This is a genomic window from Aquisalimonas asiatica (genome assembly GCF_900110585.1).
GTDB lineage: Bacteria > Pseudomonadota > Gammaproteobacteria > Nitrococcales > Aquisalimonadaceae > Aquisalimonas > Aquisalimonas asiatica.
This window is the reverse complement of sequence record NZ_FOEG01000002.1, coordinates 170,530-225,552: the sequence shown is the minus strand read 5'-3', so window position 1 is coordinate 225,552 and position 55,023 is coordinate 170,530. Positions and strand designations below refer to the sequence as shown.

General features: G+C 66.5%; 55 protein-coding genes (2 of these 55 cut by a window edge). 24 read left to right on the top strand and 31 right to left on the bottom strand.

Annotated elements, in window-relative coordinates:
* Nucleotides 1-854 carry the 3' portion of an OprO/OprP family phosphate-selective porin gene (locus BMZ02_RS05780; protein ID WP_245753957.1) on the top strand. 289 nt of this gene lie to the left of the window's left edge, so 854 of the gene's 1,143 nt are visible here — the last part of the coding sequence; its start codon lies off the left edge, out of view; it ends in the stop codon at nt 852-854.
* 63 nt (nt 855-917) lie between these two features.
* Here the strand turns inward: BMZ02_RS05780 and BMZ02_RS05775 are convergent, their stop codons facing one another.
* The 3 genes from BMZ02_RS05775 to BMZ02_RS05765 all read right to left on the bottom strand — a co-directional run bounded on the left by BMZ02_RS05775 (nt 918) and on the right by BMZ02_RS05765 (nt 5,001).
* The gene (locus BMZ02_RS05775) at nt 918-2,054 is read right to left on the bottom strand and encodes an ABC transporter ATP-binding protein (RefSeq protein WP_091640769.1); all 1,137 of its coding nucleotides are present in this window, start codon (nt 2,052-2,054) and stop codon (nt 918-920) included.
* Entirely contained in the window at nt 2,051-3,802 is a 1,752-nt protein-coding gene (locus tag BMZ02_RS05770; protein ID WP_245753956.1) for an ABC transporter permease, read from the bottom strand. The genes BMZ02_RS05775 and BMZ02_RS05770 overlap by 4 nt, the downstream gene beginning before the upstream one ends.
* A 140-nt stretch (nt 3,803-3,942) precedes the next feature.
* The gene (locus BMZ02_RS05765; protein WP_091640764.1) at nt 3,943-5,001 is read right to left on the bottom strand and encodes an ABC transporter substrate-binding protein; all 1,059 of its coding nucleotides are present in this window, start codon (nt 4,999-5,001) and stop codon (nt 3,943-3,945) included.
* A 221-nt stretch (nt 5,002-5,222) separates the two neighbouring features.
* Here BMZ02_RS05765 and BMZ02_RS05760 point away from each other — a divergent pair, with 221 nt between their 5' ends.
* From BMZ02_RS05760 to BMZ02_RS05745, 4 genes are all read left to right on the top strand, one after another.
* Nucleotides 5,223-6,290, top strand: coding sequence for an ABC transporter ATP-binding protein (locus BMZ02_RS05760; RefSeq protein WP_091640761.1), 1,068 nt, complete (start codon nt 5,223-5,225; stop codon nt 6,288-6,290).
* The gene (locus BMZ02_RS05755; RefSeq protein ID WP_171909830.1) at nt 6,290-7,306 is read left to right on the top strand and encodes an extracellular solute-binding protein; all 1,017 of its coding nucleotides are present in this window, start codon (nt 6,290-6,292) and stop codon (nt 7,304-7,306) included. The genes BMZ02_RS05760 and BMZ02_RS05755 overlap by 1 nt, the downstream gene beginning before the upstream one ends.
* Before the next feature lie 18 nt (nt 7,307-7,324).
* The gene (locus tag BMZ02_RS05750; protein WP_091640759.1) at nt 7,325-8,983 is read left to right on the top strand and encodes an ABC transporter permease; all 1,659 of its coding nucleotides are present in this window, start codon (nt 7,325-7,327) and stop codon (nt 8,981-8,983) included.
* Between the two features lie 223 nt (nt 8,984-9,206).
* Nucleotides 9,207-10,589 carry an OprO/OprP family phosphate-selective porin gene (locus BMZ02_RS05745; protein ID WP_091640756.1) on the top strand — a complete coding sequence of 461 codons (1,383 nt, stop codon included), beginning with the start codon at nt 9,207-9,209 and terminating at the stop codon, nt 10,587-10,589.
* Nucleotides 10,590-10,655: 66 nt separating this feature from the next.
* Here the strand turns inward: BMZ02_RS05745 and BMZ02_RS05740 are convergent, their stop codons facing one another.
* Entirely contained in the window at nt 10,656-10,919 is a 264-nt protein-coding gene (locus BMZ02_RS05740; protein ID WP_091640753.1) for a hypothetical protein, read from the bottom strand.
* A 216-nt stretch (nt 10,920-11,135) separates the two neighbouring features.
* Here BMZ02_RS05740 and BMZ02_RS05735 point away from each other — a divergent pair, with 216 nt between their 5' ends.
* From BMZ02_RS05735 to BMZ02_RS05725, 3 genes are all read left to right on the top strand, one after another.
* The gene (locus tag BMZ02_RS05735; RefSeq protein ID WP_245753955.1) at nt 11,136-11,933 is read left to right on the top strand and encodes a UDP-2,3-diacylglucosamine diphosphatase; all 798 of its coding nucleotides are present in this window, start codon (nt 11,136-11,138) and stop codon (nt 11,931-11,933) included.
* 429 nt (nt 11,934-12,362) lie between these two features.
* Nucleotides 12,363-12,569 carry a YjfB family protein gene (locus BMZ02_RS05730; RefSeq protein ID WP_091640747.1) on the top strand — a complete coding sequence of 69 codons (207 nt, stop codon included), beginning with the start codon at nt 12,363-12,365 and terminating at the stop codon, nt 12,567-12,569.
* 67 nt (nt 12,570-12,636) lie between these two features.
* Complete coding sequence (locus BMZ02_RS05725) at nt 12,637-13,554, top strand: LysR family transcriptional regulator (RefSeq protein WP_091640745.1); 918 nt, start codon at nt 12,637-12,639, stop codon at nt 13,552-13,554.
* Between the two features lie 6 nt (nt 13,555-13,560).
* Here BMZ02_RS05725 and BMZ02_RS05720 read toward each other — a convergent pair whose 3' ends face one another.
* Nucleotides 13,561-14,106 (bottom strand): helix-hairpin-helix domain-containing protein, encoded by a 546-nt coding sequence (locus tag BMZ02_RS05720; RefSeq protein WP_091640744.1) that lies wholly within the window; start codon nt 14,104-14,106, stop codon nt 13,561-13,563.
* A gap of 148 nt (nt 14,107-14,254) precedes the next feature.
* Here BMZ02_RS05720 and BMZ02_RS05715 point away from each other — a divergent pair, with 148 nt between their 5' ends.
* Nucleotides 14,255-14,620 carry a DUF2784 domain-containing protein gene (locus tag BMZ02_RS05715; protein WP_171909829.1) on the top strand — a complete coding sequence of 122 codons (366 nt, stop codon included), beginning with the start codon at nt 14,255-14,257 and terminating at the stop codon, nt 14,618-14,620.
* 50 nt (nt 14,621-14,670) lie between these two features.
* Here BMZ02_RS05715 and BMZ02_RS05710 read toward each other — a convergent pair whose 3' ends face one another.
* From BMZ02_RS05710 to BMZ02_RS05700, 3 genes are all read right to left on the bottom strand, one after another.
* Complete coding sequence (locus BMZ02_RS05710) at nt 14,671-16,431, bottom strand: AMP-binding protein (protein WP_091640740.1); 1,761 nt, start codon at nt 16,429-16,431, stop codon at nt 14,671-14,673.
* Nucleotides 16,432-16,682: 251 nt separating this feature from the next.
* Nucleotides 16,683-17,861: an acetyl-CoA C-acyltransferase gene (locus tag BMZ02_RS05705; RefSeq protein ID WP_091640738.1), complete on the bottom strand. Its 1,179-nt coding sequence runs from the start codon at nt 17,859-17,861 to the stop codon at nt 16,683-16,685.
* 52 nt (nt 17,862-17,913) lie between these two features.
* Complete coding sequence (locus tag BMZ02_RS05700) at nt 17,914-20,004, bottom strand: 3-hydroxyacyl-CoA dehydrogenase NAD-binding domain-containing protein (RefSeq protein WP_091640737.1); 2,091 nt, start codon at nt 20,002-20,004, stop codon at nt 17,914-17,916.
* Nucleotides 20,005-20,245: 241 nt separating this feature from the next.
* Here BMZ02_RS05700 and BMZ02_RS05695 point away from each other — a divergent pair, with 241 nt between their 5' ends.
* Together BMZ02_RS05695 and BMZ02_RS05690 are read left to right on the top strand one after the other, a co-directional pair.
* Nucleotides 20,246-20,893 carry a TetR/AcrR family transcriptional regulator gene (locus tag BMZ02_RS05695; RefSeq protein ID WP_091640735.1) on the top strand — a complete coding sequence of 216 codons (648 nt, stop codon included), beginning with the start codon at nt 20,246-20,248 and terminating at the stop codon, nt 20,891-20,893.
* Nucleotides 20,894-21,027: 134 nt separating this feature from the next.
* On the top strand, nt 21,028-21,657 hold the full coding sequence (locus BMZ02_RS05690) for an SDR family oxidoreductase (protein WP_091641838.1): 630 nt from the start codon (nt 21,028-21,030) through the stop codon (nt 21,655-21,657).
* Between the two features lie 26 nt (nt 21,658-21,683).
* Here the strand turns inward: BMZ02_RS05690 and cfa are convergent, their stop codons facing one another.
* Both cfa and BMZ02_RS05680 read right to left on the bottom strand, forming a co-directional pair.
* Nucleotides 21,684-22,841 (bottom strand): cyclopropane fatty acyl phospholipid synthase, encoded by a 1,158-nt coding sequence (gene cfa, locus BMZ02_RS05685; RefSeq protein ID WP_091640733.1) that lies wholly within the window; start codon nt 22,839-22,841, stop codon nt 21,684-21,686.
* Between the two features lie 127 nt (nt 22,842-22,968).
* Nucleotides 22,969-23,829, bottom strand: coding sequence for a crotonase/enoyl-CoA hydratase family protein (locus BMZ02_RS05680; protein ID WP_091640731.1), 861 nt, complete (start codon nt 23,827-23,829; stop codon nt 22,969-22,971).
* Nucleotides 23,830-24,289: 460 nt separating this feature from the next.
* Between BMZ02_RS05680 and dctP the strand changes: the two genes are divergently transcribed.
* From dctP to BMZ02_RS05665, 3 genes are all read left to right on the top strand, one after another.
* Entirely contained in the window at nt 24,290-25,330 is a 1,041-nt protein-coding gene (gene dctP / locus BMZ02_RS05675; protein WP_216110714.1) for a TRAP transporter substrate-binding protein DctP, read from the top strand.
* 121 nt (nt 25,331-25,451) lie between these two features.
* Entirely contained in the window at nt 25,452-26,003 is a 552-nt protein-coding gene (locus BMZ02_RS05670) for a TRAP transporter small permease subunit (protein WP_091640729.1), read from the top strand.
* Nucleotides 26,000-27,313, top strand: a complete 1,314-nt coding sequence (locus tag BMZ02_RS05665) for a TRAP transporter large permease (protein WP_091640727.1) — start codon at nt 26,000-26,002, stop codon at nt 27,311-27,313. Before BMZ02_RS05670 ends, BMZ02_RS05665 begins: the two co-directional genes overlap by 4 nt.
* On the opposite strand, the gene BMZ02_RS05660 is transcribed toward BMZ02_RS05665, so the two are convergent.
* Nucleotides 27,303-28,799, bottom strand: a complete 1,497-nt coding sequence (locus tag BMZ02_RS05660; protein ID WP_091640725.1) for a 1-acyl-sn-glycerol-3-phosphate acyltransferase — start codon at nt 28,797-28,799, stop codon at nt 27,303-27,305. The genes BMZ02_RS05665 and BMZ02_RS05660 overlap by 11 nt on opposite strands.
* Before the next feature lie 263 nt (nt 28,800-29,062).
* Between BMZ02_RS05660 and BMZ02_RS05655 the strand changes: the two genes are divergently transcribed.
* Both BMZ02_RS05655 and BMZ02_RS05650 read left to right on the top strand, forming a co-directional pair.
* The gene (locus BMZ02_RS05655; RefSeq protein WP_091640723.1) at nt 29,063-29,266 is read left to right on the top strand and encodes a cold-shock protein; all 204 of its coding nucleotides are present in this window, start codon (nt 29,063-29,065) and stop codon (nt 29,264-29,266) included.
* 192 nt (nt 29,267-29,458) lie between these two features.
* Nucleotides 29,459-30,052 (top strand): TetR/AcrR family transcriptional regulator, encoded by a 594-nt coding sequence (locus BMZ02_RS05650; RefSeq protein ID WP_091640722.1) that lies wholly within the window; start codon nt 29,459-29,461, stop codon nt 30,050-30,052.
* Between the two features lie 21 nt (nt 30,053-30,073).
* On the opposite strand, the gene BMZ02_RS05645 is transcribed toward BMZ02_RS05650, so the two are convergent.
* The 6 genes from BMZ02_RS05645 to BMZ02_RS05620 all read right to left on the bottom strand — a co-directional run bounded on the left by BMZ02_RS05645 (nt 30,074) and on the right by BMZ02_RS05620 (nt 34,454).
* Entirely contained in the window at nt 30,074-30,478 is a 405-nt protein-coding gene (locus BMZ02_RS05645; protein ID WP_091640720.1) for a globin, read from the bottom strand.
* Nucleotides 30,479-30,593: 115 nt separating this feature from the next.
* The gene (locus BMZ02_RS05640) at nt 30,594-31,373 is read right to left on the bottom strand and encodes a ferredoxin--NADP reductase (RefSeq protein WP_091640719.1); all 780 of its coding nucleotides are present in this window, start codon (nt 31,371-31,373) and stop codon (nt 30,594-30,596) included.
* 254 nt (nt 31,374-31,627) lie between these two features.
* Nucleotides 31,628-32,041, bottom strand: a complete 414-nt coding sequence (locus BMZ02_RS05635) for a hypothetical protein (protein ID WP_091640717.1) — start codon at nt 32,039-32,041, stop codon at nt 31,628-31,630.
* A 78-nt stretch (nt 32,042-32,119) separates the two neighbouring features.
* Nucleotides 32,120-33,469, bottom strand: coding sequence for an MATE family efflux transporter (locus BMZ02_RS05630; RefSeq protein WP_091640715.1), 1,350 nt, complete (start codon nt 33,467-33,469; stop codon nt 32,120-32,122).
* Nucleotides 33,466-33,969 carry a hypothetical protein gene (locus BMZ02_RS05625; protein ID WP_245753954.1) on the bottom strand — a complete coding sequence of 168 codons (504 nt, stop codon included), beginning with the start codon at nt 33,967-33,969 and terminating at the stop codon, nt 33,466-33,468. Before BMZ02_RS05625 ends, BMZ02_RS05630 begins: the two co-directional genes overlap by 4 nt.
* The gene (locus BMZ02_RS05620) at nt 33,966-34,454 is read right to left on the bottom strand and encodes a permease (protein ID WP_245753953.1); all 489 of its coding nucleotides are present in this window, start codon (nt 34,452-34,454) and stop codon (nt 33,966-33,968) included. Before BMZ02_RS05620 ends, BMZ02_RS05625 begins: the two co-directional genes overlap by 4 nt.
* A gap of 134 nt (nt 34,455-34,588) precedes the next feature.
* Between BMZ02_RS05620 and BMZ02_RS05615 the strand changes: the two genes are divergently transcribed.
* Nucleotides 34,589-36,046, top strand: coding sequence for an amidase (locus BMZ02_RS05615; RefSeq protein ID WP_091640712.1), 1,458 nt, complete (start codon nt 34,589-34,591; stop codon nt 36,044-36,046).
* Between the two features lie 7 nt (nt 36,047-36,053).
* Here BMZ02_RS05615 and BMZ02_RS05610 read toward each other — a convergent pair whose 3' ends face one another.
* Genes BMZ02_RS05610 through BMZ02_RS18950 form a run of 5 tightly spaced genes read right to left on the bottom strand, consistent with a single transcriptional unit; the run spans nt 36,054 to nt 40,493 of the window.
* Nucleotides 36,054-36,734: a glutathione S-transferase N-terminal domain-containing protein gene (locus tag BMZ02_RS05610; protein ID WP_091640710.1), complete on the bottom strand. Its 681-nt coding sequence runs from the start codon at nt 36,732-36,734 to the stop codon at nt 36,054-36,056.
* Nucleotides 36,731-37,948, bottom strand: coding sequence for a CaiB/BaiF CoA transferase family protein (locus BMZ02_RS05605; RefSeq protein ID WP_216110712.1), 1,218 nt, complete (start codon nt 37,946-37,948; stop codon nt 36,731-36,733). Before BMZ02_RS05605 ends, BMZ02_RS05610 begins: the two co-directional genes overlap by 4 nt.
* An 18-nt stretch (nt 37,949-37,966) precedes the next feature.
* Entirely contained in the window at nt 37,967-39,196 is a 1,230-nt protein-coding gene (locus tag BMZ02_RS05600; protein ID WP_091640708.1) for a DsbA family protein, read from the bottom strand.
* An 11-nt stretch (nt 39,197-39,207) separates the two neighbouring features.
* Nucleotides 39,208-40,143: a PA2778 family cysteine peptidase gene (locus tag BMZ02_RS05595; protein WP_171909828.1), complete on the bottom strand. Its 936-nt coding sequence runs from the start codon at nt 40,141-40,143 to the stop codon at nt 39,208-39,210.
* Nucleotides 40,140-40,493 carry a PA2779 family protein gene (locus tag BMZ02_RS18950; protein WP_171909827.1) on the bottom strand — a complete coding sequence of 118 codons (354 nt, stop codon included), beginning with the start codon at nt 40,491-40,493 and terminating at the stop codon, nt 40,140-40,142. The genes BMZ02_RS05595 and BMZ02_RS18950 overlap by 4 nt, the downstream gene beginning before the upstream one ends.
* Before the next feature lie 224 nt (nt 40,494-40,717).
* Here BMZ02_RS18950 and BMZ02_RS05590 point away from each other — a divergent pair, with 224 nt between their 5' ends.
* On the top strand, nt 40,718-41,407 hold the full coding sequence (locus tag BMZ02_RS05590) for a bactofilin family protein (protein ID WP_091640705.1): 690 nt from the start codon (nt 40,718-40,720) through the stop codon (nt 41,405-41,407).
* 118 nt (nt 41,408-41,525) lie between these two features.
* Entirely contained in the window at nt 41,526-42,140 is a 615-nt protein-coding gene (locus BMZ02_RS05585) for a hypothetical protein (protein WP_139209153.1), read from the top strand.
* Between the two features lie 10 nt (nt 42,141-42,150).
* On the opposite strand, the gene nudC is transcribed toward BMZ02_RS05585, so the two are convergent.
* Together nudC and BMZ02_RS05575 are read right to left on the bottom strand one after the other, a co-directional pair.
* Nucleotides 42,151-43,023 (bottom strand): NAD(+) diphosphatase, encoded by an 873-nt coding sequence (gene nudC, locus BMZ02_RS05580; RefSeq protein ID WP_216110710.1) that lies wholly within the window; start codon nt 43,021-43,023, stop codon nt 42,151-42,153.
* A gap of 62 nt (nt 43,024-43,085) precedes the next feature.
* Nucleotides 43,086-43,556, bottom strand: a complete 471-nt coding sequence (locus tag BMZ02_RS05575; RefSeq protein ID WP_091640700.1) for a flavodoxin family protein — start codon at nt 43,554-43,556, stop codon at nt 43,086-43,088.
* Nucleotides 43,557-43,657: 101 nt separating this feature from the next.
* Here BMZ02_RS05575 and BMZ02_RS05570 point away from each other — a divergent pair, with 101 nt between their 5' ends.
* The gene (locus tag BMZ02_RS05570; protein WP_091640699.1) at nt 43,658-44,554 is read left to right on the top strand and encodes a DMT family transporter; all 897 of its coding nucleotides are present in this window, start codon (nt 43,658-43,660) and stop codon (nt 44,552-44,554) included.
* On the opposite strand, the gene BMZ02_RS05565 is transcribed toward BMZ02_RS05570, so the two are convergent.
* The 4 genes from BMZ02_RS05565 to BMZ02_RS05550 all read right to left on the bottom strand — a co-directional run bounded on the left by BMZ02_RS05565 (nt 44,555) and on the right by BMZ02_RS05550 (nt 49,476).
* Nucleotides 44,555-45,223 (bottom strand): type 1 glutamine amidotransferase domain-containing protein, encoded by a 669-nt coding sequence (locus BMZ02_RS05565; protein WP_091640697.1) that lies wholly within the window; start codon nt 45,221-45,223, stop codon nt 44,555-44,557.
* Nucleotides 45,224-45,348: 125 nt separating this feature from the next.
* The gene (gene pckA / locus BMZ02_RS05560; protein WP_091640695.1) at nt 45,349-46,965 is read right to left on the bottom strand and encodes a phosphoenolpyruvate carboxykinase (ATP); all 1,617 of its coding nucleotides are present in this window, start codon (nt 46,963-46,965) and stop codon (nt 45,349-45,351) included.
* 94 nt (nt 46,966-47,059) lie between these two features.
* Nucleotides 47,060-48,205: a glycosyltransferase gene (locus tag BMZ02_RS05555; protein ID WP_216110708.1), complete on the bottom strand. Its 1,146-nt coding sequence runs from the start codon at nt 48,203-48,205 to the stop codon at nt 47,060-47,062.
* A gap of 89 nt (nt 48,206-48,294) precedes the next feature.
* Complete coding sequence (locus BMZ02_RS05550; protein ID WP_091640693.1) at nt 48,295-49,476, bottom strand: M24 family metallopeptidase; 1,182 nt, start codon at nt 49,474-49,476, stop codon at nt 48,295-48,297.
* Between the two features lie 129 nt (nt 49,477-49,605).
* Between BMZ02_RS05550 and BMZ02_RS05545 the strand changes: the two genes are divergently transcribed.
* Nucleotides 49,606-50,073 carry a hypothetical protein gene (locus BMZ02_RS05545; protein ID WP_091640692.1) on the top strand — a complete coding sequence of 156 codons (468 nt, stop codon included), beginning with the start codon at nt 49,606-49,608 and terminating at the stop codon, nt 50,071-50,073.
* Nucleotides 50,074-50,121: 48 nt separating this feature from the next.
* Here the strand turns inward: BMZ02_RS05545 and BMZ02_RS05540 are convergent, their stop codons facing one another.
* Entirely contained in the window at nt 50,122-50,517 is a 396-nt protein-coding gene (locus tag BMZ02_RS05540) for a DoxX family protein (protein WP_091640690.1), read from the bottom strand.
* 210 nt (nt 50,518-50,727) lie between these two features.
* Between BMZ02_RS05540 and BMZ02_RS05535 the strand changes: the two genes are divergently transcribed.
* Nucleotides 50,728-51,192, top strand: coding sequence for a GlcG/HbpS family heme-binding protein (locus BMZ02_RS05535; protein WP_091640689.1), 465 nt, complete (start codon nt 50,728-50,730; stop codon nt 51,190-51,192).
* Nucleotides 51,193-51,245: 53 nt separating this feature from the next.
* Here the strand turns inward: BMZ02_RS05535 and asd are convergent, their stop codons facing one another.
* Complete coding sequence (gene asd, locus BMZ02_RS05530; protein ID WP_091640687.1) at nt 51,246-52,178, bottom strand: archaetidylserine decarboxylase; 933 nt, start codon at nt 52,176-52,178, stop codon at nt 51,246-51,248.
* Nucleotides 52,165-52,815 (bottom strand): SCO family protein, encoded by a 651-nt coding sequence (locus BMZ02_RS05525; RefSeq protein ID WP_171909826.1) that lies wholly within the window; start codon nt 52,813-52,815, stop codon nt 52,165-52,167. Before BMZ02_RS05525 ends, asd begins: the two co-directional genes overlap by 14 nt.
* Before the next feature lie 163 nt (nt 52,816-52,978).
* On the opposite strand from BMZ02_RS05525, the gene prmB reads away from it, so the two are divergent.
* Both prmB and aroC read left to right on the top strand, forming a co-directional pair.
* Nucleotides 52,979-53,926, top strand: coding sequence for a 50S ribosomal protein L3 N(5)-glutamine methyltransferase (gene prmB / locus BMZ02_RS05520; RefSeq protein ID WP_091640683.1), 948 nt, complete (start codon nt 52,979-52,981; stop codon nt 53,924-53,926).
* Between the two features lie 10 nt (nt 53,927-53,936).
* Nucleotides 53,937-55,023, top strand: the 5' portion of a protein-coding gene (aroC, locus tag BMZ02_RS05515; protein ID WP_091640682.1) for a chorismate synthase. The gene runs 26 nt beyond the window's last position; the window shows 1,087 of its 1,113 coding nt (coding positions 1-1,087); its start codon is at nt 53,937-53,939; its stop codon lies off the right edge, out of view.

The window sequence follows — 55,023 nt, the reverse complement described above, 5'->3', positions numbered from 1 at the left end:
GCCGCATCACCCTCGGGCAGACCAAGGTGCCCATGGGGCTGAACCAGCTCACCAGCTCCAACAACATCACCTTCATCGAGCGCGCCACGCCGCAGAACATCGTGCCGGACTCCCGCCGCATGGGTGTGTTCTACGATGTCTCCGAGGGCATGTTCACGTTCCAGTCCGCGCTCTACGGCCGCGCCATCGGCGATGATGCGGATGGCGACATGCCGCTGGGCGTGGCCGGCCGTTTCGTGGCCAGCCCGGAGCTGGGCGGTGGCCAGATCCTGCACCTGGGCGTCTCTGCCGCCTACGAGGATTTCGACTCCGACAGCGACTACCGCACGCTGGGCTTCAGTGATCGGCCGGAATCCCGGCCTGCCGGGGTGCGGTTGATCAGTACCGGGGACATCGACGCCGACTCCACCACCAAGTACGGGCTGGAACTCGCCTATATCGCCGGGCCGTTCTCCGCCGAGGCCGAGTACGTCAACGTGGACGTGGACCGGGACAACGGCAGTGACGTGAGCTTCGACGGCTACCACGCCCAGGTCAGCTACGTGCTCACCGGCGAGTCCCGCAGCTACGGCAGCGGCGGCTTCGGTGGCATTTCGCCCCAGGGGAACGGTGGTGCCTGGGAAGTGGCCGCGCGCTACAGCCACATGGACCTCAACGACCGTGACATCCAGGGCGGCGAGCAGGACAGCGTGACCCTGGCGCTGAACTACTACCACAGCTCCAACCTGCGCTTCATGGGCAACGTGATCTTCACGGACGTCAAGGACAGCGGCGCCGTGTCTGACCTGACCGGTGGCGAAACCGACGAGGACAGCCCCGTTACCTTTCTCGCCCGCATGCAGTACAACTTCTAAGCGGTCGGTACAAGTCCGCCCTTACAGCCCCGGTCAGCGACCGGGGCTTTTTTTGTACTGCTGTCAGGCAATCCGTGCAGCGGTTTCCGTGGTTTCCACGGGCACGGCCTCTTCCGATCGCCGATAGGCGTGGGTGGCGGCTTTCTCGAACGCGAGCGCCATCCCGGCGCCGGCGTCGTGGGGCAGGGCGTCATGCACCTGGAGCAGACGCTGACCGTGGCGGCAGTTGATGCGCCAGCCGTGGCCCTCGAACACCTGCTGTTCCACCTGCACCGGCAGTGTGTTCAGGTTGCTCTCCTGGGGTGCCTGCTGGCTCAGCCGGCAGCCGCGGGGCTGGAACATGATCTGGGTGGCATCGCCGTCGGCGAGTTCGTGATCGCGGCACAGGGCCCAGAGGGTCTGTTGCCCGGCCTGCACCAGTGCCCAGTCGTCCTCCCGTCGCAGGATCCGGCCGTCCAGAGTGTTCGCGTAGCCCACCAGTTCCGCCACCCAGGGCGTGGCCGGCTTGCGGAAGAGTTCGCGGGTTTCGTCAATCTGGGCAATGCGCCCCGCCTGCATGACCACCACACGTTGCCCCAGAGCCAGGGCCTCCTGCAGGTCATGTGTGACGTACAGTGCGGTGGTGCCCAGTTCCCTGAGCAATCGCGCCAGATCGTCGCGCATCTGCTGGCGCAGCTGGGAGTCCAGGTTCGACAGGGGCTCGTCGAACAGCAGTACCCGCGGCTCGGTGGCCAGCGCGCGGGCGATGGCCACGCGCTGCTGCTGGCCGCCGGAGAGCTCGCGCGGGTAGCGCTTTTCCATGCCACCCAGGTCCACCAGCTCCAGCAGTTCCGTGACACGCTGATCGCGCCGGCCGCGCGCGATGCCCCGGTATTTCATGCCGTACTGCAGGATCTGCTTCACGTTCATGTGCGGCCAGAGCGCGAAATCCTGGAACACCATGTTCACCGGCCGGCGCTCCGGGGGCACTTCCAGGCCGTTGCCGTTGACCTTCTGGCCGGCGATGTGGATTTCGCCGCCGGTGGGGGTGTCAAGGCCGGCCAGCAGACGCAGGAGCGTGGACTTGCCGCAGCCGGACGGCCCCAGCACCGCCAGCGTCTCGCCGGTGGGAATCTCCAGGCTGACGCCGTCGAGGGCGCGGACCGCACCGATATGCCGTTGCAGATCGTGAATGGCGACTTCTGCCGTGTTGCTCGTCATTGTGAGCCTCCTGTCGCGAAGTATTGTCTGAAGAGGCGCTTCACCAGGAAGCGCGTGGTGACGATGATGGCGGCGGTGATCAGGCAGACGATCACCGTCGCTGCCGTGGCCCAGCCGTACTGCACCGTGCGGAAGTGTTCGTCGATGATCACCGGGATCGTGGGGAAACCCGACGGCTGCAGCATGGTGGTGATGGCCAGGTCGAAGACGCTGGTGGCGAACACGGCCAGACCGGCGGAGAGCAGCCCGGCCAGGGTCAGCGGCATGAGGACCGTGCGGATGCGTGTCCACAGCCCGGCGCCCTGGAGCGAGGCGCTGTTCAGGAACGACTTGGGCACCTGCGCCACGTTGCCGAGTACCACGCGAACGGCGATGGGGATGGATGCGGCCGCCGAGCAGAGCACGATGACCCACGGCGTGTTGTAGACCTGGATGCCCCAGTCCGCCAGCCAGCGCTGGTTCCACCAGAGGATGTAGCCCACCGCCAGCACGATGCCCGGCACCGCCAGCGTGACCGTGGAGGTGATGTCGATGAACCGGCGCAACCGTGAACCGCTGTAGGCGAGCAGATAGGTCGCCAGAAAGCCTACGGCCAGGGCAATCAGTGCGGCGCCGAAGGCGATGCCGAACGAGTTCGCCATGGCCGGGAGCAGTACCGAGCCTTCGGAGAGCACCGCCCGGTAGTTCAGCAGCGTCAGGTTGTCGAGGGTGAACCCGGTGCTGTAGCGCTGCAGGAAGGACACTGACAGGCTGGTGCCCAGCGGCGCGAAGATCGCCAGCCCCAGGAAGGCGACGTTGAGTGCCGTGAGTACCGGCCAGAAGCGCGGGCGCGGCCGGTCCACGGGGCGTGCGCCGCCGGTGAGGAAGTCGGCACCGGCGTTGCGCAGCAGCCGGATCTGGATGGTAATGGCAATCGCCACCATGGCCACCAGGACCGATGCCAGCACCGCCGCCCCTTCGAACGAGACGGGCACCGTCTGGATCTCCTGGCGGATCACGTACGGGATCAGCGGGAACCGGAACACCGACAGGAACGCGGCCGGGAGGCCGAAGTCGCCCACGGTGTCCACGAACACCAGGATCGCGGCGGACAGCAGGGCGGGCAGCAGTAGCGGCAGCTTGATGGTGCGTACCACCTGGGCCGAGGTGGCACCCGCCAGGCGCGCGGCCTGCTCCAGGCTGCGCACGTTCCAGTGCAAGGCGGCACTGAAAGCAAGATAGGCCAGCGGGAAGTTCGCCAGGCTCATTACCATGACCAGCCCGGGCAGGGAGAAGATAAACTCGCCCAGCCACGGCATGCCCATCTGGTGCGCCGTGCCGCCGCTGCGCCCGAACAGCACCCAGCCCTGGGCGATGATGAACGACGGCATCACCAGTACGAACCAGGCGGCGAAGTCGATCAGCCCGGCGGTGGGAAACCGGTAGGTGTGGCGCAGGTACGCCATGCCGGCACCGATCAGAGTGCCGATCACCATGGTCCCAAAGGACAGGTACAGTGAGTTCTGCACGGCAGTGCGCCAAAGGCGCCGCTCCCACAGATCGGTGAACAGGTCGAAATCGCCGAGATCGAAGATTCCCAGATAGAGCTGCGGGTAGGCCAGGTGCAGGAGGATGGCCGCCAGCGGCAGGCCGACCAGCACAACCAGCGTGGCGGCAATGAACCATCCCAGCAGGCTCTCGGGTTTGGGAAGGCGCGCCAGCAACCCCGTCAGCGGTGAGTTTCGGTGCGTATCGGTGGTGACCGACATGGTGCGAACACTCCGGTAATGATGCATCCGTGGGCAGGCGTGTCCGTGTGCCTTCCCGGAACGCAAAGACGGGCGAAGCCCGGAGGGCTCCACCCGTGCGTGTCATTCCGGCGCGGTCAGTGGCCGCGCCAGTAGCCCCTTCACTGGGCCATGTCGCTGAACCAGCGCTTGATTTCCTCTTCCACCTCGCCGGCCCATTCGTAGTCCGTGAACGCGTACGGGGTGACCTCGTCTAGGAACTGGTTAGGGGGCAGCAGGTCGTTGGGCTCGGCACCCTCGATCAGCGGCACGAAGTACTTGTTCCGGTGCTCGATCTCGGTGAGGTACTGCTGGGTCTCCGCGGAGAGCATCCACTCGACGAACGCCTTGGCGTCATCGGCCACGTCGGTGTCGGCGGAGATGCCCACGGCGCGGGCCGCGCCCGGAGTGCCTTCCTCCGGATACACCACCTCGATGCTCTCGTCGTTTTCAACTTCGCCGTAGGTGTTGGGCTCTTCCAGGCCGGCGACCCAGATGTCACCCGCGGCCAGGGCTTCGGCCACCGGGCTGTTGGAGCGGTACATGCGCACGCCGTTGTCGAAGACCTTTTCCCAGAACGCGTAGCCGGCATCCATGTCGTCCTCGAAGAACCAGGACACGTAGGGATAGGCCGGGCCGCTGATGGCCGGATCGGGCATACCCACGCGGCCCTCGAACTGCGGGTCGTGCAGGGCGTCCCAGCTGGTGACGTCGTCGGCGTCCACGTAGTCCGGGTTGTAGACGAGCAGAGCGGGGGCGTTCACCGTCACGGGCCACCATGCCGTCTCCGGGTCCTGTTCGTAGATCTCGCGGCCCATCTCGGTGTAGTTCTCCGCGGCCTCCGGCTGCCAACCGTCATCCAGCAGCTGACCGGTCTCGTAGAGCCGGTGCACGCTGCCGTGCCCCTGTACGTACACCACGTCCCACTGCGGGTTGGCGCGCTCGGCCTCGATGCGGGCCAGGATCTCGCCACCACTCATGTCGACGATCTGGGCCTCGATGCCCGTGTCTTCAGTGAAGCGCTCTGCGATAGCGTCGCCATGGTCGTGCAGGTAGACGGTGAGGACGTCATCGCTGGGCTCGGGGTCATCGGCCACGGCGACGGCTGAGGCGCTCAGGCCACTGGCGGCCAGCAGCAAGGTCAGGCGCCACGAATTCAGACGGGGGCGGCGGTGCCACATGGGGAATCCTCCTGCTCGGGTAACGGTGTCGGATGGATTGCGCCGCATCCTTGCCGTTGCGCAGGCCGTCCACCTTGGAAAAATTTCGTGAACCAGGCGTTAATTCCGTGTGACCGTTTGATGACTCGCCAGCTCTCCTGTCATACCCCTGCAATCTCTTTCCCGTTCACTAGGGGCCATGAAAACGGTCCACCGAACGCAGGACCGTTAATGGAGGCGTCATGGCAACGTTCATGCAGTGCAAGGGGCTCACGAAGGAGTTCGCCGGTCGGCGGGTGCTGGACGGGATCGATCTGAAGGTGAATCAGGGCGAGTGTGTCGTGTTGCTGGGGCCGTCCGGCTGCGGCAAGTCCACCCTGTTGAACGTGATTACGGGCATGCTGGCCGCTGACTCGGGAACACTGGCGTGCCGCGGGCGCACGCTCGACGACCCTGCCAACGGCATCCATGTGGCCATGCGCGAGCGCGGGTTCTCCATGGTGTTTCAGGACTTCAGCCTGTGGCCGCACATGACCGTGTCGGAGAATGTCGCCTTCGGGTTGCGCATGCAGCGGGTCAATGCGCCCCACCGGGCCCGACGCGTGCAGGAGGTGCTCGACCAGGTCCAGATGGGCGCCTTCCGCAACCGTCGCCCGGACCAGCTCTCCGGCGGACAGCAGCAGCGGGTGGCCATTGCGCGGGCCCTGGCCGTGCAGCCGGACCTCATGCTGCTCGATGAGCCCCTCTCGGCGCTGGATGCCCGTTTGCGCGAAGACCTCAAACATGAACTGGCGCGCCTGCTTCGGGAGACGGGGCTCACCGCCGTGTATGTCACCCACGATCAGGCCGAAGCGTTCACGCTGGGTGACCAGGTGGCGGTGATGAACCGCGGGCGCATCGAGCAGTGCGGGACGCCGGAGGTGATTTACAACGAACCGCGGACGCAGTTCGTCGCCGAGTTCCTCGGGGCGAGCAACCTGATGCCCTACCGGCGCAACGGCAGCAGTATCGTCATCGACGATGGCGTGCTGGACCTCCCGGGCAATGGGGCGCTGCCGGCGGAGTCGGGGCAGTGCCTGGTTCGCCGTGAAGCGATCTGCATTTCCTCGGAGCGGTGTTGCAGCGGTGACGACCTGGTGGAACTACCGGCAACGTGCGAGCAGACCAATTTTCTCGGGGATCGGCATGAGGCGTTCGCCACCTTGCCGAACGGGCGACTGATCCGCGGTTTCGCCGATGGCGCCGTGAATCGCGGCGGGGCGGTGCACGTGCGCTTCCCGGCAAGCGCCATGCGGTTCCTATCGGATTGATGGGCCTGCTTTCCCGGACACTCCCGGCCCTGCTGCCGCTGGTGTTTGGCCTCGTGGCCGGCTGTGCTGGTGATGACGGCGACGGTGACGCGCTGGTTGTTTATTCCGCCGGGCCGCGACCGCTGGCAGAAGCCGTCATCGATGACTTCGTCCGGGAGACGGGGGTGACCGTCGAGTTCTTCGGTGCCACCACGGGGCAGGTGATGGCCCGTCTGGAGGCCGAACGGTATCGCCCTCGCGCCGACGTGGTGATCTTCGCCAGCGAGGTCGCTGCCGAGGCGCTGAAAGCCGATGACCGGCTGTTGCGCTATCAGGATCCGGACTGGGTGGATGCGACGGAGGCGGGCTGGCACGACCCCGATGGTTACTACTATGCCACCTCCGCCGCGCTGGTCGGGATGGCCGTCCGGGAAGGCAGGCATCAGGATGGCCTGGACTGGGCCACGGTGTTCGACGGAGACTTCCAGGGCCGTGTGACCATGCCGTCACCGTCGCGTTCCGGTTCGGCGGCGGACTTCGTGGTTGCGTATGCGCTCTCCGAGGAGGCCATGTGGGCTGATTTTCTCGGTCTGCGTCGAAGTGGCCTCGATTTCGCGGCCGCCAACAGCCAGGCGATCAGCGGGCTGCTGGTGGGAACCTACGACCTGATACTGGGCGCCGTGGATTATCTCATCTACCGCCAGATCGCCGATGGCGCCCCGGTGGTCATGCATTACCCGCCCTCCGGCTCCGCCATGGTGCGTCGGCCCATTGCCATAATGGCTGGCACCGGAGCGCCCGATGCGGCCCGGGCCTTTGTGGATTTCTATTTCACCGAACCCGTGCAGCGGCGTGTCGCCGACGAGCACCTGCTTCCGGCGCGACGCGACACGGAGCCGTCCTCGACCCGGGGGACGCGGGAGTTGCCGCCGCTGTTCCAGGACGACGTGGAAGCGGCACTGGCCAACCAGAACCGCGTCCTGCGCCGGTTTCAGATCGAGATCGAACGCGCCGAGGTGGTGCGCGGCGATGACTGATCAGGTCGGTTTCCGGGCATGCTGATGGTGTACCTGAGGGCCCGGTTGCCGCTGCTGCTGTGTCTGCTGTTGCTGGCGGTCGCGGCGGGATATCCACTGGCGGTTCTTTTCGCACAGAGTGTCTTTCCGGATATTCTCGGTGGGTCGCTGGACGGCTTCGGCGAAGCCTACCGCCGTATACTGGAGACCCCCGAGCTGCCGGCCATGATCCGGACATCCCTGGCCTGGGCCGGGGCGGTCACGGTGGTGAGCTGGGTGTTCGGCATTCCCTGCGGCTACCTCCTGGCCCGCACGGATCTGCCCGGCAAGCTCTGGGCGCGGCTCTCCCTCCTGGTGCCCATCATGACACCGCCGTATATTGCCGCGCTGTCCTACATCCTGGTGATGCAGGAAGGGGGGTTCGCCGACGGGCTGATCGGCGGCTTGCCGGAGTGGCTGCGGCTGTGGTTCTTCTCCTTCTGGGGCGTCACCCTGGTCATGGCCCTGGCCTCGTTCGGCTACGTGGCGCTGGCGGTGGAAGCGACCCTCGGATCATTGCCGAGGCGGCTCGAGGATGCGGCAACCCTGTTCGGTGCGGGCTGGTTCCAGCGCATGCGTTACGTCCTGCTGCCGCTGCTACTCCCCGCCGTCTTCAACTCCGGTCTGCTGGTGTTTCTGGAGGCGCTATCGAACTTCGGCGTGCCTGCCGTGCTCGGCACGCGCTCGAATCTGCCCCTGCTGCCAGCGGAGATCTTCTATCTGATCACGAGCTGGCCGGCGGACTTTGCCCTGGCAACGTCGCTGTCGAGTCTGTTGTGTCTGTTCGCACTGGTGTGCATGTACGGCAGTCGCTGGCTGGCGCGCCTGCTCGGCGGCGGTGCCTTCCGGCCCGGCGAGGGGGCGTTGCAACCCCTGGGCCGTTGGGGGAAATGGGCGGGGTGGGCGTTCATCGGCGGGCTGTTTCTGCTGAGTTCCGTGCTGCCCTACGTCGCCATGGTGCTCACCAGTCTCGTGGACTCCTGGGCCGGGGCGGAGCTGACGTTCACCCTTCGGCACTACTGGGCCCTGTTCGAACCGGGATCGCGGGGGTTGCAGGCGTTGCTGACCAGTCTTGGGCTCAGCCTGGCCGCCGCGACGATCTGTGTACTGGTCGGTGGGTACATTGCCTACGTCAACGTGCGTTCCGCGGGGCCACTGCAGCGCGTGCTGGATGGCATCGCGCTGCTGCCCCGCGTGATCCCGAAGATCGTGATGGCCGTGGCGCTCATCCTGGCCTGGAACGCCCCGTGGGTGCCAGTCGACCTCTATAACACCGTCTGGATGCTGTTGCTCGCTTACGTGGTGATCTACATCACCGACGCGCTCAACTACGCCAATGCCAGTCTGCAGCGCATGGGCGAGAACCTGGAGCATGCCGCGTCAATGCTGGGTGCAGGCCGCGCCACGGTGTTCACGCGCATCGTACTGCCGCGTCTGCGCCCGGCCCTGCTGGCCGCCTGGCTCACCACGTTCATCGTCTGCATGCGCGAACTGGTGGCTTCGATCCTGCTTCTGCCTCCGGGCGTCGATACCACGGCGACGTTCATCTTCAACCAGTTCGAGCAGGGGGACATTGCCATTGCCATGGCCATGGCAACGGTGACCATCCTGCTCAGCACCGTGGTTCTGGTGGTATTCCAGTTGCGACGGCGCGGCTGAGCGGCGTCACCGGGCCGTCACGGACGTGTCATGCCAACCTCACGGTCGTGTCATGCGCTCCCCCTAAGCTACCCCTGTTGCTCGTGGCAGACAGTCTGTCGCGTTGCGGCAACAGCTGAGCACCGGACGCTCCAGGGGCTCGATTGCCACTGATCCCGCTGTCCGGAGGGTGACCGCATCCTCCCCGCGAACCACCTACATATCAATTACCCGGGGGTAACGCATGTCCGACAGTAAAACCACATGGGGCGCTGCGCCGGCGCTCGCCATCGCCGCGGTGCTGGCCGTACCACTGGCACACGCCGACACCGGCGCGCAGCGATTCGCCGGTCTTGATTACGAGCCGATGATGGACGTGAGTGATGATCCCGTCCGCACCCGCGTCAACAAGTTCCGCGTCGAGACCGAAGACGGCAAACACCGCTTCGGTATTCGCGGCCGGCTCATGACCGACTACGCCTTCGTACAGGATCCTTTCACCTCGACGGATGACGAGGACGCCGACGACGGAGATCTCGCCCGTTACGGCACGATCATCCGTCGCGCCCGGCTCGGTGCCCTGGGGGTGATGTACGACAATTGGGAATGGCAGCTGGAGGTGGATTTCCGGGACGACGAGGTTCGTTTTGCCAACGCCTACATGGCCTACCTCTTCGACAACGGCCGGTTGGCCGTCGGCCACTTCAAGGAGCCTTTCAGCCTTGAGAGCTCCACCAGCTCGCGGCGGATCAGCTTCATTGAACGGGCCGCGCCGGTTGACGCCTACCGGCCAAGCCGGCAGATCGGGTTGATGTACGAGACACTGGTTCCGGATTACTACGCCGCGATCGGTGCGTTCGGCGGTGATGGTGTTGCCAGGGATCGTGACGTGACCGAGGGCTACAGTCTTGCGGCCCGCGCTTCGTTTGCCCCGGTCTTTGATGCCGAGCAGGACCTCTGGAGCCACCTCGGTGTGTCTGCCAACTACCGCGCCAACGCGTACGAGTGGGACCGCAGCGGCGGTGACCAGAAAGAGTACGAATCGGTCCGCATGCGCACGCGCCTCGGCACACGGGCAGTGGATGGTCGCATGATCGGCGAGAACGACATGGAGAACGTCAAGGACTTCACCACCGTTGCCCTGGAAGGCGGCTTCGGCGTCGGGCCGTTCTCGGTGCAGGGCGAGTACATCAGGCAGGACCTCAACCGGGACTCCAACTCGGACGGTTTCGATGGTGAACCCGGCGACGACGTGACCAGCATGACCTCGGAAGGGTACTACGTGCAGACCAGTTATTTCCTGACGGGTGAGACACGGAACTATCGCCCGTTCAGTGGTGATTTCGGTGCCACCCGGATACAGTCGCCCCTGAGTGCGGGTGGCCGGGGAGCCTGGGAGGTACTGGCACGCTTTGCGACGGCCGACTCCTATGAGCACCATAACCGCGAGGATCGCCAGAAGCTGGATCACTACACGCTGGGACTCAACTGGTATCCGGAAGACGATATCGTCCTCAAGCTTAACGTCATGTATGTGGATGCGCAGCGTGGTGAGGACGGATTCGGCGACGGACGCAAGGACTGGGACAGCATGGTGTACGCGGCCCGCTTCCAGTTCGAGTTCTGACCCGAAAACGAGCTTTATCCTCCAGCCACAGCTTGACCCCGCTTATGCGGGGTCTTTTCTTTGCCGCTAGCCGAATCGTCCGCAGCTGCGCAGGGCGGTGAGGCTGGGCGTCTGCGAGACGACCATGAACCAGCCGCGGCGACCGTCTTCCAGCTCCAGCAGGGCCTGGCGGCGGTGGCCCAGACGGGTGACCGTTGTGGTCACCGACGGGATGTAGGCGAGCCAGCCGTTTGCCCGTGACGCACTCTGATGCCGCAGCACGATCTGGTCGCTGCTCAACACCGTCCGCCCCTCACAGATCAGCCGTCCTTCTCCGGTTTCCCAATGCATCGTGACACGCTCCCCAGTTGCAGGTCGGTGCATTCTCGCGATGCCGTAAAACAGGGTGCTGACGGAATGGCGACAGTGCCGTGACATCGGTCGTCCGGGCGGGTGCGAGTGGTCACGCAACTGCCCCGGTTCTGCAATCTCTCTTTCAAGAAGGGCGGTCACACTCCTGACAACATCAGTCGATGGGGTGGATGAACCATGACGTGTGCTGAACCCATGAAACCGGTTCGATACCGGAGCATTTTCATCTCTGATGCACATCTGGGCTTTCGTGGTGCACGGGCGGACTACCTGCTGGAGTTCCTGGACGCCACCGAGTCGGACTACCTCTACCTGGTGGGCGACATGGTCGATGTCTGGGAGATGCGCAAGCGGGTTTACTGGCCCCGGGAGCACCACCTGGTGATCAAGCGGATCATGGAGAAGGTGTGGTCCGGGACCCGTGTGGTGTATCTCCCGGGCAATCACGACGAGGCGCTGCGTGATTACAATGACAGTGTCATCGACAACTTCTCCATGACGGACCAGATCGTCCACACCACGGCGGACGGGCGCAAGCTGCTGGTGCTGCACGGCGACCAGTTCGACACCGTGGTGAAATGCTCCCGGGCCGTCGCCATGCTGGGCAGCCGCTGTTACGGCCTGCTGATACGGGCGAATCACTGGGTGCACCTGGTACGGCGTCTGTTCGGCTTCCCCTACTGGTCGCTGGCGGCCCACGTGAAACACCGGGTGAAAAACGCCGTTGCCTACATCTCGAACTTCGAGGACATGGTTGCCTGGGAGGCCAGCCGGCAGGGTGTGGACGGGGTCGTGTGTGGCCACATTCACCACGCCGAGGTGCGTGACGTGGACGGGGTGCTCTACTGCAACGACGGAGACTGGGTGGAGAGCTGCACCGCGCTGGTGGAGCACCACGACGGCTCCCTGGAGCTGCTGTGGTGGGCTGAGTGCCGGGATGCCTGGGGCTACAACGAGGCAGTGGCCCCGGCGGCCGACAGCCGGGCCGCCTGAGTGGTGGACCTGAAGGTCCACCCTACGATGGCACCCGGGCAAGCACCCGTAGGGTGGATCTTCAGATCCACCATCCGACCTCAAACGCACGACCGCGTGTCGCCGTGACGCACCAAAAAAAGCGCCCCGCGAGAGCGGGGCGTAAGGAGTCCGTTCGATTAGGAGGAGAAGCATTGCTGGGCGGCATCCTGCCGCGCCCGGACGAATGCAGGATCCGGGCCAGGTCATCAAGTTGCTGATTGTCGGTATTCTGTTGCGGCGCTGGCGGTGGCGCCGGTCCGGGGGAAGCACCAGGCTGGGGCATGCAGCCGTGTCCTTGCCCGATCACGGAGCATCCCCGGAAACACGGGCGATGCCCACATTGTGAAATGGATCACTGGTCGCGATGGCGAACCGTGGTTTCCTGTGGCCATACCAAGGAGGTGTGTCATGGCCGATGTATCCGCAATCGCGGCAACCGCTACGAGCATGAGTCAGACCCAGCTGCAGGCCGAGCTGCAGACCAGTGTCACGCGCAAGGCGATGGACGTGCACGAGTCCACCGCGCTGCAGTTGATCGACAACATCGACGCTGTCGGCAATGCGCCCAGCAACCCGGGTGACCGGGTGGGTGAAATGCTCGACACCCGCGCGTAGTGCCGGTCCCGGGCGGCCCATCCGACTTGGCTGGTGCCGCCGCCAGTCCTCTGTAACAATCCGGCCCATGCATATCGAACGCATGGACCTCAATCTTTTCGTGGTCTTCGAGGCCATCTACACCGAAGGCGGGATTACCGCGGCCAGCGGCAAGCTGCATCTGACGCAGCCGGCGGTGAGCCATGCGCTGGGCAGGCTCCGCGACATCTTCGGTGATCCCCTGTTCGAGCGCGAGGGCCGTCGCATGGTGCCGACGCCGTTGGCGCGCAACCTGATTGGCCCGGTGCGGGAGGCGCTGCGGGGGCTGGAGATCGGGCTGGTGGAGGCGGACCGGTTCGATCCCGAGTCCAGTGACCGGCTCTTCACCCTGGGGGTGCGTGACGTTCTGGAGACAACGGTCCTGCCGCCGCTCATGGCCCAGGTGCGGCGTGAGGCGCCCGGTGTGCGGGTGTCGGCCGTGCGTGCGGACCGGCGTCGGCTGGAGTCGGAGCTTGCCGCCGGGTCACTGGATGCGGCCGTGGACATCTGGCTGCCTCTCTCCGAGCGCGTCTGCCACAAGCGTCTTGTCAGTAACCGGCTGGTTGTCCTGGTGCGGCACAATCACCCGATCGCCGACGGGCCCATGTCGCTGGACACCTACCTGGCTCAGGATCACGTGGTCGCCAGCTCGCGCCGGGCAGGGCCGGGTATCGAGGACGTGGAGCTGAGCCGGCTGGGCCTGCAACGCACGATCCGCCTGCGTTGCCAGCACTACTTCGCCGCATGCCGCGTGGTCAGCGAAACGGATCTGGTGCTGACCATCCCGGAGCGTTACGCCCAGGTTGCGAACCAGGCTTTCGGCAACCGCGTGCTGCCGCTGCCCATGACCCTGCCGCAGCTGGATTCCTACCTGTACTGGCACGCCAACGTGGACTCCGAGCCGGCCAACCTGTGGCTGCGCCGGCACCTGGAGTCCATATTCGATGGTGCTACGAACCCGGGTTAAAGGACACTAGACCATTTCCCGGGCGCTGACGGACCAGCCTTCGACCTTCTTCTCCGAGATCACGACCGACTGATCCCGCAGCTTCTGGGTCACGGCCTTGATGTCGGCGGCCGCCAGGTCATCGAAGGTGCGAATGCCCAGATCCTGCAGGCGGGCGGCCATGGCCGGCCCGATACCCTTGATCGCGGTCAGATCGTCCACGGGCGCATCGTCGGCTTTCGTCGCGCTGGCGCCCGGGGCGGGGTCGGCTGCGGTCCCTGGCTCCGGCTCCCCTTCCGACTTGGCTTCGGGAGCCGGTTCGGCAGGGGGCTCGGGCCTCGGCGCCGGTTCCGGTTCGGCCTGCGGTGCCGACGAGGTCTGCGTTGTCCTCGAGGCAGCCGCCGCCTGGCCGGCCGCGCCGGTATCCTGGGTACTACTGGGTGGTGTCTGCTGCTCGGGTTTCTGACGTTGCGTCGCCTGGGACGTGTTGTCCCCGCGCCGTGACGCGTCGTCATCCCGGGGCAGCCACCAGAACAGCATGTCCATCCAGCGTTTGAAAAGATCCGGTCCCATAGTCAGGCTCCGTTGCAGCGCGTGGTCTGCGTCTGAAGATTACGGCAGTGCATCATGCCACCGATTCATTCTTCCATACCTGATGGTAGAGGTCACGAACGGCGTGTGGCAGGCTCGCGGTAGAGCAGGGCGGAGCGCAGAGGGTGATATGGAGCGGACGGGGTATCGGTTTGCTGCCGATGCAATCAAGTGGTTTCACGCGGTATTCGTGCTGTTCGCGTTACTGGGCGCGCCAGTGGCGCTGCTGGGCACGGGCTGGATGGTGTTGCATCTGGCGGTGCTCGCCTGGGCCGCGGGAATCAATTTCGGTGGCTGCACCTGTCCATTGACGCCCCTGGAGAACCGTTTCCGCGCCGCGGCCGGCGAGTCCGGCTATGCGGGCGGGTTCATTCAGCATTATCTGGAGAGGTCCGGCCTGCAGGGGATGCCGCGCAGGCAGCTGGAGGTGCGGGTTGCATGGGTGCTGCTGGCCTGGAACGCCGCGTTGTATCTGGCGCTGTTCGCCCTGGGGTGACCCCCTGAGACGGGCGGGCCGGGTGCGGCGGCGCCGCACCCGGCCCGGGCTCACGCCTTGCCCAGCTCCTTCAGGGCCTCGGCACGCAGGTCCTTGCGCAGCACCTTGCCCACCGGTGTCAGCGGGATTTCCTCCCGGAACACGATCTGCCTGGGCACCTTGTAGCTGGTCAGCGACTGGCGGCAGTGGTCACGGATATCGTCCTCCGTGACGGACTCGTCGGCCCTGACCACGTAGGCGCGCACGGCCTCGCCGGTCTCGTCGTCCGGCACACCGACGACGCCGACCTCCCGGACGCCCGGATGCCGGGCGATGACGTCCTCCACCTCGTTCGGGTAGACGTTGAAGCCGGAGACCAGGACCATGTCCTTCTTGCGGTCGACGATGTAGAAGTAGCCGTCGTCGTCCATCTTTGCGATGTCGCCGGTGAAGAACCAGCCGTCATCCATGGCCTCGTCGGTGGCATCGGGGCGATTCCAGTAGCCCTTCATCACCTGGGGGCCCTTGACCACCAGTTCGCCCGGCTCGCCCACGGGCATCGGGTTGCCGTCCTCGTCGACGATGCGGCACCAGGTGCTGGCATAGGGAATGCCGATGCTGCCCATCTTGACGGGGCCGTTGAGCGGGTTGGTGGTGACGCCCGGGCTGGTCTCGGTCAGGCCGTAGGCCTGGTAGATGGGGTGCCCCACCACCTCTCTCCAGCGTTCTGCCGTGGCGTCCTGCACGGCGGTGCCACCGCCGATAGTGATCTCCAGGTTGCGCGGCGGCGCTTCCCGGAACCAGTCTTCGGCCAGCAGGCCGTTGAACAGCGTGTTCACGCCGGAGAAGAAGCGGATGTCGTACTTCTCGAACGCCGGCTTGAGGTTGGCCACCGGCCGCGGCGAGGGAATCAGCACGTTGTGCCCGCCAAGGCTGAAGAAGATACCGCTCACACCCAGGGCGAAGATGTGATACATGGGCAGCGCCGTCATCGCCACACGCTCGTCCGGCAGGCTGTTCTGCAGGTTGTTGTATGACTGCTGGATGTTGGAGATCAGGTTGCCGTGGGTGAGCATGGCGCCCTTCGAGCGCCCGGTGGTGCCACCCGTGTACTGGAGCGCCAGCAGGTCGTCCTGGCTCACTTCGATGGTGTCCACCGATTTGCCGGCTGCCAGGTGTTTCGCACCCAGCTCCAGCGCTTCGTTGATGGTGGTGGCGGGCACCTCGCACTTGGGGACCATTTTCTTCAGCTTCTGCACGGTGCGCACGATGAAGCGCCGGACCGTGGGGAAGAAATCCGCCACACTGTGGATGACCACCGTCTGGACCTGGCTCTTCGGCACCACCTGCGGCAGTTTGTCCGCGAACATGTCGATCATCAGGAGTACTTTCGCACCCGAGTCGTTCAGGGCGTGATCGATCTCGGGCACGGTGTACAGCGGGTTGATGTTGACCAGCACGCAGCCCGCCTTGGCGGCACCGAACATGAAGATGGGATAGGTCAGGCAGTTGGGGCTCTGGATGGCGACGCGGTCGCCTTTCTCCAGGCCCAGCTCGTAGCGCAGGTAGGCGGCGAACCGGTCCGACAGCGTGTCCACCTCGGCGAACGTCAGGGTGCCGGTCGTGCCGGTGGGCAGGCAGGTGGTGAACGCCGGTTTTTCTGCATGTTCGCGACTGGCCTGGCGCACCATGTCGCCAAAGCTCTTGTAGGGCAGGGCGTCCAGGTCGCTCTGGCTCTCCTCGCCGTAGAACTTCAGCCAGGGCCGCGCGTCATAGGGCTCGAAGCTCGCGCCGGTCTTGGTGTTGCCGGGTTCCTGGGCCGAATCCGTCATGGCCAATCTCCTCCGTTTGATCTTGTTATGGCGTGATTGCTGGGATGATGCCGTCACCTCACCCGGGTGTCCATGGGCGCCCGCGGGCCGTGCATGGCCTGCGGACGAACCGGCCGGATGGCCTCATTCCCGAGACAGGATAGCAGGATGGCGCGTCTTGGGCAGGTCTTTGCCATGCGGGCAACGACGCGCCTGCCCCCGGGCCGCCGGGGTGTGCACCGCCGGCGGCCGGAAGAAGGCGGGAGGCTGGCTCAGGCGACCTCGAACAGGCCGGCTGCGCCCATGCCGGTGCCGACGCACATGGTCACCACCACGTACTTGACGTTCCGGCGCTTGCCCTCGATCAGGGCGTGACCGACCAGACGGGAGCCCGTCAGGCCGTAGGGGTGGCCCACGGCGATGGAGCCGCCATTGACGTTCAGGCGCTCGTCCGGGATGCCGAGCTTGTCACGGCAGTAGAGCACCTGCACCGCGAACGCCTCGTTGAGCTCCCACAGCCCGATGTCGTCAACACTGAGGCCGTGACGCTTGAGCAGCTTGGGAATGGCGTAGACCGGGCCGATGCCCATCTCGTCCGGCTCGCAGCCGGCCACCGCGAAGCCGCGGAAGATGCCCAGCGGGCTCAGGTTGCGTCGCTCCGCCTCCTTGGCCGACATGAGCACCTGGGCCGACGCGCCATCGGAGAACTGGCTGGCGTTGCCGGCGGTGATCACGCCACCGGGCATGGCGGAGCGAATGCCGCTGACACCCTCGATGTTGGTGTCCGGGCGGATCCCCTCGTCCTGGGAGACGGTGACCTCTTTGGTCATCATTGCGCCGGTGGCCTTGTCCGCGGCCCCCATGACCGTGGTCATGGGCACGATCTCGTCGTCGAACTTGCCTGCCTCCCGGGCAGCGGCCGCCCGCTGCTGACTGCGCACGCCGTACTCGTCCTGCGCCTCCTTGGGGATGTTGTAGCGCTCGGCCACGGTTTCCGCCGTCTGCAGCATGCTCCAGTAGACTTCCGGCTTGTGCTCGGCCAGCCACTCTTCCTGCATGTAGTTGGTGTTCACGTCGGCCTGCACCGTGGAGATGGACTCCACGCCGCCGGCGACCATCACCGGCGCGTTGTCGACGATGATGTGCTGCGCCGCCATGGCCACCGCCTGCAGCCCGGAGGAGCAGAAGCGGTTGACCGTAACCCCTGCCACGCTCACGGGCAGGCCGGCACGCAGGGCGCCCATGCGGGCGACGTCGTTGCCGGTGGAGCCCTCGGGCAGGGCGCAGCCCATGATCACGTCGTCGATTTCCGCACCGTCGACACCGGCGCGCTCCACGGCGTGCTGGATGGCGTGGCCGGCGAGCGTGGCGCCGTGGGTCAGGTTGAAGCTCCCGCGCCAGGATTTCGCCAGCGGCGTACGGGCAGTGGATACGATGACTACGTCATTCATGTGTCTCTCCTGGTGTCAGCGGGCCCGCGATGGCGGGCCCCCTGTCGCGTATTCAGTTGAACGTCTTGCCGTCGGCGGCGAGTTTCGTCAGCAGCGGTGCCGGTTCCCAGAAGCCCGGCTGGACGTTGGGGTTGGCACGGAACTGCTCCATGGCCCGCTCGACGTTCATGAGCCCCACCTGGTCGGCATAATGCATCGGCCCGCCGCGATGGACCGGGAAGCCGTAACCGGTGAGGTAGACGATGTCGATGTCCGACGCCCGCTGGGCGATACCCTCCTCGAGGATGCGTGCGCCTTCGTTCACCAGGGCGTAGATGCAGCGTTCGACGATCTCCTTGCTGCTGATCTTGCGCGGGGTGATGCCCATCTCCTTGCGGCACTCCTCGATGACGCGATCGACTTCCGGGTCGTGCAGCGGCGAGCGGTTGCCCGGCTCGTAGCGGTAGAAGCCGGCGCCGGTCTTCTGACCGTAGCGGCCCATCTCGCAGAGCCGGTCGGCGATCACCAGGCGCTTCATGTCCGGCTTCTCTTCGTACTGGCGCTTGCGGATGGCCCAGCCGATGTCGCCACCGGCCAGGTCGGCCATGCGCAGCGGCCCCATCACGAAGCCGAACTTCTCGATGGCCTTGTCGATCTGCTGCGGCGTGGCGCCTTCCTCCAGCATGATCAACGCCTCGCGCTGGTAGGGCCCGACCATGCGGTTGCCGATGAAGCCGTCGCACACGCCGGAGACCACGGCGGTCTTCTTGATGGTCTTGCCGATCTTCATGACCGTGGCCATGACCTCCTTCGAGGTCTTGTCGCCGCGCACCACTTCCAGCAGCTTCATGACGTTGGCCGGGCTGAAGAAGTGCATGCCGACCACGTCTTCCGGACGCTTGGTGAAGCCGGCAATCTTGTTCAGGTCCAGGGTGGAGGTGTTGCTGGCGAGAATGGCGCCGGGTTTGCAGGTGGCGTCCAGCGTCTCGAACACCTTCTGCTTCACGCTCATGTCCTCGAACACCGCCTCGATGACCAGGTCCACGTCCGTGTAGGCGTCGTAGTCGGTGGCGGTGTGCAGCAGGGCGAGCTTCTGCTCGGCGTCCTCCTGCTTCATCCTGCCTTTCTTGACGCGGCCCTCGTAGACGCTGCGGATGTGTGCCACGCCCTTGTCCAGCGACTCCTGCTTCATGTCCAGGATGGTCACCGGGATGCCGGCGTTGAGGAAGTTGATGGCGATGCCGCTACCCATGGTGCCGGCGCCGATGACGCCCACGTGCTTGATCTCGCGGCTGGGCGTGTCCTTGCCGATGTCCGGGACCTTGGACGCCTCGCGCTCGGCGAAGAAGGCGTGGCGCAGGGCGGCGGACTCCGGGGTCTGCATCAGCTCCGCAAACAGCTGGCGCTCCGTCTGCAGGCCTTCATCGAACGGCTTCTCCACGGCGGCGCGCACGGCTTCCAGGCACTTCAGCGGCGCCGGGTAGTTCTTCGCCATCTGACTGATGCCGTTGCGGGCGAACATGAAGAACGCCTCGGCCTTGGGGTGGGAGACGCGCATGTCGCGCACGCGCTTGAGCGGCTTGTCCTCCTTGACCACCTGATCGGCCAGGGCGGCGGCATCGGCTTCCAGGTCGCCTTCGCTGTACTGGTCGAACAGGGCGCTGCCCTGGAACATCTTCGCCGGTACGGTGGTGCCGGAGACGATCAGGTTCAGCGCGTGCTCCACGCCGACCACGCGGGGCAGGCGCTGGGTGCCCCCGGCGCCGGGCAGCAGGCCGAGCTTGACCTCCGGGAGGGCGACGCTCGCGTTCGGGGTGGCGACCCGGTAGTGGCAGCCCAGGGCCAGCTCCAGCCCACCACCCATGCAGTTGCCGTCCACCGCGGCCACCACCGGCTTGCTGCTGGTCTCGATGACGTTGATCACCGTGGGCAGGCTGGGCTCGGCCATCATCTTCGGCGTGCCGAACTCGCGGATGTCTGCACCGCCGGAGAAGGTGCCGTTAGTGCCGGTGATTACCACGGCCTTGATGGCGTTGTCCCCTTCCGCCTTGCGGATGCCGTCGACAATGCCGCGCCGCAGGTCGTACCCCAGGCCGTTGACCGGCGGGTTGTCCAGGCGAATGAGGGCAATCTCGCCTTTGACTTCGTAGTGGGCTGTGCTCATGTCATCTCCTGACTTGCTTAACAGGACGCCGGTCGCTGGTGGCACGGTACGCCGGCCGCTCCGGAACAGTCTTTGCGGAAACCGCCGCCGCCAGCGCCGGCCGGCCACCACCAATGGCGGTGCCGGCGCGCTTTTCAGGTGGCATTCGGGCGGTTCTTTTATCCCAATACACTAGTGTATGGTGACTGGAACGGTAGTTCATGTTCTGCAGGGGCGTCAATGCTTCACAGTGGGGTAGGAAATGACTGAGGCGGAGTCTTCCGGCGGTCGACGGCGGCGGGGTGACCGGGATCAGCTCACGCGCGACGACTGGCTGGACGCGGCCACGGAGCTGGTGGTGGAGGGCGGCTTCGACAACGTGCGCATACTCACCCTGGCCCGTCGGCTCGGAGTGTCGCGAGGGAGTTTCTACTGGCATTTCCGGGATCACCAGGATCTGCTGTCGAGCTTTCTGCAGCGCTGGCGTGAGCGACGGATGGCGGATCTGGATCACTGGAAATCCGGTGATGGTGATGTGCACACGGAAACGCGGCGCATCCTCAGACTGCTTCTGGGCGACACCGGACGCAGCGTGCGTCGCATGCGCGTCGAGCTGGCGGTGCGGGATTTCGCCCGGCGGGATCGTGAGGCCGCGGATGCGGTGGCCGCAGTGGATGAAGCGCGCATCAGCCAGAACGAGGCGCAGTTGCTGCGTATCGCGGATAATGGTGACGGAGCACAGGACCTGTCGTTACTGCTGTACGTGGCTACCATGGGCGCGCAGCTGGTGATGACCGGCCCCGACCGGGATGAGGCGAAAGTCGAGCGCATCGAGCAGTTGATCGCCAATCTCGTGATTCAGTGGCATGAGCGCGGCGGCGGCAGCATGCTGGAGCCGGACGGCGAGTAAAAGGCCGTTCCACGGTGGATCAACGGCCTCATGATCCGTAGGGTGTGCGTTGGAGAGGCCGCGCCGGTGAGTTGCAAGGCGCACGGCCCATGCATTCGGGGCGCGCCTGGCGTGCGCCGCTGGAGGAGATCAGCATGACCGTACTAGTCATTGGTGCCAACGGACGCATCGGCCGGCAGGTCTGCGCCCTGGCCGCGGAAGCCGGGATTCCGGTTCGCGCCATGGTCCGCCACCGCGCCGAAGAGCCGCTCTTCGAGGAGCAGGGTATCGAGACGGTGCAGGGCGACCTGGAAGGGGACTTCCACGAGGCCCTGGCCGGCTGCGATCAGGTGCTGTTCGCGGCGGGCTCCGGCCCCCATACCAGCGCTGACCGCACGCTGCTGGTGGATCTGCACGGTGCGGTTCGCGCCATTCAGTTTGCCGAGGAAGCGGGTGTCTCGCGGTTCATCATGCTCAGCGCCCTTCGGGCGGCCGATCCGCTGGTGGGACCGGAGAACCTGCGGCCCTATCTGGCGGCGAAATACGCCGCTGACCTGATCCTGCAGCGCTCGGCGCTGCCCCATGTGATCCTGCGGCCGGGCAAGTTCACCGACGATGAACCCACCGGGCTCGTCACGACGGATACGGATCAGTCCCCGGGCGTCGACATCAGCCGCGGCAACGTCGCGCTTGCGTTGTTCACTGCCCTGCGCAATCCGGACATCACCGACCGGGAGATTCCGCTGGTGGATGGCGACCGGTCCGTGGACGACGTCATCCGCTGACGCAGCGCCCGGTGCGCGGCCGGGTGTCAGCTCGTCCGGCGGTATCCGCCCACGAGCCCGCGCCGGGACAGCACCAGCTGCCACAGTTGCGTCTCGCGTGCCCGGAACAGCGCCGCACAGCTCAGCAGGTAGTAGCGCCACATGCGCCGGAAACGCTCGCCGTAGCGATCCCGGAATTGCGGCCAGGCCGCCTCGAAGTTGCGCTCCCACGCCATGAGCGTTGGATCGTAGTCGGCGCCGAAGTTGTGGATGTCCTCGATGATGGCCAGGTCCTCGGCGGCATCGGTGATCTGGCCGAGGGCGGGCAGGTCGCCGTTGGGGAAGATGTACTTGTCGACCCACGGATCCGGAGTCGAATTGCGGCGGTGCTTGCCGATGGTGTGCAGCAGGCAGAGGCCGTCGTCCGACAGGCAGCGGTTGACCGTCTCCAGGAACGTGCGGTGGTTCTTCCTGCCCACGTGCTCGAACATGCCAATGCTGACAATCGCATCGAAGCGTTCGTCCACTTCCCGGTAGTCCTGCAGGCGGAACTCCACCGGCAGGCCCTGGCAGCGTTCCTGCCCCAGTGACACCTGCTGTTCGGAGATGGTGAGCCCGACGCATTCGACCCCGTAGTGCTCTGCGGCGTACTGCATGAAGCTGCCCCAGCCGCAGCCGATGTCGAGTACGCGCATCCCGGGTTCGAGTTCGAGCTTCCGGCAGATCAGGTCCAGTTTCGCCTCCTGCGCCTCATCCAGAGTCCGGGCATTCCGCCAGTAACCGCAGGTATAGGTCATGCGGCGGTCGAGCATGGCGGCATAGAAATCGTTACCGAGATCGTAGTGGACCTCGCCCACCTGGCGGGCCCGCCGGAGGTTCTGCAGATTGAGCAGTCTGGCGCGCATGGAGTGAAAGGCCAGGCGCAGTGGCTGCACCTGGTCGTGGATGCGGGCGCGAAGGATGCGGAAGAAGAACTCGTCAAGACGCTCCACGTCCCAGTGACCGTCCATGTAGGCCTCCCCCAGGCCGAGATTGCCGTAGGCAAGGGCGCGCTCCGGGACGTTGTCGGCGTGGAGCTGGATGTCCCACGGGCGGTTGCCGTTGACGCGGATGTCCGCCTTCTCCAGCAGGTCGTGCATCAGGCGGTCAAGGCTGTTCCTGCTCTGCTGCCGCGAAGGCAGGCGCGTGCGGGTAGGTGATGCCATCAACCCCTCCTTGCGCAGCTCACTCGCTACGCTGCGCTGTCATCCTCCTGTCACTATCAGCATAGACGAATCGGTCCGCATTGATCCTCCCCGTGCGCGCCGCCGGGTGCCCCGGCGGCGCCAGCCGTCATTTGAAAGGCCGCTCGTCCCACCAGGGGAAGAAGTCCGGCATGTCCCCGGACGGCCCCATGGTGAAACTGGCCGGGCGCTTCTCCAGGAAACTGCTGACGCCCTCGCGCGCATCGGCGGAGCGGCCCATGTAGGCAATGGCCCGGGAGTCGATCTTGTGTGCTTCCATGGGGTGGTCCGCGGCCAGCATGCGCCACATGAGCTGACGGTTGAGCGCGGTCGCCACCGCCGAGGTGTTGTCGGCAAACTCCCGCGCCAGCTCCCGTGCGGCGGGGAGCAGGGCGTCCGGCTCGTGCAGGCTGCGGACAAGGCCGCCCGCGAGCGCTTCCTCGGCGCCGAAGACGCGGCCACTGTAGACCCACTCCGCCGCCTGCTGCATGCCCACCAGTCGGGGCAGAAACCAGCTGGAGCACGCCTCCATGGTGATGCCGCGACGGGCGAAGACGAAACCGAAGCGTGCCCGGGTCGAGGCCAGCCGGATATCCATGGGCAGCTGCATGGTGAGGCCGATACCCACGGCAGCCCCGTTGATGGCCCCGATGACCGGTTTGCGGCACTCGTAGATCCGCAGGGTGACCGTGCCGCCGCCATCACGCTCGCTGCTGGCGAGCTCCTTGTCCTCGCGTTTGTCCCGGTTGAACGTGTCGCCGCCTTTCTCCAGGTCGGCGCCGGCGCAGAAGGCCTTGCCGGCGCCGGTGACGATGATGGCGCGCACGGCGTCATCCTGGTCGGCGGCGTCAAAGGCTTCGATGAGTTCGCGCCGCATCACGTCGTTGAAGGCGTTCATGCGATCGGGGCGGTTCAGGGTCAGGGTCAGCACGCCCTGGTCGACCTCGTACTGCAGCGTTTCGTAGGTCACTGCGCATCTCCTTGCGGTGTGGATGTCTGTATCGGGTCGGGCAGCCCGCTGGCTGCGGTCGGCCCTTGCGCCTTCAGTCTATTGCGCTGGAGCTGCTCTGTCAGGTGTGACTGTTATTCCGCAAATTCACTGGAGACAGTTATGATGGTGAAATTGCCTGAAAGCCCTGAAAAAATCATGGAATTAACGTATCCAAAGGCCGGGTAACGCTGTGATGTATGTACGTCGAAAGTGGCTGGTCCGGGGCGGAGTGTCAAGGTGCTTTGCTTATCTTTTTTATTAATGTCAATGGGTTGTCTCTTCCGCAGAGCGGACCTTGGCAGTCGGTATTTGGAAGTGTTTGCGGTTGACAGGGGGTTTGCCAGATGTAGGCTGAATAACGTCCACAGAATCAATAATAGGTGCCAAAGCACTGGTGGGTTTCGCAGTCGGCATCATTCGATTTCGGGAGGAGAATACCGTGAAGCATTCCATGAAACTGGGTCTTTCCGCCGCCGCCACGGGTCTGCTCGGGCTCGCCCTGGCCCCGGCCACCGCCTCTGCAGACGAGACGTATACCTGGCGCGTGCAGTCCCACTGGCCCAGCGCCAGTAGTTCCTACGGCGACAGCCTCGAGACGCTGAAAGAGAAGCTGTACGAGCGCACGGACGGACGCCTTGAGCTCGAGCTGCACGAGGCCGGGTCGCTGTTCGGGCACGACGAGATCTTCAGTGCGGTGAGTCGCGGAACCATCGATATGGGGACCATTTCACCCGCCTACGAGATGGACCGGCTGTCCACCGCCGGTGTCGCCTTCGGCCTGCCGAACGGGTTCCAGGAGACCTGGGAAGCGGCCTACTTCTTCAAGCACAAGGGCTTCGAGGACATGATCCGCGAAGAGGCGGCGGATTACGGCGTCGCCTACTTCACCGAGAAGGTCTACCCCACGGAGATGGTGCTCTCCGAGGAAGTCGAGTCCCTGAGTGACTTCGAGGGGCTGAACATCCGGTCCTCGGGGATTCTGCAGACATTCCTGACGGAGGCCGGCGCAGCGGCATCGGAAATCCCCGGCGAGGAGCTCTACCAGGCGCTGCAGACCGGTGTGGTCGATGGTGCCCACTGGGGTGCCGTGCAGGGTGCCATGAGCATGTCCCTGTACGAGGTGGCGCCCTATCACGTGCGGCCGCCGCTGAATATCGGCGGCATCGATGCCTACATCATCAGCCAGGACTCCCTGGACGAGCTGCCGGATGATATCCGCAAGACGGTGGAAGACACCATTGAAGAGCAGTTCTGGCGGCGTACCAACGAGTACATCTACCAGGAACAGGCCGCTCTGGCGCGCTCCAAGGAGGAGTACGGCGTCGAGGTCATCGAGCTGCCGGAAGACGTGCAGGACGCCATGCTCGAGGCGGCCGAGACCCTCTGGGACGACCAGGCCGGGGAGAGTGAGCGTGCGGCCGAAGCGGTCGAGATGATGCGCGAGCTGCTTGCCGACCTCGGTCACATCGACGAGGAGTAAGCCTGCCGAGGGGGGAGTCTGCCGCTGCCAGCGGCAGACTCCCCCTGTCGCGTTTCGCCAGTGGTGGCCGCATGGCCGGGTCACCACTGTTCCGGTGACAGATGCCCCCTACGGAGATGTTATGAACGCCCTGCGCAAGGTGCTCCGCGGCGTGACCCATGCCAATGAGTGGCTGGGTCGAGCGGTGCTGGCCTGGCTTGTCCTGGCCATGTTCGTGCTGCTGTTCATGGAAGTGAACATGCGCTATCTGTTCGGTTCGCCCACGGTATGGACGGGCGAGCTGACGCAGATGCTGTTCGGTGCCTACGCCATCCTCGCTGGTGCCTACATCATGACCCAGCGTGCCCACGTGAACGTGGATATCTTCTACGCGCGTTTTCCGAGGCGGGTGCGCGCGGCCGTGGACGTGCTCACCTCGGCCCTGTTCTTCGCGTTCGTGCTGGTGCTGGTGACCGAGGGGTACAGCATGGCGGAGGACTCCATCAGCCGGTGGGAAACGTCCCGCTCGGCGTGGAATCCCCCGGTATGGCCCGTGAAGCTTGCGATCCCCGTCGGCGCCGGGCTGTTGCTGCTGCAGGGCATCGTCAAGCTCATCCACGACATCCTGATTCTTTTCAACCTGGAGGGTAGCGAGCCGCTATTCCCCGAGCAGGCAGGGGAGGACCAGCTATGAGCGTCGAGATGATCACGCTGCTGTTTTTCGGCTCGCTGTTGTTCTTCCTGTTCCTGGGCGTGCCCCTGGCCTTCGTGCTCGGCGGTGTGTCGGTGGTGTTCCTGTATTTCGACTGGGGGCCGGATGCCTTCTACATGGTGGCCTCCAACATGTGGAGCACCATGAACAGCTTCACGCTGATCGCCATCCCGCTGTTCATCTTCATGGCGATGCTGCTGGAGCGCTCGGGTGTTGCCCGCGATCTCTACCACATGATGCACCTGTGGTGGTCCGGCGTGCGTGGCGGGCTTGCCATCGGCACCGTCGGCATCTGTGCCATTTTTGCCGCCATGTGCGGGATCAGCGGGGCGGCGGTGACCAGCATGGGGACGATAGCCCTGCCCAACATGCTGGAGCGCAAGTACGACAAGGAGATGGCGCTGGGGGCCATCAACGCCGGCGGCGGCTGGGGGATTCTCATTCCGCCGAGCATCATCATGATTCTCTACGCCCTGATCACGGGTGTGTCGGTGGGTGAGCTGTTCGCCGCCGGGATCGTCCCGGGGCTGCTCCTGATGGTGCTGGTGTCGCTTTACATCGGCATCCGCTGCTACTTTCAGCCACATCTGGGGCCGGCGCTGCCGGCGGAGGATCGCGGCAGCCTGAAGGACAAGTTCATCGCTCTGCGGTCGGTGATCCTGCCGATCTTCATCGTCGTCATCGTGCTCGGCTCGATCCTGGCCGGCGTCGCCACCGCGACGGAGGCGGCCGCCATCGGCGTCTTCGGTGCCCTGGTGTCGTCCATCGTCTATCGCCGCTTCAGCTGGGAGATGCTGCGGGAGTCGTGCGTTCGCACGCTCCGGCTCACGGGCATGATCATGTGGATCCTGTTCGCTGCCCACGCGTTCAGCACCGCGTACAACTCCATGGGCGCCCAGCCCATGATCCTCGAGTTCATGATGTCGATCCCCGGCGGGGAGTGGGGGGCGCTGGCGGCCATCCTGATCATCATCTTCCTGATGGCCATGGTGCTGGACCCGCTCGGCATCATGCTGATCACGCTGCCGGTGTTCCTCCCCATCGTGACCGGCTTCGGATTTGATCCCGTGTGGTTCGGCATTCTCTTCATCATCATGATGGAGATCGGCTACATGACGCCGCCGTTCGGCTTCAACCTCTTCTACCTGAAAGGGGTGGCCCCGCCCGGCGTGACCATGGGGGATATCTACCGCTCGGTGATTCCCTACACGGCCGTGGAGATGTTCGGGCTGTTCCTGGTGATCCTCTTCCCGGGCATTGCACTGTGGTTGCCCAACCTGCTCATGGGTTAGTTCGGGGGGCGTCCGCGGCGGATTCCGGCATCACGTCGGGATCCGCCGCCGGATCGTCTGCGACGCGGCTGTCGCGCAGCAGATGCTCGATGCTGTTGGCGTAGTATTCCAGCAGTGGCCGCGCGGTTTCCGCGGGAGTGAAACCGCCATGGTCCGTCTCCAGGATGGCGTTGCGCTCGCGGAGGATGGCGATCGCCAGATCCAGGCCCTCGGACGGATCGGGAATGGGGATGTAGGGCGCAGCCCGGCCCCGGGATTCCAGGTCCCGTACAACGGCGGCGTACGCGGAATCCAGTGCCTCCCGGGACCACTCCCGGCCCGGCTCCCGGGTCAGCAGCCAGCACAGTAGCGGCACTGGCAGGATCGGCGTGACCTCGCCGATGCACTCCATCACGTGGCCCGCGAAGGCGCGGCTCAGGCGCAGTCGTTCCCGCGGGGGCAGGAAGCGGGGGTCGGCGTTGCGTGCCTGACACCACGCCCGTGCGGAGACCGGGGTGCCGAAGCCCGCCGCCGCGTGACCCATGGTATCGGCGCGCCCGGTGAGGCGGTTGCCCACGTTGCGCAGCAGCAGCATGACGCCCTGGCCCATGGCCCGCACCGTCGAGCGGCGCTTGATCTGCCCGTGGGCTTCCGCCAGCAGGGACTGATCCTCCACCACACGGTCGTACGTGAGACCCACGGGAATGAACAGGATGTCCCGTTCGCCGCCCGGGTTGAAGTCCCGCAGCATGTAGTCAAGCAGCCCGGCCCGTGGTGCGCGCAGGGCGCCGTCCCGGCTGAGTCCGGCCTCCGGGAAAACCGCCTGCACCACGCCGCCATCCACCGCCATCTGCACGTAGCGCTCCAGTACGCGACGGTAGAGGGCATTGTGGTCGTTGCGCCGCACGAAGTAGGCGCCCATGGCCCGGACCAGCGGCTCCAGCGGCCAGACCCGGGCCCACTCACCCACGGCGTAGGAGAGCGCAGTCTGGTCTTCCGCCAGGTAGGCCACCAGCACGTAATCCATGTTGCTGCGGTGGTTCATGACGAAGACGATGCTGGCGTCCGGGTCGATGTTGGCGAGGCCGCGTTCGTCCCGGTAGGCGAGTCGCACCTGGTAGAACCGGCGCACGATCGCCCGCGCGAGGCGGTTACCGAGCCGGAAATAGACGTAGGCGTTGAATGCCGGGACGATCTCGCGGGCATAGGCGTCCACGCGCCGCAGCGCCACCGCCCATGGTGTGCCGTTGTCCTCGCAATAGGTCCTGACGGCGGCCAGCACGCGCGGGTCGTAGGCGAGGCGGTCTATGAGGACTTCCCGTTTGGTGAGGCTGAACGTCGGCAGCTTCAGATGCAGCCGCCGGTTCACCTCCTCGATGAGCCCGCTCAGCCGGCGCCGGAAGAACCAGCGCACCGTGGGAATCAACAGGCGCGCGAGCACCGCCCACAGGGTGATGAGCAGCATGACCAAGAGCAGCCAGTAGGGTACCTGTACCGGTTCCGTCATTATCTCGGGAGTCTCGAAGCCGGGGTCGTAGCGGGAACGTGTATCACGCGAGCACGGAGCTGTCACATTGCGCCGTCGCCCAGTGAGAGCCTCGTCGCGGTGCGACAAGGAAAATGCTGGCCTGATGGCAAATCATGCTGTAGTCTCCCCAATTGCAGTGTCCAGCTTGAGTACCTTCGGCAGTCCCGCCCTTCTTGGTCGTCACTCCGTACGTTGTTCAGGTCGACCTGCAATACGCAAACGATCGATGAGGAAATGTAACGATGATGACCGGTACCGTTAAGTGGTTCGACGACGCCAAGGGCTTTGGCTTTATTACCCCTCAGGATGGTGGCAAGGACGTGTTCGTTCACCACTCCGCCATCAACGGCGCGGGCTTCAAGAGCCTGGCCGAAGGGCAGCAGGTCGAGTTCGAAACCCAGGACACCCCGAAGGGCCTGGCCGCGGCGAACGTCACCGCGATCTGAGCCTGACTGGCTGATGCGTGCCGCGGCGAGCCGCTGGCACGCGCGCCTGTTGAAAACCCCGCTCCGGCGGGGTTTTTTGCGTTCTGGGAGCGAGTTCACGCATTTGCCGGTGGTCGGCCCCGTCGCGGGGTTATCTTTGGTGGCAAGGCGTTATAAACTGCCTGATCGGAATAATCCCGGAGACACTCTGCCATGCGTGCCGGACGCCCTCGACAGTTTGACCCACCCGTTGCGCTGGGCCGGGCGACGGAGCTGTTCTGGTCGCGCGGTTACGAGGGCACCTCGCTGCAGGGGCTACTGGCGACCACCGGGCTCTCCCGCAGCAGCCTGTACCAGACCTTCGGCGACAAGCACCGCCTGTTCTCCCGGTGCCTGGAGTACTACCGCGAGAAGACCGCTGCAGCCATGTGGCAGCGTCTGGAAGAGGCGCCCAGTGGCCGTGCCTTCGTGGAGCTGATGCTGCGGCGTGCGGTTGACGAGCGGGATGCCGAAGGGGGGCCCAGGGGGTGTCTGGTGCTCAATACGGCGACCGAGTTCGGCCACCGCGATCCGGATGTCACCCATCAGGTTCAGTTGGCGTTGAGCGCGTTTCGCGCCGTCTTCGAAGAGGCTGTGCGGCGCGGTCAGGCTGACGGCAGCATCCGCAGTGCCAGGGACCCGCACAGGCTGGCCGCGTACATCGTGGCCGGAATGGGCGGGCTGCGTACGCTGGTGAAGGCCGACGAGGACCGCAATCACGTGCAGGATGCCCTCGACGTGTTGTTGTTGGCCCTGGACCGCGACTGACGTCAGCGTTTCCCTTGCAGTTCAGTAGGCCCGCTGGAAATGCTTGATGATCGGGCGCATGGCCTGCCGCCAGCGCTGTTCCAGCTCCGGGGTAATTTCCGGATCGCGCTCCCGCACTGTCTGCAACAGCGTATTCAGCCAGTACTCGTAGAGTGGTGGACGCACCGGCGCACGTCCGCGACGGCTGTGGACTTCGGCCATGCGTTCCACTTCCCGGGTGACGATGTCGCTCCCGCTGGCGAACAGGAGCGCAGTGGTGATACCCCGGCGCAGGGCCCGTCGCTGGCGGCCGAAATCGGTGTTGGCGAAGATGGGCCGGATCTCTTCCGAGGAGTCCAATAGCAGGGTATAGAAGCGCTCGAGGAAATCACGGCTACGCAGGCAGCGGCCGTAACTCTGATGGATGTCCTTAAACTGGTCGGCCACGACTGCCTCCTTCGGGGTAGTGAAAGGAGGCGTAAGGATGCCTGGGGCAGGCTGGGTCGGTGTTGATGCAGATCAATGCGCCCCGGCCCTGATGGGCCGGGGGCACCCGGGTTCGTTACTTCTCGACGAAGGCACGTTCAATGACGTAATCCCCCGCCACGCCAATGCGCGGCGACGCCTTGAAGCCCCGGGCATCCAGCATGTTGCTGATGTCTTCCAGCATCGCCGGGCTGCCGCAGATCATGGCACGGTCGTGTTCCGGGTTGAGGGGCGGCAGGCCGATGTCATCGAACAGCTTGCCGGTCTCCACCAGGTGCGTGATTCGGCCCTGATTCACGAACTCTTCCCGGGTGACGGTCGGGTAGTAGATCAGTTTCTCGCGGATCATCTCGCCAAAGAACTCGTTCTCGGGCAGCTCCCGCTGGATGAAATCCTGGTAGGCGAGTTCGCTCTTGTAGCGGACACCGTGGATGAGCACGATCTTCTCGAACCGCTCGTACGCTTCCGGGTCCTGAATCACGCTCAGGAACGGGGCCAGTCCGGTACCGGTGCTGAACAGGTACAGGTTCTTGCCCGGCGAGAGGTCGCTGAGCACGAGCGTCCCCGTGGGCTTGCGACTGGTCACCACCTCATCGCCTTCCTTGAGATGCTGCAGGCGCGAGGTCAGCGGGCCGTCGGGCACCTTGATGCTGAAGAACTCCAGGTGATCCTCGTAGTTCGGGCTGGCGATGCTGTACGCCCGCATGAGCTTCTTGCCGCTCTCCTCCTGCAGCCCGATCATCACGAACTGGCCGTTCTCGAAACGCAGGGCCGGATCACGGGTGGTACGGAAGCTGAACAGCGTATCGTTCCAGTGGTGCACGCTGATCACGCGTTCGGTAGCCATGTTGCTCATGTCGCCAGCTCTCCCTGGACGTTCAGATTCAAGATCGAATGGTAACAGGCACCGCGGAGCCGGAACCGTCCGGCCTCCCGGGCCGCGTGTCGACGCGCTCGGGTTTCAAGCGGCTATCGCCACGCGGATTGCCTTGATGGTGCAAAGCTTAGGGGGAAAAGGAATATGTGTGAAATGGGTTATTCGCATAAGCTATAACCCATTTCGACATATGGCGTTACAGCCGGTGCCTCCCGGCCGGTAGGGGCGGCTCATCAGCGGAACTGGATGCCGCCCCCGGGCATGCCCTGCGATCCGCCGCCACCCATGCCACCCCCCATGCCGCCACCCTGGCCGGGTGTGACAATCGAGGTGGCCTGTTCGCGTTGCATCTCCTCGATGCGCCGGATCATGTCCTCCAGTGCCTGATTGGCGGCGTCCGGGAATTTCGCGATGGCGTCTTCCAGGCTGTCGGCCTCGATATCGAACGACAGCGGCAGCGCGCCGCCCTGGGTCATCACCTGGCTCTGCCCGCTGTATGTGACCGGGCGCGATTCATCGCGGCTGCCATCGGTGTTCACCGGGGTCATGCGGCGAATGGCGCCGACCCGGCCATCCGTAAAGGTCTCTTCCTGGACGAGCGCACTCGTATCCAGGGACATATCGGGCATCTGGTCGGCTTCACTCATTTCCCTCTCCTGTGAGTCATTGATGGACAGCCCTTTATGATGCCGCAATGGTGCAGCTGATCCAAACCCGCCGGTCGGTCAGCAGCCCGGTGACGGCGCTTCGTGACGACGCTGCTCGAGCAGGGCCATCCCTTGTCGGTACAGCATCCAGGACATCAGTCCCGCTGCCAGGTTCCCCGCAAGGGCACCGTTGAACACGCCCGTCAGCCCCATCAGCCAGGCGCCGGCCCACAGCAGCGGGAGGTAGCACAGGAACAGCCGGGCAACCGAGATGGTCAGGGCCCGCATGGGCATCCCCAGGGCATTGCAGACCGAGACCATCAGCATGCACACGCCCAGGGCGCCGTAGCTCAGCGGCACCCGCATGAGGTAGTCGTGGAGCGCCGCGGCCACATCGCCATCGCTGCTGACCAGGCCGGTGAACACGCCGGAGAGCAGCAGCCAGAGCACCGCGATGGCCAGCTGCCAGATCAGCACGAAGCGCACGGCAATGCGGACCAGGCTGCGGACATGGTGCAGTTCGCCGGCGCCGAGAAATCGCCCGATCATGGGGGGCATGGACATGGTCAGTGCCAGAACCACCACGATGGAGAAGAACTCCAGGCGCGTGCCCAGCCCCCAGGCGGCGACAGCGCTGGAGCCGAAACCGGCCACCAGCGCTGTCGCCAGCATGGCGGAGATCGGGGGCATCAGCTGGCTGACCATGGCCGGGCCGGTGATGCCGGCCAGCTGGCGCAGCGCGGGGGCCGGGTTGATGGCCAGCAGGTCGAAGTGCATCAGGCGGCGCCGCAATAGCGCCGGATAGATGGCGGCAATGCCGAGAGTGAACGCCGTCACCGTGGCCCAGGCCGCGCCGGGCAGGCCCCAGCCGAAGACGAAGATGAACAGGGGGTCCAGCACCAGGTTCGCCAGGCTGGTGATCACCATCCACAGCCCCGGTGTGCGGGTGTCCCCGTGAGCGCGCATGACGCTGTAGCCGAAGTAGAGCACCGCCCCGCACCAGGCGCTCAGCAGCCACGGGATCCAGAACGTCCGGATCAGCGGCAGCAGGTCGGCCTCTGCACCCAGCAGGGTGACCAGTGGCTCCCGCAGCACCCACAGCAGGAGACCCAGGGCTGCAACGGCGATTGCGCCGGAGACCACCACCAGCCCACCCTGGCGTCGGGCCAGCGCGGCGTCGCCGGCACCCAGGGTGCGCGATATGATCGCCGTGGTGGCAATGCCGAGCCCCACCTGAAAGCCGATGATCAGCTGCTGCATGGGCAGGGTGAATGCCAGGGCGGCCAGTGGATCGACCCCAAGCTGCGCGATGAAGGCGCTGTCCACCAGCTGGAAACCGAGCAGCGATACCACCCCGAACAGCATGGGCCAGGTCATGGTGAACAGGGTGCGCCCGAGGCCGTGGCGCGTGAGGTCGTCTGTGGTCATGCCGTTCCCGTACGGATGATTTCGGTAAGCAGTCCGGCGGCGAGCGGCACCGGCAGGCAGGCCAGTGTACGCAGCACGACGAAGCGCCAGCCCATCATGGGCGCTTCGAAGACCAGCACCCGGTGGAATGCGAGCACGGACCATGCGGTGATCAGTGTGATCATCTGTGCCACACCGATGCCGGCGTCGATCAGCGCCAGGGCCAGGGGGAATACGATCATGGGGCCGCCGGGCATGATCCCGCCGATGAGGGTCGCCAGGAGAATACCGCGGAATCCGGAGGCGTCGCCCAGCACGGCGACCATCTGCTGCTCCGGAATCAGCGCGGCGAGAAACATGCCGGCCAGCAATGCCGGCGGCAATCGCAGCAGGAGTGGCTGCAGCTGGATCCAGCCGTCATGGGCCACATCCCGGTGGCGGATGGTGCCGCCGCGATGGGCCGCGGCGAACGCGGCCAGGAGCAGCAGCGCCACGGTGCCGTAGGCGACCACCGTCATCATGGTCGCACCCAGCGGATGATCAGCCGGGTGGCGAACCCGGCCAGAAAGGGCAGTGGCAGCGACACGAGCAGCCGCAGGGCGACGAAGTCGACGCCGAGAAACGGCAGCTCCCACACCAGCACCCGGTTGAGGCCGAGCACTGACCAGGCCGTCAGGTAGGCCACGCAGACCTCCGTTGATGCGCCGGCGCGATGGAGCCCCACCACCAGCGGGAAGGCTGTGAACGGGCCGCCCGGGGTCATTGCGCCGGCAATGGTGGCGACCGTGAGCCCGCGCAGGCCGCTGCGCCCGCCCAGCCAGTGCTCCATGGTCGCGCGTGGGACCAGGCGCTGCACGTAGGCGCTCACCAGCAGCGCCCCGACCAGGACCGGGCTGATCCACAGCAGCAGGCCCAGGGCCTGCTGCAGCGTGTCACCGAACACGCCGGCACCGCGCTGCCACCAGGTGGTCGCGCCCGCGACGGCGGCGAGCACAATGAAAAACACCGTGGTCCCGTCCAGTCGGCGCCAGGGCGGTGTGCTTGGTCGGGTGGATGGCGGCATGGAGACAGGTATGGGAAGGTTGGCCAAACGCACAGTCTACAGGCTAACGGCCCGTGGGCGGGAGGGAGGAGCGCGTCATGGATCTGGCATACCATTCCGCGGCACGCCTGGCTTTGATGATCCGGGAGGGCGAAGTGAGCGCTGAAGCCCTGCTGGAGCACCTGCTGGCTCGCATGACGGTCTGTAATCCGCCGCTCAACGCGGTGGTGGTGACGGACGTGGATGCCGCGCGCCAGCGGGCCCGTGAGGCCGATGCCGCACTGGCGCGGGGGGAGCGCTGGGGGCCGTTGCACGGCGTGCCCATGACAGTGAAAGAGACCTACGAGATCGTCGGCATGCCCACCACTGCCGGGGCGCCGTCGCTGCGGGAGCACCGGTCAACGCACAACGCGGTTGCCGTGCAGCGGTTGCTGGATGCCGGCGCCGTGATCTACGGCAAGACCAACGTGCCGCTGTTTGCCGGCGACCTGCAGACTTACAACGCCATCTACGGGACCACCGTGAACCCGTGGAATCCGGAGTGCACCCCGGGTGGTTCGTCCGGTGGATCGGCGGCTGCGCTGGCGGCCGGCCTCACACCGCTGGAGCTGGGGAGTGACATCGGTGGCTCCATCCGCACGCCGGCCAGCTTCTGCGGCGTCTGCGGACACAAGCCCAGTTACGGCATCGTGTCCATGCGCGGCCATATTCCCGGTCCGCCGGGGTCGTTGTCGGTGGCGGATATCAGTGTCGCCGGGCCGCTGGCCCGCACCGTGGATGATCTCGATCTGGCCATAGGCCTGTTGCTGGGGCCGGACCCCGAGCAGGCCACGGGCTGGCGGGTGGAACTGCCGCCGGCCCGGCACGACTATGGCCGCGAGTTCCGCGTCGCCGCCTGGCTGGATGATCCCGGCTGCCCGGTGGACGCCGAGGTGGTGGCGTTGCTGGAGGGGCTGGTGGAGCGCCTACGGGGCGAGGGGATCGCCATTGATACCGCGGCCCGGCCGGCCGGCATCGGGATCGCCCGCTCCCACGACACCTACTATCAGCTGCTGACCGCCACCATGGGCGCTGGTCTGCCGGAACAGGTCTTCTCGGGCATGCTGGCCCAGGCCGACAGTGCCGCGCCGGACGATACCGGCTACCCGGCGCGGTTTGCCCGTGGCGCAACCCAGCGCCATGCCCAGTGGTTGCGCGCCAACGAGACGCGGCTTCACATGCGCGAGGCGTGGCAGACGTTCTTCGGCGCATTCGATGTCATGCTTGCGCCCGCCATCCATGTGCCGCCCTTTGCCCACGATCACGGCCAGCCCATGGCCGAGCGGCGTCTGCCGGTGAACGGCGTGGACCGCCCCTACATGGACGTGCTGACCTGGGCCGGCCTGGCCGGCGTGGTGCACCTGCCGGCGACGGTGGTGCCGGTCGGGCGGACCCGGGCCGGTCTGCCGGTGGGTGTGCAGATCATCGGCCCCTACCTGGAGGACGCCACGCCCCTGGCGTTCGCCCGCTTCGTCGAAGCCGTGACCGGCGGCTTCGAGGCGCCGCCGGGATACTGAGCGGGCGTCACCGCGCCCGCTGGTTGAACAGGATGTCCCGCTCGCGGTCGTCCGGTGGTGCCTGGCGACGGTACTCGCTGCCCAGGTCCACTGCCCGCTGCACCGGAGCACGCTCCTTGATGGCCTGACGCCAGCGCCGAACGTTGGGAAAGGCCTCCAGGCTGTCACCCAGCGGCTTCGCGATCAGGACCCAGGGCCAGGTGGCCATGTCGGCGATGGAGTACTCTCCCAGAATGTAGTCCCTGCCCTCCAGGCGGCACTCCAGAACGCCCAGGCAGCGGTTGTACTCGTTGGCGTAGCGGGTGTGGGCGTAGTCCTGGCCCGCCGGCGCATAGTTCACGAAATGGCTGAGCTGGCCGGCCATGGGGCCGATATTGCCCACCTGCCAGAACAGCCACTCCAGTGTTTCCTTGCGCCCCATGGCATCGGTGGGCATGAAACGCCCCGTCTTCTCCGCCAGGTAGACGAGAATGGCGCCGGACTCGAACACCGGCACCGGCTCGCCGCTGACGTCGTGGTCAACGATGGCCGGCATACGGTTGTTGGGGCTGATGGCCAGGAACTCAGGCGTGAACTGGTCGCCGCGGCCGATGTTGACCGGCACCATGCGGTAGGGCAGGCCGCACTCCTCGAGCATCATGCCGATTTTCCAGCCGTTCGGCGTGGGCCAGTAGTAGAAGTCGATCATGGTGTCGTCTCTCCGGGCGCGGTGACGCCGGTCTCGCGCAGGCGGCGCCGTTCGTCTTCACTGTATCCCAGGTCGGCCAGGATGGCGTCGGTGTCCTGGCCCAGGGCCGGGGCGCCGTGGCGGATGCCCGCGGGCGAGCGCGAGAACGCGGCCGCCGGTGCCGCCTGTCGCAGGGGGCCGGCCGTCGGGTGGTCCGATTCCAGCACCAGGGTGTTGGCGCCGACCTGGGGGTGATGGATGACCTGGCTGCGTGTCAGCACCGGCGCACAGGGCACGCCCTCGTGCTCCAGGCGCTCCAGCCAGGCCTCCGCGGTGCGGGCGTAGAGTACGTCCTGGGTTAGCTGCAGGCGTTCGTCGATGTGCTCCTGGCGCAGCGCCGGTGTCAGGAAACGCGGATCGGAGAGCCACTCCGGGCGTTCCAGTGCGCGGGTCAGGGCCTGCCACTCCCGGTCGGTCTGCACGGCTACGCTGATGTAGCCGTCGGCGGTGGCGTAGATGAGATCGATGAAACTGGCGGCTTCCGCCTGGGGCCGTTCGTCGCCCACGAAGGTCTGGCTGCCCATGTCCGACCCCCACAGAAAGGCGAGGACGGCGCCGAGCATGGAAACCCGCACATGCTGGCCTTCGCCGGTGCGCGCCCGGTGGAGCAGGGTAGCGGTGACGGCCTGGGCCGTGGTCATGCCGGTGAGCTTGTCCGGGAGAATGGTCCGGACCAGTTGCGGGCGCGCGTTGTCGCTGCCGCCCTGGACGCTGGCAAGGCCCGAGAGTGCCTGCACCAGCGGGTCGTAGACGGGTTTGGCGGCATACGGCCCGGCGTCGCCGAAGCCGCTGATGGAGGCGTAGACCAGGCCGGGGTTTGATGCGCGCAGGGTCGCTTCGTCCAGCCCCATGCGTTCGATGACTCCGGGGCGGAAGTTCTGGATGAACACATCGGCCCCGGCGACCAGCTGCCGGACCGCGGCCAGCCCCGCCTCCGATTTCAGGTTCAGGGTCAGTGAGCGCTTGTTGCGATTGTTGTTCAGGAAGCTGGCGGAGAACCCGTTGCGCTGATTGGCCGCAAGGCGGGTGTAATCGCCGCCGGCGGGGTTCTCCACCTTGATGACCTCCGCCCCCTGGTCGGCGAGGATCATGGTCGCCAGCGGGCCGGAGACCATGGCCGTGAGGTCGACGACCCGTATGCCGGCAAGGGGGCCGCTCACGCCGGAATGCGCCATGGCGGTTGACTCCCGCGCTCACCGGCCATGGGCGTCGCCATCCACTGCGGGAACCCAGCCGTCCAGTGCCCGTGCGACCATGTCGAGCCGGTCCTGTCCCCAGAACACCAGCCGTCCGTCCACCACCAGCGTTGGGGCGCCGCAGGCGCCCATGGCTTCGGCCTGCTGCGTGTTGGTCTTGATCAGGGCCTTGGTTTCGTCTGCTGTGGCGCGGGCGAAGACGTCCTCCGGGTCCATGCCCGCCTCGCGGACGATGGCCGCCACGGTCTCCTGTTCGCTGAGGTTGCGGTCCTCCGCCCAGGCCGCGCGATACAACGGCTGGATCAGGTCCGGCTCCACGGCGGAGACCCGGAGCGCAAGCACGGTGTTGAGCGGGAAATGGCTGGTGAACCGGAACGGCACATCCCGGTGCGCCGCCCACTGCTGCATGTCGCGCAGCCCCCACGCCTGACGGTTCTCGCTCATGGCCCGGATGGGCATCATCGGGGTGCCGATGGACTTGAACAGGGCGCCCAGCAGCATCGGGCGCCAGACCAGCTCCGCGTCGTGTTCCCGGGCGAGCTGCGTGACCTGGGTGCAGGCCAGGTAGGAGAACGGGCTGGAGAAGTCGTGGAAGACCTCCAGTCGCCGCCGGTGGCCATCCGGCTGCCGGGGCGCGGTCGCCGCGGAACCGCCAAGGGCCCGGGCGACGAAATCGAGACGGTCTGCTCCCCACCAGAGCTGGTCCCCCAGCATCGTGGTCGGCACACCGAACACGCCCCGCGACAGTGCCTCGTCGGTGTTGGCAGCGAGGGCGGATGCGCTGGCGTCGGCGTCGATCAGGGCCGGGTCCAGGCCGTGCTCCTCGGCAATGCGGCGAAGCAGGCCGGCATCATCCAGGGGCTTGCCGCGTTCCCACGCTGCGTTGAACAGGGCGTGCATGGGGCCGGATCGCTGCGCCGGCGGTGTCCCGGCCAGCAGCCGCTGGGCGGCCTCGCTTTCCCGCACGGGCCGGCGCAGGTCGCCCCGCAGGCGCAGGCCGGCCAGCTCCGCCTGGCGCAGCAGGTCCCGATCGAGGCGAAGCCGTTTGTTCGCCGCCCAGTCCGCCTCGGGTTGCAGGGGCAGGCCCTGGGCCTCGTAGAGGCGCGCCAGGGAGACGGGGCGCAGCACAAGGTCGTGTCCGGTCTGGCGCGCCAGGGTTTCCATGCGTGCAATCCCGATGTGCGCCTGCGGGCAGATCACGTCGAAGAACCATTCCAGTTGTGCCATGGGAGTCTCCTCTAGCGCCCGACCAGCGCTTCCAGCGCCCCAAAGTACTGTGATTGGCCGGTGTCGGCCAGCGCGGCGGCGCGGCGGGCGTGGTGCAGTGCCTCTTCGTGCTGTTCCAGGCGCAGCAGTGACCACGCCAGATTGTGGTGGGGGGCAGGGGCATCCGGAGCCCGGTCGATGGCGTCCCGGTAGTGTGCAGCGGCGGCATCGAAGCGCTCCGCACCGTAGGCGATATTGCCCAGGCCCACGTGGGGCACGGGGCTGGCGGGCCAGTGCTCGGCCGCGGCGGCATAGGCGTCTCTGGCGGCGTCCGGTTTGCGCGCTTCGAGGGCTGAAGCGGCACGCAGGTAGCTGGCCTCGTCGGCGGTGGCGGGTCGCTCCCCCGGTGCGTGAACCGTCATGGCCCAGTAATCGCCACGCCGCCAGGTGTCCTCGAAGCGGTCGAACGAGAGGACTTCGCGTTCGGTCGTGCCGGAGCGCAGGATCACGGTCTCCGCATCGCGGTCGAAGCCGATGACCACGGCGTAATGCCAGATGGGGAAGCGGTTCAGGCCGAGGTTTTGCAGCACCAGCACCGGGTTGCCGGCATCCACCTCCTGCAACAGGTCCGCGAAGGAATGCTCGCCCGCATGCCCCAGCAGCCCGTATCGGCGGGTGGCCGCCACAAGTTCCGGCTGCAGGGTGCCGCGACGGTCGGGGAGGTAGACCTGCGGTTTGAGCGTGTCCGCGTCCACGTCGACCCCGGCGACGTTCATCACTGTCGCCAGGGCCGCGGGGCCGCACTGATAGGCGTCCTGCGGGTGGAACGGCACATGGGTGAGTTCCCGCTCACTGGCCGTGTCCACTCGTGACTCGTCCAGTTCGGCGTGCTGCGGTGCCGGGCTGCCGGCGCAGCCGGTCAGCACGATCAGGGCACCTGTCAGCAGCAGTCGCCGAACCGTTTTCATCGCAGGATCAGCAGGAGCAGGATGATCACCAGCAGAATGGTGACGGTGCCGCTGCCGGCGGGCAGGTTGTCGATCTGCGCGTTCATTTCGGCGGCTTCGGCATCGGAGAGGTTCGCCGCGCGCTCCATGGCATCCGCCGGGTCGACGCCGCGGGCGATCAGCTGCTCCTGCACGTCGTCGCGCTCGATCATCGACTGCAGACGTTCCTGCTCGCTCGGGGCGTCGGCGCTGATCATCTGCTCGGTGCCGACGATGCCGGCGCTGGCTGTCTGGGCGAACAGGCCGCTCAGCACGAGCATGAGAATCAGGGGCAGCGCGCAGAGGCGGCGCCGGTTTCTGAGGCTTTCCATGGTGGGCTCCCGTGTTGGATCTGTTGAGTGTCCTGCCGGTCAGATGCAAGCACACTTTACCCATGGGGTGAACCCGTTGCCACGCCCGGGCGGGTTGGCGGGCGTAACTGTCGTTGACAGGCTACAGTTACCTGGGGTCGAGCGGGGGCGTAGGATGGCTGGTGCACGCTGGCGAGAGTGCGGCCGGCACTGATGTGATGCGACCGATTTCTGGAGGGGAAGGCATGGCCATGTTTGATATTGGTAAGCGCGGGACCGGCAACGAGCGCGAGGCCGCCGCGGAACCGGAATTCGAGCCCAGGCGCGCCCAGGAGCCCGGGCGGGACGCCCCCGCTGCTGGCGGCGGTGTGCGGCGGCGGGAGGCTGCGGTCGTCGGGCCGTCGATCCATATCGACGGTACCCTGAAGGGTGAAGAGGACCTCATGATCGAGGGGCATGTCACCGGCAACGTCCAGCTGCAGGATCACTCGCTCACCATCGGCCCCAATGGTCGGGTGGAGGCGGATCTGTTCGCCAACGTGGTCAATGTGGAAGGCGTTGTTGAAGGGGACCTGTACGGATCCGAGCGGGTGGTGATCCGCAGTTCGGCCCGGGTGAAGGGGAATATCACCGCCCCGCGTGTCAGCCTGGATGACGGCGCTTGGTTCAAGGGCGCCATCGAGATGGATCCGGCGGCCGTGGAATCGGTGCTGGGCAGGAAGCCGCGTGGTGCGGCGGCGGGCGGTGGCGATTCCGCGGCTGCTGCGTCGAAGGACAGTACACCGTCCTCCAGCACGGGCGCGGCCAAGTCGGACGCGGCCAAGGCGGAGAGTGGTGGCAAGAGCGGTGCCGGCAGCTCCGGCCAGGCCGAGAGCAGCAAGCAGGCAGGGAGCGAGCAGTCTGCGAAGGCGTCGGGTGCGGGCACTAGCAGCTAGACTTCTCTGAGCGACGCGTTATAGGTTGCCGTGGGCCGCGCGGCGAGCACGGTGCGGGTGCGTTCGCGCCCGTCGCGCGTTGCCGTGCCCGGCCCCGGCCGTTGACAGGCTTGATCCCATGGCAGACGTCCGGAGAGCCGGGCCCACCACGTCAGAATCCCCGGAGCCCCCGTTTTCGGCGCCGCTGTTCCAGGAGTGGATGGGCGCGGCGCAGGCAGGGGAACGTGTGGTTGTGCTGGATATCGGCCCGCCACGCTCTGCCAATGTCGACTTCTTCTCGCCGTTTCGGTGCCGGCTGGGTATCGGTGACGCGCTCGCAGAGCTGGTCGCCATCAACGGCGTCGAGGATCGCGGGGCGGCCTTGAGCCGGCTGCAGGCCGTATTGCCCGAGAGCCTGTTCGGCGGCTCGGACCTGATCCTGTGCTGGGATCTGCTCGATTACCTGGATGCCAACGCGATCCGCTACCTGGCGTCGTACCTGCGGGCTCTGGTGAGCCCCGGGGCGGCCCTGCACGCGATCGTTGGCTACGGCGTGTCCAGCATTCCGTCGTCACCCGTGGGGTATCGACTGGAGAGCGAGGGCCTCCGGCGGTCTCCGGCGCCGGCAGGTGACCCGGGGCGCAAACCCCCGCGGCACAGCAGTGGCGAGCTGCAGCGGCTGATGCCCGACTGGCGGGTGGAGCGGTCCGTGCTGCTGCGCAGCGGCTTCCAGGAGTACATGCTGCGCTGCTGATGCCGTGAGGCTACGACGGGCCCGGCTCGGTATTCCCGGCGCGTTGCTCCTCCACGAACCAGCGGATCAGGTGTCCGGCAATGGACATTTCTCCCGGGATATCGGGCAGGTTGTCCGGATCGAACCAGTCCGCGTGGGTGATCTCCTCGTCGTCGATACGGATCTCGCCACTGGCCCAGTCGGCCACGTACGCCACCATCAGCGAGTGGGGAAACGGCCAGGACTGGGAGGCGAAATAGCGGATGTTCCTCACTTCCAGCCCGACTTCCTCGCGGACTTCGCGGCGAACGCACGCTTCCAGGGTTTCGCCCGGTTCCGTGAATCCCGCCAGCACGCTGTAGAAGCCGTCCGGATATCGCGGCGCATGGGCCAGCAGCAACTGCCGGCCGCGGCGCACCAGCACCATCATGGCGGGGGTAAGGCGGGGGAACTGCGTGAACTCGCAGTTCGGGCAGATCCGGGCGCGCTGGGTCGTGGCGCGCTCCGTGGGCGTGCCGCAGCGGCCGCAGTAGCGGTGTTTGCGATCCCACTCCAGGATCTGGAAGGCGCGCCCGGCCAGCAGAAACAGGTCGGTATCCATGCGGTGGTGGAGCACGAACAGGCCGCGGGCGATCAGCGTCGTATCCGGTAGCCCGCCGTGGAGGTCCGCGGCGAAGCAGGGAATGCCGTCCAGGCGCCCGAGGAAGTGGGCGGTGTCCGGGGGCGGGCTGTCGGGGCGGGGGTCCTGCCGCTGGAACAGCGGTCTTACCCGGCGCTCGTCAATGCGCTCCAGCACCAGATTGCTGTCCTGAAAGACGAACCACCACGCCGGTTCCTCGCCGATGACCGGCGGCTCGACGCCGATTTCGAAGGGCAGTTGCAGCTCGAACGCGGGTATTTCCACGGCCATCTCTCTTCGGTCAGGGGAAGGCAACGGTAACACGTCCGTTGTGCCCGCGGGCGGCGTCACAGAATGCCGGCATCCAGGCTGGCGGCCATGTAGAGGCCCAGCTCCTCGCAGTCGGTGATGAACTGGTCCTGGAAATCACCGCGGCAGATCAGCGGGTCCTGGGCAGGCTGCCAGCGCAGGCCCGTGGTGATGCTCTCCACCGCCCGCCGGGTGCCGGTGCCGTCGCGGCCGGCGCGCACGTAAAGCGCGTACGGCAGCCCCTGGGTTTCCTCCAGGCAGGGATAGTAGATGCGGTCGAAGAAGTCCTTGAGCGCGCCGCTCATGTAACCCAGGTTCTCGGTGGTGCCGAGAATGATGGCGTGAGCACCGAGCACGTCGTCGGGGCCCGCCTCCAGGGGAGGGAGGTGTCGGCTGTCCACGTTCTCCACGTCCGGGTGCCGGGCGCCGCGGAGCACGGCCTCCACCAGCTTGCCCGTGTTGGGTGAGGGCGCGTGCGCCACGATCAGAAGCTGTCTACGGTCGCTCATGGGTCTGTCGCCATTGTGATGTCTGTCGCTCCCCGTCAAGGTAACGGGGATCGGGGGCGGATTGCACGGCCATTCCATGGCTGCGACACCGGAGGACATGCTTGACTGACGAGACCCGTGCAACGCTGCTGGCGCTTGGAGCCGTTCTGCTGTGGTCCACGGTGGCCAGCGCGTTCAAGCTTTCGCTGGAGTACATGGCGCCGATTCAGCTCCTGGCCTGGGCAACGCTGGTGTCACTCCTCACCCTGGGCACGCTGATGGTGGCGAGCGGTCAGCTGCCGGATCTGCTCCGGTCGGATCGCAGCGACTGGGGGCGTTCGGTGCTGCTGGGTGTATGCAACCCGTTCCTCTACTACGTGGTGTTGTTCGAAGCCTATGACCGGCTTCCCGCCCAGGAAGCGCAGCCGCTCAACTACACCTGGGCGTTCACGCTGGCACTGCTGTCCATTCCCCTGTTGCGGCAGCGACTGCAGCGCTGGGATGTGGTCGGTGGCCTGATCGCCTACGCTGGCGTCTGGGTCATCGCGACCCGGGGCGATGTGCTGGGAACGGATTTCGCCAATCCCGTCGGCGTGGCGCTGGCGCTGGGCAGCACGGTGCTCTGGGCGCTTTACTGGATTGGCTCGGCGCGCGACCGGCGGCCGCCGCTGGTGGCGTTGTTCAGCAATTTTGCCGTGGCCGCGCCGGTCGTTGTGGTGGCCTGCTGGTTGACCACCGGCATGGCGCTGGACCAGTGGCAGGGGCTTTGGGGGGCGGCCTATGTCGGTGTTTTCGAGATGGGGGTTGCGTTCGCGCTCTGGCTGGGTGCCATGCGGCATACGCGCAGTGTGGCGCGCATCGGTAACCTGATCTTTCTGTCGCCGTTCCTGTCGCTGGTGTTCATCCGCATCCTGGTGGGCGAGGCGATCATGGCTTCGACCCTGGTCGGGTTGACCCTGATCGTGACCGGGCTGGTGCTGCAGCAGACGCTGCGGCGGCCGTCCGTGGCCCCCGGTTGATCAGGTGTTCAGTGCTTCCAGGGTGAGTTTTGCCGTCAGGGCGCTGGAAGGCGGGTTCTGGCCGGTGACCAGTTTGCCGTCCCGCAGGGCGTGCTCCTGGAAGGCGGGCCTGGGGTCCACGTTGGCTCCCAGCTCCCGGATCCGGGTCTCCAGCAGGAACGGTACGTCCTGATCCAGCTCGACGGCCCGCTCTTCCTCGTCAGTGAATACCGCCACCCGGCGTCCGGCAACCAGCGGCTTGCCGTCCTTGCCGGTGACGCCGACCAGGCCGGCCGGGCCGTGGCAGACGGCGGCGATGACCTTGTCGTCCGCGGCAAAACCGTTCAGCAGGCTGATGAGGTCCGCGTTGTCCGGCAGGTCGAACATGGTGCCATGCCCACCCGGCAGGAACACGGCGTCGTAGTCCGCCGCGCTGATCTCGCCCAATGGGCGCGTGTTGGCGAGTTCGGCCGAGGCGTCCTGCCAGGCGCGCTGCTGTTCATCGTCGGGAGCGCTGCGCGGGTCGATCGGGCACTGACCGCCTTTCGGGCTGGCAACGGTGACCTGTGCACCGGCCTCGACGAAGGCCTGATACGGGACGGCAAACTCCTCCAGCCAGAGTCCGGTGGTCTTGCCGGACGGCATGGTGTCGGCACTGGTGACGATCATGAGAATGCGCGGTTCGGCCATGAGGGGCCTCCTTCAGTTGCGCGTTTCCGAATGGGACTGAAGAAGGTGGGGTGGAGCCGTGGCGAATTCAACCGCGACGGCCCCGACCCGCCCCGCGGGCGGGTCCGGGGCATCGGCTCGCGGCGTCAGGCGGTGCCGGAGCGGGCCTTGCTGCCGCTGTCAGGGATCTTGGGCGCCGCGTCCAGCAGTTCCTGGCTGGCCTGGTCGGCGTAGGCCTGGAAGTTCTCGTGGAACAGCCGTGCCAGGTGGGCCGCCATCTCCCGGTACGCGTCGGGGTCGTCCCAGGTCTTCTCCGGGATCAGCACTTCCGGCGGTACGCTGGGGCAGGAGGTCGGCACGGCCACCCCGAACACCGGGTCGTCGACGGTATCGGCTTGCGCCAGTGAACCGTCGTGGATGGCATCGATGATGGCGCGGGTATGGGAGATGCTCATGCGCTGTCCCTGGCCGTAGGGGCCGCCCGTCCAGCCGGTGTTCACCAGCCAGACCGTGGCGCCGCTGTTGCGGATGCGCTCCGCCAGCAGGTCGGCGTACTGGGTCGGGTGCCAGACCAGGAACGGTGCACCGAAGCACGCGGAGAACGTCGCCTCCGGCTCGGTGACGCCCATCTCTGTTCCTGCGACCTTGGCCGTATAGCCGCTGATGAAATGGTACATGGCCTGCGCCGGTGACAGCCGGCTGACCGGCGGCAGCACGCTGAAGGCATCGCAGGTGAGGAAGATGATGTTGCTCGGCGTGCCCCCGACGCAAGGAATCTTGGCGTTGTCGATGAACTCCACCGGGTAGGAGCAGCGGGTATTCTCGGTGATGCTGTTGTCGTGGTAGTCCACCTGGCGGCTGACCGGGTCGTGGGCTACGTTCTCCAGCACCGCGCCGAAGCGGATGGCGTTGAAGATCTCCGGCTCGGCGCGCGGATCCAGATCGATGACCTTGGCGTAGCAGCCGCCTTCGATGTTCGACACACCGCTGTCGGACCAGCAGTGCTCGTCATCACCGATGAGGCGGCGGCGCGGGTCGGCCGAGAGCGTGGTCTTGCCGGTGCCGGACAGGCCGAAGAAGACGGAGACGTCGCCCTCGTGGCCCTCGTTCGCGGAGCAGTGCATGGAGAGGACGCCCTGGCGTGGCATGATGTAGTTCATGATGGTGAACACGCCCTTTTTCATCTCGCCGGCGTACTCGGTGCCGAGGATGATCATTTCGCCGGCCTGCAGGCACAGGCTGACACTGGTCCCGGACGTGACCCCCTCGATACCCGTATCCGCAGCGGCGCGCCCGGCGTTGTAGATGACGTAGTCGGGGCTGCCGAAGTCGGCGAGCTCGTCGCGGGTCGGCCGGATCAGCATGTTGTGCATGAACAGCGCGTGGTAGGCGCGCTCGCAGATGACGCGGATCTTTACCCGGTACTCCGGGTCCCAGCCGGCGTAACCGTCCACCACGTAGAGGCGGTCGTGCTGCGACAGGTGTTCGCGCGCCTGGGTGCGCAGCTGGCTGAAGCTCTCGTCCTCGAGCCCGATGTTCACCTGGCCCCACCAGACGTCGTCCATGATCTCCGGGGTTTCCACGACCCGCTTGTCTCCGGGGCTGCGGCCGGTCTTGGCGCCGGACCGGGCGATCAATGCGCCGGTGGCGGAGATCGCACTGCCGGGTTCGTGGGCCAGCGCTTCCTCGTAGAGGCGTGCCGGGGGGGCGTTACGTAATACGGTCTCGACCGAGATGCCGTGCTGCTCAAGGCTGAAAGTCACGTCAGTGTCCTCCTGGATGATTCGAAATCTCCTGTCGACGCCGGGTGCAAACCATAACCCCTGAGTGTGCCACCACCCCGGGGGAATGTCGCCGTCAACCTGCCGGCGTCGTCGTTGTCTCGTCGCGCAGCGCCATGACCCGCAGGTAGGCGCTGGCGCTCGCCACGTCCCGGTAGCCGGCAACCGCTTCGCGCAGCGTGTCGCCGGGCAGCGGCGCGCGCAGGGTGTCATCCATGGCTGCCGCCATGGCCTCGGCGTCGCCAACCGGCACCAGCGGGCCGTAGCGGCCGCCTTCCAGGATCTCCCGCGGGCCGCTCGGGCAGTCGGTGGAGACGCTCGGGCACCCCAGTGCCAGCGCTTCCGTCAGCGCATTCGGTGACCCCTCCCAGGCGGAGCTCAGCGTGAACATGTCCGCCTGCCGCAGCCAGGGGTAGGGATTGTCCTGGAACCCGGGCATGCTGACGCGGTCCGCGATCCCGAGCTCCTGCGCCTGCTGTTCCAGCGCGTCCCGGTCCGCGCCTTCGCCCAGAATGATCAGGCGGGCATGGCGCCGGGTCTGCAACGCTGCGAACGCCTGCAGCAACGTCGGAAAGTCCTTCTGCCTGGTCAGGCGCCCCATGGCCAGTATGACCGGTTCCTCGCGCTCCGGGGACAGCCACGGGTGATCCACTGTCTCGTGTGCGAGCGTATCGATGGTGTCCGTCAGCACCGGGTTGCGAATCACGTGGATGCGCTCACGGGCGACGCCGCTGGTTTCGTGCACATCGGCGGCCACCCCGTCCGAGACGGCGATGAGGCCGTCGGCCCAGGGGTACAGGCGCCGGATCGGCGCGTAGCGCGCCCAGCGCTTCAGTGCGGGCGCGCCCGCGAGCGAGGCCGACAGGGTGTTGCCAAGCCGGACGTACACGCGCGTGTCGACCCCGGCCAGCCGCCGCGCCAGCAGGGCGGCTCGCCCGGCGCGATCCTTGGCGGCGAGGAGGGCGCGCGGGCGCTCACGGCGCAGATACCGCACCAGGGCCGGAACCGATGTGCTGGCGTGGCGCACCCCCAGGGGCACGTGGCGGACGGAGTCCGGCACGGCGTGGAAGTGGCCGCCTTCGGTCTTGAGGGTGAGCAGGTCCGTGGGGCAGCCGAGTTCCGGGAAGCGGCGAAGCAGATTGAGCACCATGCGCTCGACGCCGCCATCACCGGAAAAGGAAATCAGTACCGCCAGATCCGGACGTTGGGCCCGCGCGCTCATGGGTTATGCGTTCCCTGGCTTCGATCAGGGGCGAATCATACACGAATGGGGCCGCGAGGCTGAAAACGGCGGCGGTGGCGGGCGATGTTTCAGTCGAGCTGCCAGTGGTTCGTGGTCAGTGGCTCCGCGGGGCCATCCGCGGTTACGCGCAGGGTCTCGCTGATGCCGATGCCCCAGCGGCCGGGCAGGCGCAGGCACAGGGGCAGGTGGAACACCATGTTCTCCTGGAACTGCGTCTGCTTGCCGCGGGCGATGAACCCGGAGCCTTCCACCCAGGATGGCGGGAATCCGGTGCCGACCGTGTAACCGAAGACCCCGGAGAAGAAGGCCTCGTCCGCGATGGGGGCCAGTGCCCGGTCAGCGGCCGCGGCGGCATCGTCGAAGGTGCTGCCGGGCCGCATGGCGTCCACCAGCGCCTCGTAGATCGCCCGGCAGTGGTCATGGACACGCGCCATGTCGCTGTCCGCGCGCCCGCCGCAGACCCGCGTGCGCATCATCGGCGCGGTGTACCGGCGGACGCAGGCACCGAACTCCATGAACACGGGGTCTCCGGCGTCGATACGGCGGCCGTTGTGATTGGTGTGGATGACGCTGCTGCGGTCACCGGTGGTGACGATGGGCTGCATGCTCATGAACTCGCTGCCTGCCGCGAGCATGGCCTGTGCGCCTGCGGCGGCAACGGTGCTGTCGGTGACGCCGGGGGTGATGACTGCCTCGGCGGCGTCCAGCCCGGCCGCAGTGATGCGGGCACTGGTCCGCAGCAGCGTCAGCTCGGCGGCGCTCTTGACCCTGCGAATCGGCGGCAGCAGATCCGCCGCGTCGTGGAAACGGCTGGCCGGCAGGGCTGTGCGCAGGCCCTCCAGCAGGCCGGGGCGCAGCCCCGGTTGCCAGGGATCGTAGCCGATGGCGTCACTCCCCTCCAGCCGCTCGATCAGATCCGGAAGAGGCCCGCCGGCGTCTTCCCAGCGGTAGCCGAGGAGCTCGCTGACGCGCGTGCAGACCACCGCCGGACCGGTCTCGATGGATGGCACCTGCAGTGCCGCGTAGCCGGGGCCGAGCACCAGGCAGGCATGTACCGAGACCTCGAACGTGCTGTAGCCGGTGAGGTAGTGGATGTCCGCGGGCGCGGTGACCAGCAGCGCGTCGAGGCTGCGCTCGGCCATGGCTTCCCGGACCCTCGTCTCGCGCCGGTCCAGTTCATCCGCGGTAAACGGGATCTCGCTGCCGGCGAGGGTTGCGTGCAGGGCGTGGCGGTAGGCGGTGTAATCCATGACGCCTCGCTGTTGCGGTGGTGGCGCGTCTCGCCCGGTCGAGGATACCGGTGTGGCCTCCACGGCGGAAGACGCCGCGCGGAATGTGGCAGAATGCGGGCCGGATCACGGTAGGGGACATGAACAGACATGAGCGAACACAACGAGACGACACTGCCACCACAGCCGGACCGCCGCCTGCCGTTGCTGCACGCCCTGCTGGCGTGTGTGGTCATCGCGCTGCTCTATGCGCCGTTCCTGGAGACCGGTGACGGACAGCCTCTCACACTGATGGACATCAGCGGCGCCTGGGGCACGGCCACGCTGGTGGTGCTGGCGGTGCTCGCCCTGGCCGCAGTGCTCATGATCGCGGCGGATCGTGTGGGCTGGGGTAACGTACTGGTGGTGGACATGATGATCGTGCTCGGCCTGATCCCGCTGGTGCTCGGGATCGTCCTCAACTGGGAGGCGCCGGCAGCCGGTGTTGCGGGGTTCGCCTGGGGGTTCTGGGCCGCGATCGTGCTATTGATCGCGCGCTTTCCGCTCAGCATCTGGATTCGCAGTCAAGCTGCCAAGGCGCAGGCCCACGCCCGGGAGGGCGGCGGCGACAGCACGTGAGACGGCGCGCCATGGCGGGGGTGTGCCCCGCCATGGCGAAGCGGGCGCTCAGGAGCGGTTCATGCCGATCCGGCCCGGCCCGGTGAACAGCAGCACCACGGCCGTGAACAGGAAGAAGGCCTGGAGTTCGATGGCCCAGCCTCCGTGCTCGCCCAGCATGAAGATCTCGTGGGAGTGGGCGAGGAAGATGGCGAAGAGCATGTTGATGACGATCAACAGCGCGCCAACGCCGCAGAACCAGCCGGCAATGATCATCAGCGGGGCGACCACCTCGCCGATGTAGACACCGAAGGCCAGGAACTCCGGCAGTCCGGCGCCTGCCAGCATGCCCTGAATACCACCCACGCCGCCGATGAGCTTGGCGATCCCGTGGGGCAGCATGAGCAGGCCGAGCGTCAGGCGGAGCAGGAGTTTGCCCACATCATCGTTGTGTAGAAATGTCATGCTTGCGCGTCCTTGTTCTCATTGGGTGGATGCAGTGTGACGGAGCACGCGCCCCGATACGTCGTCAGTTTCCATGAAGCTGCCGGGGCTGTCGACCGGCAGCACTGGTGTTTCCGGGCAGGATCTGGTGCCATAGGCGCTTCTGGTGGCCCGGGCGGCGTGATCGCCTGAACACCTGCCTCATTCATTGCAATCCCGAGGAGCAGTACGATGCCAGCAGATGTTTTCAAGATGACCGTCACCCTGCCGCTGGAGAAGGCGCGGGCGATTATCGCCGGCAGTCTCGCGGAAGGGCGTCGTCGTGGCCTGCAGCCGTTGACCGTCGTGGCCCTGGATGCCGGTGGGCATATTGTCTCCCTGGACCGGGAGGACGGGTCCGGCAACATGCGCGTGGAAGTCGCCCGTGGCAAGGCGGGTGCCGCACTGGGTATCGGCATCGGCAGCGGCGTCGTGGGCGAGCGCAACCAGGGCCGGGACGCGTTTCTGGCCAGCGTTGCCACGGCTACCGGGGGCGAATTCGTGCCGGTGCCCGGCGGCGTGCTGGTGCTGGACGAAGGCAGCCGGATCATCGGTGCCGTGGGCGTCAGCGGTGACGCCTCTCCCGAAGACCAGGCCTGCGCGGTGGCCGGTATCGAGAGTGCAGGCTACAGTGCCGGGCTGGATGCCGCCGGCTGAGGCCCGGCTCGCGCGGTGGATACGGCGGCTGGCCGTATCCACCGGTCGCCGCGTCAGCCTGAGCGATTCTGCCAGGCGATGGCCTGACGCACCCGCAGCGGGGCGTCCGCCGTCAGTGCCGTATCCCAGTGCACGGTATCCCGCGGGAAGAGTACGATCACTGTCGACCCCATGTTGAAACGCCCCATCTCCGCACCCCGCTCCAGGCGGGTAGGCTGTTCATCGTAGCGCCAGCTTCGCACCCGTCGGCCGCGCGGCGGGGTGACCTCGCCCGCCCACACCGTCTCGATACTCGCCACGTTGATGGCGCCCACCAATACCATGGCCATCGGCCCCAGCGCGGTGTCGAACAGGCAGGCGACGCGCTCGTTGCGCGCGAACAGGCCCGGTACGCTTTTCACCGTGTGGCGGCCGACGCTGAACAGCCGCCCGGGGACGTGCACCATCTCCCGAAGGGTGCCGGTCACGGGCATATGGACCCGATGGTAATCCCGTGGTGACAGGTAGATGGTGGCGGAACTGCCGTGCCTGAACGGCGCCGCGCGATCCGGCGCACCGCCCAGCAGGTCGGTCAGCGAGTAGTGTTGCCCCTTGGCCTGGATCAGCCGGTCGTCCTCGATGCGGCCCATGGCGCTGAGGGCGCCGTCGGCGGGTGAGCACACCGCGTGCTCCTCGGCCGGCATGGGGCGCGCGTCGGGCTTCAGCGGGCGGGTGAAGAAGCTGTTGAAATCGGGAAATGCAGCCGCATCCGGCGTCAGTGCCTCGCTCATGTCCACCCCGAAATGGCGGATGAACAGCCGGGTGAGTGGCTTGCGGACCCAGCCCGCCCGCACGCGCGTCAGGCGGTGAACCAGGCGCGATACGGCGTGATGGGGCAGGGGGTAGAGGGGCAGCGACTTCGCCCTGTCGGCAAGCGACGGCCGTCCCCCGAGGTGGCGCTCCGGCACGGATCCCGCACGCTCGTCAGCCGACTCAGGAGGAGCCATGGAACTCGATGATGGCCCTGAGGTCCTCGGCGATCTCCGGTGCCCGGTGGGGCGAGCCGAACATGGCCTGGAACCGGCCCTCGGGGTTGACCAGCAGCACCGATGCGCCGTGATCCACCATGTAATTGGCATCACCGTTGTCGTCGTGCCGGATGTGGGCAATGCCCATGTCCCGTGCGAGCACGTCGATGTCATCCAGGTCCCCGGTGATCCCCCGGAAATCGTCGCGGAAGTTGGTGACGTAGGCTTCGAGCCGCTCCTGCGTGTCACGCTGCGGGTCGACCGTGACAAAGACCGTGCGCACGTTCTCGCCCATGCCCTCGTCCTCGAGCATCGTGTGGACCCGGCTCAACTCGGCCAGCGTCATGGGGCAGATATCCGGGCAGTGGGTGAAACCGAAGAACATCAGTGTCCACTGGCCCTGAAGGCTGGTGTTGTCAAACGGCTCACCGGAGTGGTCCACCAGCTGGAAATCGGTGATCTCGCGGCTGTTCTCCAGGTAGGTGGCACTCAGGTCCCCGTCGTCCAGGGTGGCCGGACTCACCAGGGTGTTGGCGGCGTACATCCCGCCGACGAGAGCTGCCCCGGCGGCGAGGATGGCAATGAGCATGAACACGGGCGTGCGAAGGTTTTTCATGGCGCGGAATTCTGTCATAGCCTCGGGTGGAAGGGAACGACTGTCAGTGATTGGATGGCAGCCAGCGGCAATCAGTTCAGCGTTCCCTTCAATCCGGCGCCAAGGCGCGGGACGGATCGGTTATGATTGCGGGTTTCACGGCCATGGTAACGGAGCCTGCCCGATGCTCGAACTGGAGGAACCCCTGAGCCACCTGCGGACACTGCGCGATTACGTGCGCTGGTCCGCCAGCCGTTTCCGCGAGGCGGGGCTGGTGTTCGGGCATGGCACCGACAATGCGCTGGATGAAGCAGCGGCGCTGGTGCTGCACAGCGTGCATCTGCCCCCGGTTATTGACGATGCCCTGTGGCAGGCGCGGGTGACGCCCGGCGAGGGCAGGGCGATTCTCGAGCGCGCCAAGCGCCGGATCGACGAGCGTCTGCCGCTGCCCTACCTGACCCGGGAGGCCTGGTTCGCGGGGCTGCCGTTCTACGTGGACAACCGCGTGCTGGTGCCGCGCTCGCCCATCGCCGAACTGATCGAGACCGGCTTTGCGCCCTGGCTGGACCCGGACCGGGTGGAGCGGGTGCTGGACATGGGGACCGGCAGCGGTTGCATCGCCATCGCCTGCGCCCTGGCGTTCGACCACGCCGTGGTCGATGCGTCGGATGTCTCGGCGGATGCGCTGGAGGTCGCCGGTATCAACGTGCAGCGGCATCAGCTCCAGGAGTGGGTGCGCCTGCACCGGGCCGATGCCTTTGACGGGCTGCCCGGTGGCGAACGTTACGATCTGATCGTCGCCAATCCGCCGTACGTGGATGCCGTCGACATGGCGCAGCTGCCGCCGGAGTACCGGCATGAGCCCCGGCTGGGGCTGGCGGCGGGCGACGATGGCCTGGACGTGGTGCGGCGCATCCTGGCGGACGCGCATCACTGGCTTGCCGAGGACGGGTTGCTGGTGGTGGAAGTGGGCAACAGCGCCGAGGCGGTGGAGGCGCTGTGGCCCCAGGCGCCGCTGGTGTGGATCGAGTTCGAGCGCGGCGGCCATGGTGTCTTCGCCATCACCGCGCAGGACCTGCGCGCGTGCGAAGGCCTGTTCGGGGCGACGGCCCCTCCCGAGTACAACCGGTAACGGATGCGTCATGTCTGGTAATACGTTCGGAAAGCTGTTCCAGCTCACGACCTTCGGTGAAAGCCATGGCCCGGCGCTGGGTGCCGTCGTGGACGGCTGCCCCCCGGGGCTGGCCCTGACCGAGGCCGACCTGCAGCGCGACCTGGATCGCCGCCGGCCGGGAACCTCCCGCTATACCACCCAGCGCAAGGAGCCGGATCAGGTCCGTATCCTGTCGGGCGTCTTCGAGGGGCGGACCACCGGAACCCCCATCGGTCTGCTGATCGAGAACACGGACCAGAAATCCAAGGACTACTCCGAGATCGCGGCCACCTTCCGGCCCGGCCATGCCGATTACACCTACGCCCAGAAGTACGGCATCCGTGACTACCGCGGTGGTGGCCGTTCCTCGGCCCGCGAGACGGCCATGCGCGTGGCCGCCGGGGGCATCGCCAAGAAGTGGCTGGTGGAGCGGTTCGGTGTGCGCATCCGCGGTTACCTCTCCCAGCTCGGGCCCATCGAGCTGGGGCTGAAGGACTGGGGTGCGGTGGACCGGAACCCCTTCTTCTGCGGCGACCCGGACCGCGTCGAGGAACTGGAGCAGTACATGGTCCAGCTGCGCAGGGACCTGGACTCGGTGGGTGCCCGGGTCACGGTGGTTGCCGAGGGCTGCCCGCCCGGTTGGGGCGAGCCGGTGTTTGACCGCCTGGATGCCGACCTTGCCCACGGACTGATGAGCATCAATGCGGTCAAGGGCGTGGAGATCGGCGCAGGCTTCGCCTCCGTCTCCCAGCGTGGCACCGAGCACCGGGACGAAATCACTCCGGACGGCTTTCTCGCCAACAATGCCGGCGGTGTGCTCGGGGGGATATCCACCGGGCAGGATCTGGTGGCGTCCATCGCCCTGAAACCCACGTCGAGCATCGTTACCCCGGGCCGCTCCATCAATACCGAGGGCCAGCCCGTGGAGGTGGTGACCAAGGGGCGCCATGACCCCTGTGTGGGGATCCGCGCCACGCCCATTGCCGAGGCGATGATGGCGCTGGTGCTCATGGATCATGCGCTGCGCCACCGGGCCCAGAACGCCGATGTCACGCCGCCGCTGACGCCCGTGCCCG

Bases quoted from the DNA above. Each gene is read 5' to 3' on its own strand.
- BMZ02_RS05775 (WP_091640769.1), bottom strand. From the start codon at position 2,054: ATGACGAGCAACACGGCAGAAGTCGCCATTCACGATCTGCAACGGCAT.
- BMZ02_RS05770 (WP_245753956.1), bottom strand. From the start codon at position 3,802: ATGTCGGTCACCACCGATACGCACCGAAACTCACCGCTGACGGGGTTG.
- BMZ02_RS05765 (WP_091640764.1), bottom strand. From the start codon at position 5,001: ATGTGGCACCGCCGCCCCCGTCTGAATTCGTGGCGCCTGACCTTGCTG.
- BMZ02_RS05760 (WP_091640761.1), top strand. From the start codon at position 5,223: ATGGCAACGTTCATGCAGTGCAAGGGGCTCACGAAGGAGTTCGCCGGT.
- BMZ02_RS05755 (WP_171909830.1), top strand. From the start codon at position 6,290: ATGGGCCTGCTTTCCCGGACACTCCCGGCCCTGCTGCCGCTGGTGTTT.
- BMZ02_RS05750 (WP_091640759.1), top strand. From the start codon at position 7,325: ATGCTGATGGTGTACCTGAGGGCCCGGTTGCCGCTGCTGCTGTGTCTG.
- BMZ02_RS05745 (WP_091640756.1), top strand. From the start codon at position 9,207: ATGTCCGACAGTAAAACCACATGGGGCGCTGCGCCGGCGCTCGCCATC.
- BMZ02_RS05740 (WP_091640753.1), bottom strand. From the start codon at position 10,919: ATGCATTGGGAAACCGGAGAAGGACGGCTGATCTGTGAGGGGCGGACG.
- BMZ02_RS05735 (WP_245753955.1), top strand. From the start codon at position 11,136: ATGAAACCGGTTCGATACCGGAGCATTTTCATCTCTGATGCACATCTG.
- BMZ02_RS05730 (WP_091640747.1), top strand. From the start codon at position 12,363: ATGGCCGATGTATCCGCAATCGCGGCAACCGCTACGAGCATGAGTCAG.
- BMZ02_RS05725 (WP_091640745.1), top strand. From the start codon at position 12,637: ATGCATATCGAACGCATGGACCTCAATCTTTTCGTGGTCTTCGAGGCC.
- BMZ02_RS05720 (WP_091640744.1), bottom strand. From the start codon at position 14,106: ATGGGACCGGATCTTTTCAAACGCTGGATGGACATGCTGTTCTGGTGG.
- BMZ02_RS05715 (WP_171909829.1), top strand. From the start codon at position 14,255: ATGGAGCGGACGGGGTATCGGTTTGCTGCCGATGCAATCAAGTGGTTT.
- BMZ02_RS05710 (WP_091640740.1), bottom strand. From the start codon at position 16,431: ATGACGGATTCGGCCCAGGAACCCGGCAACACCAAGACCGGCGCGAGC.
- BMZ02_RS05705 (WP_091640738.1), bottom strand. From the start codon at position 17,861: ATGAATGACGTAGTCATCGTATCCACTGCCCGTACGCCGCTGGCGAAA.
- BMZ02_RS05700 (WP_091640737.1), bottom strand. From the start codon at position 20,004: ATGAGCACAGCCCACTACGAAGTCAAAGGCGAGATTGCCCTCATTCGC.
- BMZ02_RS05695 (WP_091640735.1), top strand. From the start codon at position 20,246: ATGACTGAGGCGGAGTCTTCCGGCGGTCGACGGCGGCGGGGTGACCGG.
- BMZ02_RS05690 (WP_091641838.1), top strand. From the start codon at position 21,028: ATGACCGTACTAGTCATTGGTGCCAACGGACGCATCGGCCGGCAGGTC.
- cfa (WP_091640733.1), bottom strand. From the start codon at position 22,841: ATGGCATCACCTACCCGCACGCGCCTGCCTTCGCGGCAGCAGAGCAGG.
- BMZ02_RS05670 (WP_091640729.1), top strand. From the start codon at position 25,452: ATGAACGCCCTGCGCAAGGTGCTCCGCGGCGTGACCCATGCCAATGAG.
- BMZ02_RS05665 (WP_091640727.1), top strand. From the start codon at position 26,000: ATGAGCGTCGAGATGATCACGCTGCTGTTTTTCGGCTCGCTGTTGTTC.
- BMZ02_RS05660 (WP_091640725.1), bottom strand. From the start codon at position 28,799: ATGACGGAACCGGTACAGGTACCCTACTGGCTGCTCTTGGTCATGCTG.
- BMZ02_RS05655 (WP_091640723.1), top strand. From the start codon at position 29,063: ATGATGACCGGTACCGTTAAGTGGTTCGACGACGCCAAGGGCTTTGGC.
- BMZ02_RS05650 (WP_091640722.1), top strand. From the start codon at position 29,459: ATGCGTGCCGGACGCCCTCGACAGTTTGACCCACCCGTTGCGCTGGGC.
- BMZ02_RS05640 (WP_091640719.1), bottom strand. From the start codon at position 31,373: ATGAGCAACATGGCTACCGAACGCGTGATCAGCGTGCACCACTGGAAC.
- BMZ02_RS05635 (WP_091640717.1), bottom strand. From the start codon at position 32,041: ATGAGTGAAGCCGACCAGATGCCCGATATGTCCCTGGATACGAGTGCG.
- BMZ02_RS05630 (WP_091640715.1), bottom strand. From the start codon at position 33,469: ATGACCACAGACGACCTCACGCGCCACGGCCTCGGGCGCACCCTGTTC.
- BMZ02_RS05625 (WP_245753954.1), bottom strand. From the start codon at position 33,969: ATGATGACGGTGGTCGCCTACGGCACCGTGGCGCTGCTGCTCCTGGCC.
- BMZ02_RS05615 (WP_091640712.1), top strand. From the start codon at position 34,589: ATGGATCTGGCATACCATTCCGCGGCACGCCTGGCTTTGATGATCCGG.
- BMZ02_RS05610 (WP_091640710.1), bottom strand. From the start codon at position 36,734: ATGATCGACTTCTACTACTGGCCCACGCCGAACGGCTGGAAAATCGGC.
- BMZ02_RS05605 (WP_216110712.1), bottom strand. From the start codon at position 37,948: ATGGCGCATTCCGGCGTGAGCGGCCCCCTTGCCGGCATACGGGTCGTC.
- BMZ02_RS05600 (WP_091640708.1), bottom strand. From the start codon at position 39,196: ATGGCACAACTGGAATGGTTCTTCGACGTGATCTGCCCGCAGGCGCAC.
- BMZ02_RS05595 (WP_171909828.1), bottom strand. From the start codon at position 40,143: ATGAAAACGGTTCGGCGACTGCTGCTGACAGGTGCCCTGATCGTGCTG.
- BMZ02_RS18950 (WP_171909827.1), bottom strand. From the start codon at position 40,493: ATGGAAAGCCTCAGAAACCGGCGCCGCCTCTGCGCGCTGCCCCTGATT.
- BMZ02_RS05590 (WP_091640705.1), top strand. From the start codon at position 40,718: ATGGCCATGTTTGATATTGGTAAGCGCGGGACCGGCAACGAGCGCGAG.
- BMZ02_RS05585 (WP_139209153.1), top strand. From the start codon at position 41,526: ATGGCAGACGTCCGGAGAGCCGGGCCCACCACGTCAGAATCCCCGGAG.
- BMZ02_RS05575 (WP_091640700.1), bottom strand. From the start codon at position 43,556: ATGAGCGACCGTAGACAGCTTCTGATCGTGGCGCACGCGCCCTCACCC.
- BMZ02_RS05565 (WP_091640697.1), bottom strand. From the start codon at position 45,223: ATGGCCGAACCGCGCATTCTCATGATCGTCACCAGTGCCGACACCATG.
- BMZ02_RS05555 (WP_216110708.1), bottom strand. From the start codon at position 48,205: ATGAGCGCGCGGGCCCAACGTCCGGATCTGGCGGTACTGATTTCCTTT.
- BMZ02_RS05550 (WP_091640693.1), bottom strand. From the start codon at position 49,476: ATGGATTACACCGCCTACCGCCACGCCCTGCACGCAACCCTCGCCGGC.
- BMZ02_RS05545 (WP_091640692.1), top strand. From the start codon at position 49,606: ATGAGCGAACACAACGAGACGACACTGCCACCACAGCCGGACCGCCGC.
- BMZ02_RS05540 (WP_091640690.1), bottom strand. From the start codon at position 50,517: ATGACATTTCTACACAACGATGATGTGGGCAAACTCCTGCTCCGCCTG.
- BMZ02_RS05535 (WP_091640689.1), top strand. From the start codon at position 50,728: ATGCCAGCAGATGTTTTCAAGATGACCGTCACCCTGCCGCTGGAGAAG.
- asd (WP_091640687.1), bottom strand. From the start codon at position 52,178: ATGGCTCCTCCTGAGTCGGCTGACGAGCGTGCGGGATCCGTGCCGGAG.
- BMZ02_RS05525 (WP_171909826.1), bottom strand. From the start codon at position 52,815: ATGAAAAACCTTCGCACGCCCGTGTTCATGCTCATTGCCATCCTCGCC.
- prmB (WP_091640683.1), top strand. From the start codon at position 52,979: ATGCTCGAACTGGAGGAACCCCTGAGCCACCTGCGGACACTGCGCGAT.